Origin of the sequence: Pseudomonas sp. FeS53a (assembly GCF_000931385.1) — a bacterium.
GTDB lineage: Bacteria > Pseudomonadota > Gammaproteobacteria > Pseudomonadales > Pseudomonadaceae > Metapseudomonas > Metapseudomonas otitidis.
Window position 1 is genome coordinate 56,850 of record NZ_JYFT01000027.1, and the last position, 56,725, is coordinate 113,574.

Here is a 56,725-nt window from a genome sequence, read left to right on the forward strand (position 1 = left end):
TCCGGCGTGCGTGCCGACGACCTCGGCGCGGTGCCGATCCGCGCCCTGATGGCGCGCCACCCGGAACTGGACTGGAGCGCCATCGACGACGTGATCTACGGCTGCGCCAACCAGGCCGGCGAGGACAACCGCAACGTCGCGCGCATGGCCGCCCTGCTCGCCGGCCTGCCGCAGAGCGTGCCCGGCACCACCCTCAACCGCCTGTGCGGCTCCGGCCTCGACGCCGTGGGCAGCGCCGCCCGCGCCCTGCGCTGCGGCGAAGCCGGACTGATGATCGCCGGCGGGGTAGAGTCCATGTCCCGCGCGCCCTTCGTCATGGGCAAGGCCGACACCGCCTTCTCCCGCCAGGCGGAGATCTTCGACACCACCATCGGCTGGCGCTTCGTCAACCCGCTGATGCAGGCCGGATTCGGCATCGACTCCATGCCGGAGACCGCCGAGAACGTCGCCGAGCAGTTCGGCATCTCCCGCGCCGACCAGGACGCCTTCGCCCTGCGCAGCCAGCAGCGCGCCGCCGCGGCCCAGGCCAGCGGGCGCCTGGGCAAAGAGATCGTCCCCGTGGAAATCCCCCAGCGCAAAGGCCCGCCCAAGGTGGTGAGCCAGGACGAGCACCCGCGCGGCGATACCACCCTGGAGCAACTGGCCAAACTGGGCACGCCCTTCCGCGCGGGCGGTTCGGTCACCGCCGGCAACGCCTCGGGCGTCAACGACGGCGCCTGTGCCCTGCTGCTGGCCAGCCCCGCCGCCGCCCGGCGCCACGGCCTCAAGGCCCGCGCCCGGGTGGTCGGCATGGCCACTGCCGGGGTGGAGCCGCGCATCATGGGCATCGGCCCGGTTCCGGCGACACGCAAGGTGCTGGAGCTGACCGGGCTGTCCCTGGCCGACATGGACGTGATCGAACTCAACGAGGCCTTCGCCGCCCAGGGCCTGGCCGTGCTGCGGGAGCTGGGCGTGGCCGACGACGACCCTCGGGTCAATCCCAACGGCGGCGCCATCGCCCTCGGTCACCCGCTGGGCATGAGCGGCGCGCGCCTGGTGACCACCGCCCTCCACGAACTGGAAGAACGCCAGGGCCGCTATGCCCTCTGCACCATGTGCATCGGCGTCGGCCAGGGCATCGCCCTGGTCATTGAAAGGCGCTGAAACGCTACGCCCGAGCCCGGGCGAACAGCGCGGAGTATGCTGCTCGCCTGCACTCGCAGCCCCTCACCGGCTGTCGACTACAACAACAATTCGAGTGACCCATGATGAACACGATCGCCTCCACCGCCTTGCTCGATCCCATGGAAACCGCCAGCGTCGACGAACTGCGCCAGCACCAGCTGGATCGCCTGCGCTGGAGCCTGAAGCACGCCTACGACAACGTCCCGCTGTACCGCCGCCGCTTCGACGAGGCGGGCGTGCACCCGGACGACCTGCAGTCCCTGGAGGACCTGGCGCGCTTCCCCTTCACCGGCAAGAACGACCTGCGCGACAACTACCCCTACGGCATGTTCGCCGTGCCCCAGAGCGAGGTGGTGCGCCTGCACGCCTCCAGCGGCACCACCGGCAAGCCGACGGTGGTGGGCTACACCCGCAACGACATCGACACCTGGGCCGGCGTGGTGGCGCGCTCCATCCGCGCCGCCGGGGGGCGCAAGGGTGACAAGGTGCATGTGTCCTACGGCTACGGCCTGTTCACCGGCGGCCTGGGCGCGCACTACGGCGCCGAGCGCCTGGGCTGCACGGTGATCCCCATGTCCGGCGGCCAGACCGAAAAGCAGGTGCAGCTGATCCGCGACTTCCAGCCCGACATCATCATGGTCACCCCGTCCTACATGCTGAACCTGGCGGACGAGATCGAACGCCAGGGCATCGACCCCCACGACCTGCCCCTGCGCCTGGGCATCTTCGGTGCCGAACCCTGGACAGCCGAGCTGCGCCGCGCCATCGAGGAGCGCATGGGCATCACCGCGCTGGACATCTACGGCCTCTCGGAAATCATGGGCCCGGGCGTGGCCATGGAATGCGCCGAGACCAAGGACGGCCCGACCATCTGGGAGGACCACTTCTATCCGGAGATCATCGACCCGGTGACCGGCCAGGTGCTGCCGGACGGCGAGTACGGCGAGCTGGTGTTCACCTCCCTGTCCAAGGAGGCGCTGCCGATGATCCGCTACCGCACCCGCGACCTCACCCGCCTGCTGCCCGGCACCGCGCGGCCGATGCGGCGCATGGACAAGATCACCGGACGCAGCGACGACATGCTGATCATCCGCGGCGTGAACGTGTTCCCCACCCAGGTGGAGGAGCTGGTGCTGAAGGTGCGCGCCCTCTCGGAGAACTACGAGATCCACCTCTACCGCGACGGCAACCTCGACGGCATCGAGATCCACGTCGAGCCGCGCCCGGGCCAGGAGCCGGCCAACACGGCCCAGGAGCTGGCCCTGTGCAGCGAGCTGGGCAAGCTGATCAAGACCTACATCGGCATCAGCGCACGGGTGGTGCTGCGCCCGCCCTTCTCGCTGAAGCGCTCCGAAGGCAAGGCCTGCCACGTCTACGACCGGCGCAAGGCCGGCTGAGCCACCCCGCCGCCGGGAACGGGCCTGCGCCCGTTCTCAGCGGGGCGCGGGCTCGATCACGAAGCGATAGGGGTTGTCCGGCTCACTGAAGCGCAGGCGATAGGTCTCGGCCGAGACGGCCCCGTCGCTGCGCCGGTAATCCATCTGCACACCCGGCGGCAGGTCGCCCGGGCCTTCCAGGTAGTGGGTGTCGGGATAGAAGAAGACGCCATTGCCCCCCTCGCGCACCGCCCCGCAGGCGGCGAACAGCGGCGGCAGCACATGCAGGTTCCCACCCCTCACCACCAGCACGCCGCTGTAGCGGGCCATGCGTCCGCTGCCGTTGTAGTGCAGCTCCAGGCACAGGTCCGTGCCCTGTTGCCAGGCGGTGACCGAGGCCAGCGATTCCGGGTCCTGGGGCGAGGTGCCGCCCCAGTCCGCCGGGGCGAGGTTCACCGCGTCCGCCAGCGACAAGGTGCGCCCGGCCACCGCCAGGCTGCTGCCATCGAACACCAGCGCCGGCCAGCCGGCCGGTGCCTCGCTGCCCAGCGCCCCGGGCGCGCTCCACAGCGCATCCGGGTAGCGCTCGGCCGCCATGCCGAGGGCGTTGGTCCACAGGCAATGACGGGGCTCATCGGTGCAGGCCTGCTGCAACTCGAGCCCCTCACCCGGGAACAGGTTCCTGCCGAGCCCGGCATAGAACTCGTCATAGCCCTCGTAGGGCGCTGCCATCAGCGGGCCGGCGGCCAGCCCCAGCAGCGCCCCCAGTGCCAGGTGCCGTGTGCGCACGTCAGCCCCCCACCGGGGTGCACAGCTCCACCAGCAGGCCGTCCGGGCAGCGCAGGTAGGACACCACCTGCCCCCAGGGTCGCGCCACCGGAGGGGCCAGCTCGCGGGCACCGGCCGACAGCGCGCGCTGGTGTGCGGCGGCCACATCGTCGGTGACCAGGCCGATCTCCATACCCAGCGGCTGGGCGGAAGCATCGGCACGCACGTGGCCGCCGGGGAAGTTGAAGTCGCCCAGGGCATGGTTGGCGAAGGCCAGGGTGGTGGCGCCGGTCTCCACCTCGCCGTAGTCGCCGGACTCGTGGAGGAAGCGCGTCGACAGCCCGAAGGCCGCTTCGAAGAAGGCCAGGGAGGCGGGTACGTCGCTGACGTAGAGGATGGTGTAGCCGAGTTTCATGGTCGTACGTCCGTGTTGGCTGGGAGGACCGGCATCTTCCTCGCTCACCGCCGCGCCCACAAGCGGCCCATTGGTCGGCACGCTTCCGCAGGGTGCCGAAACCCGTGTCGAATGAATCCAGGCACGCCGTACCGCCTGTCCATGAGTCCACCCAGGAGATCGACCATGACCCTCTACGTCGACGGCTATGTACTGGCCGTGCCAACCGCCTCCCGCGAGGCCTACCGCGAACTGGCCGAGCAGGCCGCCACTGTGTTCAAGGACTGCGGCGCCCTCAGCGTCTGCGAATGCTGGGGCGATGACGTCCCGGAAGGGACTCTGACGTCCTTCCCCATGGCCGTGCAGTGCAAACCGGAGGAAACCGTGGTGTTCTCCTGGATCACCTGGCCCTCGAAGGCCGTGCGCGACAGTGGCATGCAACGGGCCATGGAAGACCCGCGCCTGAAGACCGACCCCGCCGGAATGCCCTTCGACGGCAAGCGGATGATCTTCGGCGGATTCGAGGTGCTGGTGAGCGCCTGACCGCTTCGCTACCTCAGCACCCCCAGCAACTGCCACAGGCGCCGCGACTCGGCGTCGGCGTTGAGCAGCTCGTCCAGCAGGCTGCTCAGCGGCTGATGGCCCCACTCCACTGCGCGGCGGATCACATAGGGCACGGGGCTGTGGGGCTCGGTACGGGCCAGGAAGTCGGCAATCTGCGCCAGTTGCCGGTAGGCCTCCTCGCGGCTGCTGGGCGCACCGGCGGGCAAGGCGGCGACGGCGGCGGTGGCCGGCGCGGCCTCGTGCTCGGGGGTGGAGACGGGCTCCGGCATGGGCGGCACCTCGGGGACATAGGGAAGACGTTCGTGGACGAAGGCATGCAGGGCGTCCAGGACGCCACGCAGCGGGCCGAAACCCGGCGCCAGCTCGCCCAGCCACTCGTCACAGCCTTGCTCGAGCCGTGCCAGCTCGGCCAGCGCGCGGCCCAGCTCGGCATCAAGGGTGACGAACTGCTCGGCGGGCAGGCGCCGCAGTGCCTCATCCAGCTTGCTCTGCTCCAGCCGCGCAGCCTCGGCAGCGGCCTTGGCCGCCTTGCTGTCGCCGACCTGGACCTGGCGCTGCTTGAGGCCCTGCCAGTGGGCCAGGGTGACCTCGGCCAGGTCGCCCTCCACCACGCCCAGCATTGGGCAGCGGGTCAGCAGCAGTTCGTTGTAGCGCCGCGCCACCCACTCCAGGGGCGCCACTCGCCAGGAGCGGTCGTCATCCTCGGCACGCGGGTGCAGGTCGTCCGGGTAGCGCGCCCAGAGCCCGGCCAGCAGGCCCAGGGCCGGCGCCGCGCCATGCAAGCCATGGCGCATCAACCAGGCCTCGCCGAGCCAGGCGGCGAGCATCAGGTCCTTGCTGCGGCGACACAGCAGGTCGCCGGCCAGGGCCTCCACGCCGCTCCAGTCACCGCGCTTGAGTTCGGCCTGCCAGACGCCCTCGGGCAGCGACGGGTCGTCCTCGCGGCGCATCTGCCGCAGACGGTCCATCTCGGGGGCGTGGCGCAGGTTCTCGCCGCAGGGATCGCCGTCGGAAATCGGTGCCAGCAGGTCGTCGAGGCTGGGGCCGGTGGGTTGCCAACTCATGGGGTTACCTGGGAACTGACGAAGGAATCGGGCCGCCAGCCGTCGAACGGCGAGCGCGGCGCGCGCACCGGCAAGGGCTGCAGCGACAGGGGCTGCTTGCCGCCCTGGGCCATCAGCGACAGGCGCAGGAACATCAGCGCCTGCGGCTCGCCCTGGGTCACGCCGCGCACGGGCACGCTCAGGGTCAGCGGGAAGTCGGTGTAGTCCGGGCTGGGCTGGCGCTGCGCGACCACATGGGTGCGCAGCAGCCGCATCAGCGCCCAAGGCCCGCGGTACTCCCAGCCGACCTCCAGGTCGTTGACCGCCATGCTCGGCTGCAGCGGGTCGATGCCCGGCCGCTGGCCGCTGTCCTTGGCCCAGCGCAGCAGCAGGTGCAGCGGCTCGCCGGCATTCCACAGCAGGCGCCCGGGCTCGCCCGGGTAGTCCAGCTGGCGATCGGCGGCGTGCAGGGACCAGGCGATCACCTGGTCGGCCCCTCGCTCGGACTCGCGGTCGGTGCGCCAGCGCACTTCCATGTCCAGCCCCAGGGCACCGGACTTGTCGCGCTGCAGCAGCGGCCCGAGCCAGGCCCGCGCCTGCTCCAGACGGGTGAGGAAGTCCTCGGCGGCGGGCCGGTCGGCGGCCTGCCCCCACTTGAGCCCCTCGCGGGCGGCGGCCAGGTGGGTGTCGATCAGCTCCACCAGGTGCTGCACCCGGGCCGGGTCGGCGTCTTCGGTCCGCAGGCTGTAGGCGAAGGGGAAGCGCCCCGCCAGGTACTGGTTGAAGTAGACCGCCAGGGCGTCCCAGGCCTGGGCGGCTTGCTGCCGCTGCAGGTCGCTGCAGCGCTGGGCGGCCTGGTCACGCAGCACCTGGGAGCGGCGCGCCAGGTCACCGGCGCCGGTGGACAGGGTGGCGGTGGTGAGCACCTGCTGGCAGGAGCCACGGTCCATCTCGACGAAGTCGCGGGCCACCAGTTGCTCGAACAGGGCCGGCGAGCTGGTGGGGTTCTGTGCCTTGTACTTGACCATCTCCTCGCTGAGGGCGGCGAGGCGGTGCACCCGGTCCTGCTCGGCGACGCTGAGTTCGGGCTGCTCCTGCAACCAGGCCAGGGCCGGGGCGGCGCCTTCGCAGCTGCCCTGGATGGCGCCGAACTGCTGGGCAAGGCTGGTCTTCAGGTCCTGCACGTCGCTGGCGCGGAACAGGCGCAGGCCCAGCTCGCGGGAGCCGTCCCACTGGGCGATGTCGTAGCGCTGGGTGAACAGCGGCATGCCGTCGATGCTGGCCAGCGCGCCGTTGACGTCGGCCATGGCCATCCGCGTGAGCTGCCCGCGCAGGCTCCCGGCGAGGTCGTGGCGGCCCACCTCCAGCAGCGCCTGGAGCACCTGCATGGCCTGGTCCACCGGTACGTCGAAGACCCGCCCGGTGGCACCCGGCGCACGCTCCGGCGAGGCCACCAGGCTGGCCCACACGGCGCGGGCCACCGCTTCGCCGGCCGCACTGCGCATGCCTTCGCGGTAGTCCGAGGGGATCGGCGCCATGGCGCTGGCGACGAAGGCACGGTAGCTCTCCACGTAGCTGAAGGCCTGGGTCAGGGCGCGGGCGTCGACGTTGCGCAGGCTGCGCGGGTTGGCATCGCCCAAGTCCTTGCGCAGGGCCGCCACCGTGAAGTCCCGCCGCAGCAGGTCGTCGATGGCGCGGTCCAGGGCCACCACGTGGTCCTGCAGGGCCAGGGTGTTGCCGGCCTGGCGTTGCAGCAGGCTCGCGTCGTTTCCGTTACCGGCGATCCATTGGCCATGGAAGCTGCGGCGCAGCTTGTTGGCTTCCTCGTTGAGCTCCTGCTCGACGGTGCTCCCCAGCAGGCTGCTCTGGCGCACGGTCTGCATCAGGTTGCCGTAGCCGGGCACCAGCTCTTCACCATTGGTGTGGCTCCAGGCGGAGTTGGTCAGGGCGAGGATGTCCTGCAGGCGCGCGATGCGGGCACGGATGGTTTCCAGGTCGGACAGCGAGCTGCCCTGCCCCCGGCGCAGGCTCTCCAGGTGGATGCGCAGGTAGGCCGCCGGCTCGACGAAGTTCTCCGCCAGGAAGTACTGGGTCAGCCAGAGCTTCATCAGGCTCTGGAAATTCGCCGTGATCGGCTCGCGCGCATTGCGCAGGTCCAGCGGTTCCAGCCCGGCCCCGCCGAGGTTGCGCAGCACCTGGTCGTAGTAGGTGCGGCGATGCAGGCTGGCGCTGTTCAGCTCCATGCCCAGGGTGGTGTTGGCCAGTTGCGCCAGGGGCTCCAGCACGCCCTTGTCACCGGACAGCGCATCGCCCAGCCAGCGGTTCTGCTGCTCCAGGGCCGCGGCGCCGTAGGCCAGGCTCCTTGCCTTGACGTAGTTGGGCCAGTCTTCCGGCACCTCGCCCTCGACATTGGTGTGGCGCTCCGTCGGGCGGATCGCCAGCAGGCGCTCCAGCTCCACCTGCTCCAGTTGCAGCACGGGGCTCAGGGCCTCGCTGCGGGCCAGGGTGCGCAGCATTTCGTCCATGCGTGCGTTCTGGCTGGAGAACCAGGAGGTGGGGTAGACCAGCGCGGCGAAATGCCAGCGCGGCGCATCGCGCAACAGGTTCCAGAAACCCTGGATATTGCGCCGGGCCTGCTCCTGGCTGCGGGCCGGGTCCTTGAGCTGCACATGGGCGTTCTGCGTGACCTGCACCAGGCGGGTCAGCTCGCGGGCATCCTGTCGCTCGTCATGCCAGACCCAGACCATGCCCAGCAGCCAACACACACCGACCACCCCGGCGACCACCGCCGTCACCCGCTGCCAGCGCTGGCGCAGGTAGAGGATGCGCGGAACGGCCTGGGCCAGCCCCTGCTCGGCGAGGAAGCGCTGGCGCCAGAGGCCGGCGGCGAAGGCCGGCTGCTGCGGCTGGCCCTCGCCCGTGCCGACCGCCCAGGGATCGGCCGGGCCACCGAGCGCACGCGCGCCGCTGAAGTAGATGCCCCGCAAACGCGGCGCCTCGCCTTGGGTGTTGCCCTGGAACACCGGCTCCAGCAGCGCCCGCAGGTGAGTGCGCAGGCTGTCCAGCTGGCCCGGCAGGCGATAGAGGTCTTCCCCCAGTTCGCCACGCAGGGCACCCACTTCCATCACCGTGGCCTGCAGGGCCTGCATGACCTGGTCGAGGCCGTCATCCAGCCAGTAGCCCTGCCAGCCGGCGTCCAGGCTGTAGGGCGAGGACCAGCCCAGCAGGCGCTCGCGGGCCTCGTCGGGCAGGGCATCGAGCAGTTCGAGGAAGCCGGGCATGTCCTCCATGCAGGTGACCATCACCTGCACCGGCAGGCTCAGGCCCAGGCGCTGCATCAGCTCGCTGAAGCGGCGGCGTGCAGTGATGGCATCCGACGCCAGTTGCGCCTCGTTCATCAGGCGCGACAGCGGCACCACCCAGATCACTCCGTCCAGCGGGCGCTGGCCACGCAGGCGCAGCAGCATGCCCAGCAGGCGGCGCCAGACGAAGGCCGGTGCGGTGCCGCCCTCCTCCGGCAGGAACAGGCTCTGCGGCACCACCAGCAGGCTGCCGTCCGGGTCGGCCCACCAGCGGCCGAACCAGGCCGGGCGGCCCACCGGGGCCAGTTGCCAGTCCGGGGCCAGCAGCGCGCCCTCGCGGGGGTCGCCCACCAGCATCAGCCAGGGCGTCTGGTAGCGGTCCTGGGTGCCCTGGTCGTGCTCCATCTTGCGCACGGCGTTGTAGAAGGTGCGGATCGCCGCGCCGGACTGGGTGCGCAGCCACCAGTAGAGGGCGCCGAGGGCCACCAGCGCGAGGATCACCAGGAAGACGGTCAGGGCGATGGCGAAGCCGCTCATTCGGCGCCTTCCTCTTCATCGACCAGTTGGCCCAGGTGCATCACCGGCTCCAGCTCGGACTGGATGTCGCGCCAGAACCCGTGTCCCACGGCGGTCAGCAGCAGGACGCCGGCGACCACCGCCAGGGTCAGGCGGAAACCGTCAGGCAGGGTGCGCCGCAGCGGCAGGCGCAGCGGCGCCGCCTGGGTCGGCCGCGCCAGGCTCTGCAGGGCCCCCTGGGAATCGGGCTCGCGGTGCCAGGCGAAGGTGAACAGCGCCCGCCGCCAGCGTTCGTGGAGCACCCGGCCGCGCTCCCCGCGCAGTTGCCCCTGGAAGCCCAGCACCAGGCATTGCAGGTAGACGTTGGCCAGGTCGCGGGTGGACGGCGAGCGGGTCTGCAACAGGGTGCGGATGGCCGCCGGCAGGCGCTCGCCGGCATTGCGCGAGCCGTAGAGGCGCATCTCCAGCGGGCGCTCCTGCCAGGTGGACTGGCCACGCCAGGGGGTGAACAGGAGACTTTCATCCAGCAGCGCGACGAAGGCATAGACCGAGGCCTTGACCTGGTCCGCGGCGGAATCCCCGACCCGGGCAAAGCCGCTGCGCCACAGCCGGCGGACGATGCGCGTGGCGGCTTCGGCCACCTTCTCCACCAGTTGCGGCTCGGGGTCGTCGAGGTCTTCCAGCAGGTCCCAGGCCCCTCGCCATTCCAGCCAGGCTTCACGGAAGGCGAGGCTCAGGGGGGCCTCGCCGAACTCGGGTGGGTAAAGGGCCAGACTCCTTTCGGGCATGTGCGCGTCCTTGGCTGATCAGGCGGTCTCGGTGTCCTGGTTGACGAACAGCACCACCTGCCAGGGACCGACCTGGGCCGCCTGGCCGGGGACGATCAGGCAGAAGCGCTGCTCCGGGTCGAACCACTCCCCGGCGGCCTGGACCACGAACAGCCGGGTGTCCTCGCCCACGCCGTAGGCCAGTTGCTCGGCGCGGCTCATGCTCTGATGGGGCAAGCCGCTCATGCGCTGGCGAGCCAGGGTGGCGACCTTCGATTGCGAGGCGATGATGGCCTGGCCGAGCCAGTCCAGCGCACCCTGTTCGCCGGCACCGGCGGGCATGCGCAGGCCGATCACCAGGCGCTGGCGGGGGGAACGGGCGTCGGGCAGCTGGATGGCGAAGCCCTGCTCCAGGCCCTGGAACGGCAGGCAGCGGTAGCCGACGCGAATGCGCGCCAGGACCGCATCCAGCCAGTCGAGCACTTCGTCGTAGCCACGCTTGAGGTCCAGGTAGTCCAGGGGGGCGAATGCGGGCACGCCGGCCACCGGGTCAAGCGCGCACCAGGCGCCGGCCATGCCCACCAGCAGGCCGTGGAGGCGATCCGGGGTGGCGACGCGGCTGTTCAGCGCTGCTTCCACTTCCGGCAGGCGTGCCCACAACGCGGTGAGCTGGCGGCCGATCTCGGCACGGTCGTCGTCCTGCCCGGCCTGCTCGGCCTGGCGCAGGCGCCCGCCGAGGAACAGGCACTTCTCTCGCGCCCGGGCGCAGAGTTCGGCCACCGCGCGGCCGAGGTCGGATTCGGGGAGGATGCGCGGCGTTGGCGCGGCATAGGGCTGGCGCACGAAGCCGCCGCCCTCCTTGGCGATGCGCAGCAGCGGCAGGCACACCGAGTCGGCCCGGCCGCTGTCGGTGACCAGGCGCGCGGCGGGCCGCCAGACCAGGATCGGTTCCGGGTGCTCGCCACTGGCCAGGTCCGGCACCGCCTCGCCCACCCGGGACTGCAGGCGACCGCGCAGCGGCAGCACCTGGCCACTGCGGCCGAGGGGGTTGATGGCGAGGTAGACGGTGGTGCTGGCGGTGGGCGATTCGGCGATGGCGGGGCCGACATCCAGCTCCAGGGTGGCGCCGTCGCCGGGCTGCAGGCTCACCGGCAGGCCGTCGGGGAGAATGGCCTCCAGGGCCAGCACGCGGATGAGGCCGGCACTGAGCGCGGCGGGGTCGAGTTCGAGTTGGCTGAGCCCCCAGAACCAGGGGTTGGCGGCGTGACCGAAACGGGCGGCGAGGACTTCGGCGCGCAATCCCTGCAGCTGGAAATGCTGGGGCAGCAACTGCATGCCCTCGTGCCAGCAGACTGCGTCAGGCAACACGTTCATACCACTCCCCTTCGACATCCTTGACCATCCCGCAGTGCGGTTTCCCGCTGTTTCAGGGGCTCGGGTTCACCGCCCGTCGTCACCCATCAGGCGCATCTCTCGGCTGTCGAACCTGAGCCACACACGGCTCTGCTCATCCAGCCGCAGGCGGTGAGCACCGGGAGTGTTATAGCCGGCGAAGACCAAAAGTCCAGCCGAGCGGCGGCCTGAAAACGGAAAGTCCTGGACCTGCATCAACTGCCCCGGAACCAGCTCCAGGCTCCACACGGAAAACTGCGTGCGGTAGTCGCGGCGGTACTGCTCGCGCTCGCTGAACCACTGCCGCGCGTTGACGCTGGAGAGCAGCTTGAACAGGTCCGGGTCGTCCACCGCCACGAAGTCCACCGCCAGGGGGGTGTCGTCGTTGGCGCGGGGGGCGACATCGAGGGTGATTTCGTCGAGCTGGACACGCGGCGCGAACAGCCAGGCGCAGCCAGCCAGGGGCAGTACGGCAAGGGCGAGCAGAAGGATTCGGAGGCGGGATTTGAAACGTCCGTGCTTCATGGAGGTCCGTTCTTGGTTTGCGTTTGCAAATTTATAAACCTGTTCTAGCGTGTCTGGATAGTTCGTCTGACAGACGAATCTGTAGGACCGCCAAGGACAGGCACCGGCTCCAGGCCGCGTCGTTCCGGCGGCCTCGCAAGGGAGTGCAATGGCAGGCGTCGCCGAGGCATTGCGCTCGAAGCATTGCATCGGAGCCCCCTCACCATGGCAGAAAGCACGCAGCACAAGCTGGACCGGATCCGCCCGCCCCGCGTCCAGATCACCTACGACGTCGAGATCGGCAACGCCATCGAGAAGAAGGAGCTGCCCCTCGTGGTCGGCATCCTCGCCGACCTCTCCGGCAAGCCCGACAAACCCCTGCCCAAGCTGATCGAACGTCGCTTCACCGAACTCGACCGCGACAACTTCAACGAGGTGCTCGCCTCCATCGAACCGCGCAGCACCCTGCAGGTGGAGAACACCATCAGCGGCGACGGCAGCAAGCTCAACGTCGAGCTGCGCTTCCGTCACTTCGACGACTTCGACCCGGTCAACATCGTCAAGCAGATCACCCCGCTGCGCCGTCTCTACGAGGCCCGCCAGCGCCTGCGCGACCTGCTCACCAAGCTCGACGGCAACGACGATCTCGACAAGCTGCTGCAGGAGGTGGTGAGCAACACCGAAGGCCTGCAGGAGATCAAGTCCGCACGCCCCGAAGGTGAGGCGCCGGCCGCTGAAGGCGCCGCCGCAGCCGATGGCGAAGCACCGGCCGAACCGGCCTGACCGACCCCCGAATTCCCGGAGACAACGCAATGGCAACCGAAGCCGGTGCATCCAGCGAGAGCACGACCCAGACCCTGACCCTGCTCGACCGCATCATCGCCGAGGGCCGCATGGCCCACGACGAGAGCCAGCAGGGCTATGCCCGCGACCTGCTCGCGGAGTTCGCCACCCAGGTCCTCGACGAAGGCATGGCCATCGACAAGGACACCGTGGCCATGATCAACGACCGCATCAGCCAGATCGACAAGCTGATCAGCGACCAGCTCAACGAAGTCCTGCACCACCCCGAGCTGCAGAAGCTGGAAGCCTCATGGCGCGGCCTGCACATGCTGGTGGACCAGACGGAGACCAGCAGCCGCCTGAAGCTGCGCCTGCTCAACGTCACCCAGAAGGAATTGCAGAACGACCTGGAGAAGGCCGTCGAGTTCGACCAGAGCGCGCTATTCAAGAAGATCTACGAAGAGGAATACGGCACCTTCGGCGGGCACCCGTTCAGCCTGCTGGTGGGCGACTACGCCTTCGGCCGCCACCCCCAGGACGTGGCCCTGCTGGAGAAGCTCTCCAACGTCGCCGCCGCCGCCCACGCGCCCTTCATCGCCGCCGCCAACCCCAAGCTGTTCGACATGAACAGCTTCACCGAGCTGGCCGTGCCCCGTGACCTCAGCAAGATCTTCGAGAGCCTGGAGCTGATCAAGTGGCGCAGCTTCCGCGAGAGCGAGGATTCGCGCTACGTCTCCCTGGTGCTGCCGAACTTCCTCCTGCGCCTGCCCTACGGCCCGGACACCAAGCCGGTGGAAGGCATGGACTACGTCGAGGACGTCAACGGCACCGACCACTCCAAATACCTCTGGGGCAACGCCGCCTGGCTGCTGGCCGCCCGCATCACCAGCGCCTTCGCCAAGTACGGCTGGTGCGCGGCGATCCGCGGCGCCGAGGGCGGTGGCGCGGTGGAAGGCCTGCCGGCCCACACCTTCCGCACCCTGTCCGGCGACCTGTCGCTGAAGTGCCCGACCGAAGTGGCGATCACCGACCGCCGCGAGAAGGAGCTGAACGACCTCGGCTTCATCTCGCTCTGCCACAAGAAGAACACCGACATGGCGGTGTTCTTCGGTGGCCAGACCACCAACAAGGCCAAGGTCTACAACACCAACGAGGCCAACGCCAACGCACGCATCTCGGCCATGTTGCCGTATGTGCTGGCCGCCTCGCGCTTCGCCCACTACCTGAAGGTGATCATGCGCGACAAGGTGGGCAGCTTCATGACCCGCGACAACGTGCAGACCTACCTCAACAATTGGATATCGGACTACGTGCTGATCAACGACAACGCGCCCCAGGAGATCAAGGCCCAGTACCCGCTGCGCGAAGCCCGCGTGGACGTCTCGGAAGTCGCCGGCAAGCCGGGCGTCTATCGCGCCACCGTGTTCCTGCGCCCGCACTTCCAGCTGGAGGAGCTGACCGCCTCGATCCGCCTGGTGGCCAGCCTGCCGCCGCCGGTAGCAGCCTGACCCGACGCCCCCGCCGGGCGGTCCGGCGGGGGCTCGCCTCTCTCACGATCCACCCCGTTTCCAGACCCAGGAGTTATCCGCGATGGATGCCATCATTCTCGACCTCGGCACCGAAATCAAAGGCGACAGTCTGCTCGAGGGCTACACCGACAAGATCGAATTGATGTCCTACAGCCACAACGTGGCGATGCAGGTCACCAATGACGTCAGCAACTCGGAGCGCACCTCCGGCAAGCCACACATCGGCGAGTTCACCGTCACCAAGTTCGTCGACAGTGCCACCCCCTCGCTAAACGAGTTCTGCTGCGCCGGCAAGCCCATCGCCACGGCCAAGATCACCATCGGCCGCAACGCCGCCGAAGGCGACGGCAAGCTGCTGCCGTTCATCATCTACACCCTCGACAACGTGGTGCTCTCCAACGTCAGCGTCAGCGGCGGTGCCGGCGGCAAGCCGGTGGAAACCCTCTCGCTGAACTTCACCAAGATCAAATGGGAACTCACCGCACAGAAGGACGACGGCACCAAGGAAGGCACCGCCGCTTCTACCTGGGACCTGGCCGCCAACAAGCTCATCAAGAAGTAACGGCAGCGCCGCTCCATGCCGTACAGCGGACTKCTGCCCCCCCTGTTCGAGCGCCTCTCCGCCCAGGCGGACGAGGCGCCGGACTTCGACCGCGACGCCCTGGCCGAGTCTGTCCGCCTGGAGCTGGCGCGCCTGCTCAACACCCGCCGCCCACCCCGCGCCCCCGGCCGGCCACTGACCGTACTGGACTACGGCATCGCCGACTGGAGCGCCCTCCAAGCCCTGCGGGTGGATGACCGGCGCCTGCTGCTGCGGGATCTGCGCGCCGCCGTGCAGCACTTCGAACCCCGCCTGCAGCTGAGCGAGATCGAGGTCGAGGCCCTGCCCGACCAGCCCCAGCGCCTCGGCATCCGCCTGGCCGGGCACCTGCGCAGCGGTCGCCGCAGCTGGCCGGCGCTGTTCCTCCTCGCCCCCGGCGACGACGTCCTGGAGGTGCGCCATGAGCGACTCGATTGATGCCGACCTGCTGGACTACTACCAGCGCGAACTCACCTGGCTGCGCCACGCCGGCAACAGCTTCGCCCAGCGCTACCCGAAGGTGGCGCGGCGCCTGGAACTGGCCCCCGGCGAATGCCCGGACCCCCACGTCGAACGGCTGCTGGAAGGCTTCGCCCTGCTCAGCGCGCGGCTGCACCGGCGCCTCGACGACGACTACGCCGAATTCAGCGACGCCCTGCTGGAGCAGCTCTATCCCCTGGTGCTGAGGCCCCTGCCCTCCTGCGCCATCGTGCAGTTCGAGCCCGACCCGACCCAGGGCAGCCTCGCCGAAGGCTACCGCCTGCCCCGCGACACGCCGCTGTTCGTCACCACCCGCGACGGTGCCAGCGTGCACCTGCGCACCAGCGCCGAGGCCGTGCTCTGGCCGCTGCGCATCCGCGAGGCGACCCTGCTGGACGGCGATGCCGCCGTGGCCTTCTCCGGCCACCCGCGCGCGCGCTCGGCCCTGCGCCTGACCCTGGAATGCCTGGGCGAATTCGACTGGTCGCAACTGCCGGTTCGCCACCTGCGGGTGCACCTGGCCGCCTCGCCGATGACCAACGCCACCCTCTACGACCTGCTCGGCGCCCACAGCCTCGGGGTGTGGAGCGGCGCCCCGGACAGCCCGCTGCAGCCGGTGCCCGGTGAAATCGCCCCGGTGGGTTTCGCCGACGACCAGGCGCTGCTGCCCGACGAAGACGGCCAGCACCCCGGCCTGCGCCTGCTGGCGGAGTACTTCGCCTTCCCCGATAAGTTCGCCTTCTTCGACCTGCCGCTGCTGCCACCGGCCGGCGGCGGGCGCGACTGCCAGGTGCTGATCGCCTTCGACCGCGCCCCATCGGGCCGGCCGCACCTGCAGGCCAGTGAACTGCGCCTGGGCTGCACCCCGGCCATCAACCTGTTCCCGCGCACCTCCGAGCCCCTGCGCCCGGACGGCACCCGCAGCGAATACCGCCTGGTGGCCGACGCCCACCGCGAGAGCAGCGTGGAGATCCACAGCATCCGCAGCGTCCGCGCCGCCACGCCCCAGGGCGTGCGCCGCGTGCCGGCCTACTACGGCCACAGCCACGCCGGCGCCGGCCTCTACTGGCACGCCCGGCGCGTCCAGGGCCTGAACCCGGCGCGCCCCGGCAGCGACCTGCTGCTGAGCCTGGTGGACACCGCCTTCGACCCGCTGCACGACGCCCCCGAGTACAGCCTCACCGCCGAGCTGCTGTGCACCAACCGGCACCTGGCCGAGAACCTGCCCGCCGGCACCCGCCTGGGCTTCGAGCGTCCCGGCCCGGTGGCCCTGGCCAGCCTGCTGGCGCCGCCCACGCCGCAGAGCCTGCCGCGCCTCGCCGGCCCCTCGCGCTGGCGCCTGGTGTCCCAGCTCAGCCTCAACCACCTGTCCCTGGTGGAAGGCCCCGAGGCCCTGGACGCCCTGCGCGAGCTGCTGCACCTGCACAACCTGCGGGACGAAGCCGGGCCCCGGCGCCAGGTGGACGGCCTCGTGGAGCTCACCAGCGAACGGGTGGTGGCGCGGGTCGGCGACGACGCCTGGCGCGGCTGGCGCAACGGCCTGGAGGTGCGCATCCGCCTCGACCCGCAGCACTTCGCCGGCAGCAGCGCCGTGCTGTTTTCCGCCGTGCTGGCGCAGTTCTTCTCCCTCTACGCCACGCCCAACCGCTTCGTGCGCACGGTGCTGGTGGATCACGACAAGGAGGTGCGGACATGGCAGCCCCAGGCCGGCAAGCCCCTCAGCCTCTGAGCCAGCGCCTGCGCGAGAGGCCCCAGGCCTTCGAGTTCCTCCAGGCCCTGTTGCTGCTGGAGCGCGAACGCCCCGATGCCACACCGCTGGGCCAGGGCAGCAGCCCGGATGACGAGGCCCTGCGCCTGCGCGGGCCACTCACGCCGACCTTCGCCGCCAGCCAGGTGGAACGCCTGGAGGAAAAGCCGGGGCAGCCCCCTGTGCTGAGCACCGCCGTATTCGGCCTCGGAGGCCCCGACGGCCCGCTGCCCTACGCCTACCAGGAATGGCTGCAACAGCGTGCCCGCCACAAGGACTACGCACCGGCCGAATTCCTCGACCTGTTCCAGAACCGCCTGCTCGCCCAGCTCTACCGTGTGCTCGGCCGGCATCGCCTGGCCCTCGGCTTCCAGCCGCCCGAGCAAGCCCCCGTGCACCCGCCGCTGCTGGCACTGGCCGGCCTGCTGCCGCGCAGTCTGCAACAGCGCATGGACCTGCCGGACGCCGCTATCACCGCCCGCGCCGCGCTGTTCAACGGCCCGCGCCGCTCCCTGGCCGGCTTCGCCGTGCTGGTGCGCCACCAGTTCGGCGTGGCGGTGGACTACGAGGCCTACCAGGGCGCCTGGCGGGAGATCCCCCCGGCCAGCCGCAGCCGCCTGCAACGCGGCGGCCGCAACCTCGGCCTGGGCCGCGACGCCATCGCCGGCACCCGGGTGTGGGACGAGCACGCCGGCATCCGCCTCACCCTCGGTCCGCTGGGCACCGAGCAGGCCAATGCCTACCTGCCCGGCGGCGAGCAGCACCGGCGCCTTGCCGACCTCGCCGGGCTCTACCTCGGCCCCGACCTGGACTGCCACCTGCGCCTGCTGGTGCGCCCCGGCGCGCCGTTGCGCCTGGACCGCCAGCAACCACCACGCCTGCGCTGGAGCGGCGGGCTGCACCTGTCCGCCGCCAGCACCCTGCAACGCATCGACACCCACCTGCGGCACAGCGATGCCGGCCTGCCGTCCAAGGAGACGCCCTGATGGAACTCGCCGCGCTCATCGGCCGCCTCAACGCCGACAGCCGCCGCGCCCTGGAGCGGGCCGCCCAGCGTTGCCTGCAGCGCACCCACCACTACGTGGAGATCGAGCACCTGCTGCTGGAACTGCTGGATATAGAAGGCGGCGACCTCGCCTGGCTGCTGCCGCGCTTCGGCCTGGAGCGCGACGCCGTCGCCACCGAGATCAACCGCGCCCTGGAGCTGTTCAAGGCCGGCAGCACCCGCACCCCCGCCCTCTCCGCCCAGACCATCGGCCTGCTGGAAGACGCCGTGGTGCAGGCCAGCGTGCAGGGCCAGGCGAGCATCCGCTCCGGCCTGCTGCTCGTGGCCCTGCTGGACCGCGACGAACGCCGCAGCCTGCTGCTCAACAGCGCCTCCTCGCTGCTGCGCATCCCCCGCGAAGCCCTGCGCGCCAACCTGCTGGAATGGACCCAGACCTCCCGCGAGCACACCGGCAGTCCCGGCCCGGCCGGCAAGGCCCGCCCCGCCCAGGAAGCGCCCCAGGACAGCGTGCTCGACCAGTACACCCAGGACCTCACCGCCGACGCCCGCGCCGGGCGCATCGACCCAATCGTCGGGCGCGACGGGGAGATCCGCCAAAGCATCGACATCCTCCTGCGCCGGCGGCAGAACAACCCGATCCTGGTCGGCGCCCCCGGTGTCGGCAAAACGGCCGTGGTCGAGGGCCTGGCCCTGCGCATCGCTGCCGGTGACGTGCCGCCGCCCCTGCAGAACGTCATCCTGCGGGTGCTCGACCTCGGCCTGCTGCAGGCCGGCGCCGGGGTCAAGGGCGAGTTCGAGCAGCGCCTCAAGGGCGTGATCGACGCCGTACGCAACAGCGAGCAGCCGATCATCCTGTTCATCGACGAGGCCCACACCCTCATCGGCGCGGGCGGCAGCGAGGGCGGCAGCGACGCCGCCAACCTGCTCAAGCCAGCCCTGGCCCGGGGCGAACTGCGCACCCTGGCGGCCACCACCTGGCTGGAATACAAGAAGTACTTCGAGAAGGACCCGGCCCTGGCACGCCGCTTCCAGCTGGTGCAGGTGGAAGAGCCCGACGAGGCCACCGCCGTGGAGATGCTGCGCGGCGTCGCCGCCAAGCTGGAGCAACACCACGGCGTGCAGGTGCTCGACAGCGCCATCCACGACGCGGTCAAGCTCTCCCACCGCTACATCTCCGGTCGCCAGTTGCCGGACAAGGCCATCAGCGTGCTCGACACCGCCTGCGCCCGGGTCTCCCTCGGCCAGCACGACGTGCCGCCACCGCTGGAAAGCCTGCGCCACCGCCAGCAGGCCCTGGGCGAGGAACTGCAGCGCCTGCGCCGGGAACAGGCCACCGGCCTCGACCATCGCGAACGCATCACCGCCCTGGAGCAGGAATCCACCGGCAACCAGGCGGCCATCCGCGAGCTGGAAACCCGCTGGGGCGAAGAGCGCGAAGCCGTGCGCGAACTGCTGGAGGCCCGCCGCGAACTGCTGGCCCTGAGCGAGAGCGCCGACGCCAGCCACCCCGACGAAGCCCTCGACGAGCGCATCGACCACCTCGCCGCCGAACTCACCCGGCTGGAGGCCGGCCTCGACGCCATCCGCCAGGACGACCCCCTGGTGCCCGAGCAGGTGGACTCGCGCACCGTGGCCGCCGTGATCGCCGGCTGGACCGGCATCCCCATCGGCAAGATGCTCGCCGACGAAGCCTACGCCGTGCGCACCCTCGGCCAGCGCCTGGGCCAGCGGGTCATGGGCCAGGATAGCGCCCTGGGAACCATCGCCCAGCGCATCCAGGCCTACCGCGCCGGCCTCACCGACCCGGCCAAGCCGGTGGGCGTGTTCCTGCTGGTGGGCCCCACCGGCGTCGGCAAGACCGAAACCGCCTACGCCCTGGCCGACGCCCTCTACGGCGGCGAACGCAACCTCATCAGCATCAACCTCTCCGAGTACCAGGAGGCCCACACCGTCAGCCAGCTCAAGGGCGCCCCGCCCGGCTACGTCGGCTACGGCACCGGCGGCGTGCTCACCGAAGCCGTGCGCCGCCGGCCCTACTCCGTGGTGCTGCTGGACGAAATCGAAAAGGCCCACCCCGACGTGCTGGAAGCCTTCTACAACGTCTTCGACAAAGGCGTGATGGAAGACGGCACCGGCCTGGTGGTGGACTTCAAGAACACCGTGATGCTCGCCACCAGCAACGTCGGCGCCGAACTGGTGCTGGACACCCCCACCGACCAGCTCGGCAGCGACGCCTTCAACGAACGCCTGCGCAAGGTGCTGCTACAGGCCTTCCGCCCCGCCTTCCTCGCCCGCATGACCGTGGTGCCCTACCGCCCGCTGGACGAAACGACCCTGGAAGGCATCGTCCTGGCCAAGCTGGAAAAACTGCGGGAACGCTACAAGGCCGCCACCGGCAAACAATTCGACTTCGACCCCGCCATCGTTAAAGCGGTGCTCGCCAAATGCAGCGCAGCAGGCGCGCGGGATATCGAGAATGTGTTGATGGCGCAGGTGACGGGGAAGTTGGCGGAGTGGGTGTTGGAGTGAAACAGACCTTTTCGGACCATAAATTTCCCTCTGATGCTAAGTACAGTTCGGCAGCAGTACAGAATATTGAGAAAACCTTGATGATCAAATTGACAGCCCCTTAGTTAACCAAGGCTAGTGCCCAAGCAACTCATAAGCCGAAAAGCTAATCAACGAGAAAAAAATGTGCAAAAAAATTTTTATTGATTCATCTGGAGACCAGATACTAGTAACCGCAAACCCAGACCACACTTTATCGGTCTCTATCAAAGGCGGAAAGTGGACTTACACCTCACTTGAGAAATATTTTCTCTTGCATATTTCAAGCTTTCAGTCGGTGTGGAAAAACTTGAGCACGTACGATAAAAGCGACTGGTCAGAGTATATGTTCCCAGCAATACTGGCAATGAAAGCAAGCTACCACGAAACAGCGCTTTCAGGCACGGCGATAAATTTTAAAAATACATCAGCAACTATAAATAGCGCAACCGGCCTAAGCACTCGTAACACTCAACGCGAATTCACCACCAACACCTGGCATCAGCTAGACCAACATGCCCAACACATCAATAAAACACAGGAAAAAATAAATAGCACATTACATTCCGCACAAACAATTAGCACTAACGCCCTAAAAAAAAATAGCAACGACAGAAGAAAGGCCGAAAAAATACTCAAAACAACGCTTGAAAAAATAAAAACCGAAAGCGACACCCTAGAGCGGCAAAAAGAAGAACTACGGGAAAGACACAGAATCTTAATCAGCAACAATGAAGTATGGAAAATAGCGGGAGATCAATCAGAAATTGACATAGCCGAGCACAAGTCATTTCGCGTAAAAATAAAGAAAGGAAAGCTAAGGGAGTATATTTTCTTTAGTCGTTTCAGGCACAGCATCCCGTATTTTCTGCAAGAACATGTTGGTGAAATTCCTCCTGGCAAACATCTCAACACTATTACTACTCTGACAGAGTCTCAGTTGGAGAACAGTTTTTTTCACTTCATAGAAAACTCCTACCTTCCCCATTTAAATAGAAAAAACTCCGGAAACGCATTGAAGTTCACCGAGAAAAACGTCAACCCAAACGGCTACCCGGAGTTTCATGCCGACAAATATTACCCAGATCAAGGCATGCACTGCACCCCAATCGCAACATCAAACGTATCATTCACACTAAACAGCGATGACTATAACTTCCTAATAGAGCTACTCAACCTTGTCAGAAGACCAACCGACGAAATAACAAGCAAGAAATGTAAATCCCTAATCCAGCACATAAATAGAGCAATAAAAACAAATAGCGAAATAATCAGACTGGCAGCAAACTACAATAAATTCATTGAGGCAATAGGCTACCTACCCAAAAGAGCAGCCAACAAAGATGACGCAGAGATACTTAAAGAATATTTTTCTCTCCTCAAAAATCATCTCTGAGAAACCTAAAAAAGGCCACGATCCGAAAAAAATGAACAGATTTATTTATTGGCACCCCACTTATCCAAAATAAATCTGCCCCTTTTTTTGCGAAGAATCACCTATAAATCGGAGGCAACCGAAATGGGGGCAATACATTATAACCTTGGAAACTCCTCTCACCTTGGAGGTATGGCCCCTGCGCCCGTCCCTGGAGGTGGGTTTGGCGCCGCGGCACTTCCTCCTGGCATGGCAGGCATGCCGGGCACCTACATTATTGTAAATACGACCACAAACAACAGATACATCGGCATTGCCAATGATATTGGCGTGCGTTTCAACACTAGACTAGCAACAATTACAGAAATGGGCTTCGCACCAGCCCAAATGGCAGCCATAGGCGTAACCTGGGGGCAAACCTCATGTCAAAACACTCCTACAGCCTTTATACCTGCGCCGCCCTGGGTTGTTGCCGTTCCAGCCCCGCCGGCTGCCTATACAGCGATGATTGATGGGAACCCAGTCAATTTAGAGCGCTTGCTAATTCGATTCATTATCACCCAATTGGGCGCAGGTGGAACCGTATCAAATAACGCCATGGCTGTGGCGCCCTACACCAACCCTACACCTAACGCTATTACAGTTCGGCTAACTTGGGGAGGAATGGGCGGACTATTTGTACCAAATTTTCTACAAGCTGTGTGGAATCCCGGAGCAATGAATGCTTGGTAAAAACAAGTACAACTATTCATCATTGAAACCAACAACGCACATCCTTTCATAGACTTAAAAATACCGCCCACAACGCCATTAATTTTAAGATTGAAACCACTCTAATTCTGATAGTTCAGCCTCCTGGGTAGGATGAACGAGGTTTTTAAATGCCCCGCCCCACCGACACCACCACCAGCCTCTCCCTCAGCGCCTCCGCCCTGACGGATCTCTACCCCCAGACGCTTTCCGGGGACGAGGCGTTGAACGAGTTGGGCAGCCTGACGCTCAATGGCGACAGCGCCACCGCGCTGACGTTGAGCAGCGCCGTGGCCACGCATATCACCGCCACCCTCCACAACGACGCCAACCAGCGTTCCCTCGACGCGCTGGTCGCGGAGATCCGCCAGCTCCCCGCCGATGCCACCGCCGACCGCTACCAGGTGGTGCTGCGCCCCTGGCTCTGGTGGCTGACGCTGGCCAGCAACAACCGGGTGTTCCAGAACCTCTCCACCAGCGACATCGTCACCACGATCTTCAAGGCCCATGGCTTCACCGACTTCAAGCTGTCGCTCTCCGGCAGCTACGAGCCGCGCGAGTATTGCGTGCAGTACGGGGAGACGGATTTCGCTTTCGTTTCGCGGCTGCTGGAAGAGGAAGGCATCTTCTGGTTCTTCACCCATGAGGATGGCAAGCACACGCTGGTGCTGGGCGACAGCAGCGATGCCTTCGTGCAGATTCCCAACGGGCCGAAGGTGCCCTACCTGGGCCAGGGTATCGGCGTGCGTGAGCTGCATGGCATCCGCTCGGCGCAATACAGCGTGCAGGCGGTGAGCGGGGTGTACAGCGCCACCGACTATGCCTTCACCACCCCCACCACCTCGCTCTACAGCAAGGCCGAGGCGGTGGCCGGGCCGCTGTCGATGTACGAGCACCCGGGCGGCTACATCGCCAAGGCGCGGGGCGATGCCTTGACCAAGCAGCGCGTGGACGGGCTGCGCAGCCAGGAAAAGCGCCTGATCGGCGAGAGCGACTGCCGCTGGCTGGTGCCCGGCCACTGGTTCACCCTTACCGGGCATGACGACGCCAGCCTCGACATCGACTGGGTGGTGACCGCCGTCACCCATGACGCCAGCCACGAGCACTACCGCAACCGTTTCGAAGCCATCCCCAAGGCCACTGCCTACCGCCCGCCCCGGCTCACGCCCAAGCCACGCATGCACACCCAGACCGCGCAGGTGGTGGGCAAGGCCGGCGAGGAGATCTGGACCGACCAGTACGGCCGCATCAAGATCCAGTTCCCCTGGGACCGCGACGGCAAGAACGACGAAACCTCCTCCTGCTGGGTGCGCGTGGTGCTGCCCTGGAGCGGCAAGGGCTTCGGCATGCAGTTCATCCCGCGTATCGGCCAGGAAGTGATCGTCACCTTCATCGACGGCGACCCGGATCGCCCGCTGGTCACCGGCTGCGTCTACAACGGCGACAACACCCTGCCCTACGCCCTGCCGGACAACCAGACCCAGTCCGGCATCAAGACCAACTCCTCCAAGGGCGGCGGCGGCTTCAACGAGCTGCGCTTCGAAGACAAGAAGGACGCCGAGGAAGTCTTCCTCCAGGCGCAGAAGGACATGAAGGTCAACGTGCTCAACGACAGCACCGCCACCATCGGCCACGACGAAACCCTCACGGTGCAGAACGCCCGCACCCGCACGGTGAAGGAAGGCGACGAGACCATCACCCTGGAGAAGGGCAAGCGCACGGTGACCATCCAGACCGGCAGCGACACCCTCGACGTGAAGGACAGCCGCACCGTCAGCGTCGGCGCCGACCAGACCCATAGCACCGGCGGCAACTACAGCCACAAGGTGAGCGGCAACTACGAACTGACCGTGGACGGCAACCTCACCATCAAGGTGACCGGCACCCTCACCCTGCAGAGTAGCGGCGACTTCACCGCCAAGAGCGACAAGAACCTCACCACCCAGGCCGGCATGGCGCTCACCGACAAGGCCGGCACCTCGCTCACCAACCAGGCCGGCACCTCCCTGGACAACAAGGCCGGTACCACCCTGACCAACGACGCCGGCGTCAGCCTCACCAACAAGGCCGCCGCCGAACAGACCGTGGACGGCGGCGGCATGCTGACCCTCAAGGGCGGACTGGTAAAGGTCAACTGAGAGGGTGTCTACAAAATGGCTGCACTTGGCAATACTGCGTTGAAAACGATCTCGAAATGCTCATTTACAGCACGTAAACTCCGCTTTCTCGATCATTTTCGCCTTGTCTTGCCTTCGTTCGCCTATCTTGTAAACACCCTCTGAGGCGCCCATGGCCAACGGAACCCTCGACCTCACCCGTGGCGACAGCCGCCTCCAGGGCCGCCTGGAAGATGGCGCCCTCGACGGCCCGGTGCGCATCCAGGAAGCCGGTCGTCCCCAGGCCCAGCTCCTCTATGCCAACGGCGTACTGCACGGCACCAGCACCCTTTACCACCCCAACGGCCAGGTGTCGGCGCTGCTGCCCTACGTGGACGGCCGCCTGCAGGGCGTGGCCCAGTACTTCGCCGCCGAAGGCGGGCTGCAACGCAAGGTCGGCTACCGCCAGGGGCTGATGCACGGCGAAGCCAGCAGCTACTACCCGGACGGCAGCCTGGCCGAACTGGAGCAGTACCGCGATGGCGTGCGCGACGGCCTCTACCAGCGCTTCCACGGCAACGGCCAGGTGGCCCAGCGCAGCCGCTACCTCAACGGCAAGCCGCTGGACGAAGGCCAGGGCTTCGCCGAGGACGGCCGGCCGCTGGACGCCGAGGGCAAGCCGATCTCGCGGCTGCGCTGGTGGTGGAGGCGCTGGAGCGAATCGAGCGAGGTCTGATCCGACCTTGAGCGATACCTAAGGGATCAGCATCTGCATCTGGCCCGGCATGGCGACCTTGATCACCCCCGCCCAGTTGCACATCAGCACGCAGTTGGCATCCAGCGAAGGCATGTTGCCCAGCAGCATCGTCGGCGCACCCGGTATCCAGGGTGAAGCCGTGGCGGGGATGCACGGCATCGGCGTCAGCGCGCCCAGTGCGGCAGCGGTGGCGGCGGCCACCATGGGGTTGGCCAGGCTCTGGCACATGCCGAAGGGCATGATGTTCACCAGCGGGATGTGATCCATGATGTTCGCCGCCGGCATGTTGTTGGTGAGCGTCCGGTTGACCGGCAGCACGTTCAGCACCGACGGCGCCACCCCGAAACTGCATTGCAGCGTCGCCCCGCTGCACACCTGCGGACATCCCATCGCACCCCCTCCTTTTGCTGGTCGGCAGTGACTCTAGACCAGCGCCCCGCCCTCCACCAGCGTCCCCATGCCGCTTTTTCGCCGACAAACCGGCGCAGCATTCCGTATCGCAAAATACGATACAGAATCCGGATCGAGACACCTCCCGCGCGCCCAACCCAACGGCCAAAACCCTCGCCACAGAGCGTCAACCCACGCTCAAAGCCCAGGAAATACACAGCATGCACGGTTCTCGCATTGGAGCCAGCCATCCGCAAAGCGATACACGACCATTACGCGATACATGTTTTTATGTTTGATATTTGATTTCGTATCATTTAAAAAGAGCGCCATGGCCCTCCCACGAACCCTGCATGGCTGGAGAACGGCATGTACGCACAATTGGTAGAAACCGGCGCCAAGCGCGTGAAGGCGCTGGACGAGATGTCGCCCGAGGAACGCGCCTTCCAGGAGCGGATCGACGCCGAGATCAAGATCGAACCGAAGAACTGGATGCCCGACGGCTACCGCCAGACGCTGATCCGGCAGATTTCCCAGCACGCCCACTCCGAGATCGTCGGCATGCTGCCGGAAGGCAACTGGGTCACCCGCGCGCCGACCCTCAAGCGCAAGCTGCAGCTGATGGCCAAGATCCAGGACGAGGCCGGCCACGGCCTGTACCTCTACAGCGCCATGGAGACCCTCGGCGCCTGCCGCGACGAGGAGGTCGCCAAGCTGCACGCCGGCAAGGTGAAGTACTCCAGCATCTTCAACTACCCCACGCTGAACTGGGCCGACATGGGCGCCATCGGCTGGCTGGTGGACGGCGCCGCGATCGTCAACCAGGTGGTGCTGCAGCGCACCTCCTACGGCCCCTACTCCCGAGCCATGGTGCGCATCTGCAAGGAAGAGTCCTTCCACCAGCGCCAGGGCTACGAAATCCTCCTGCACATGATGCGCCACGGTAACCAGGCCCAGCGGGACATGGTCCAGGACGCCATCAACCGCCTCTGGTGGCCGGCACTGATGATGTTCGGCCCGAGCGATGCCGACTCCCCCAACAGCGCCCAGTCCATGGCCTGGAAGATCAAACGCCAGAGCAACGACGAGCTGCGCCAGCGCTTCATCGACCAGACCGTGCCGCAGCTGGAGTTCCTCGGCTGCACCGCCCCCGACCCGGACCTGAAGTGGAACGAAGCGCGCGGCCACTACGACTTCGGCGAAATCGACTGGAGCGAGTTCTACGAAGTGCTCAAGGGCAACGGCCCCTGCAACCACGAACGCCTCGCCACCCGCCGCAAGGCCATCGAGGACGGTGCCTGGGTGCGCGAAGCCGCCGTGGCCCATGCCCGCAAGCAGCGTGAACGCAGCGCCGCCTGACCTGACGACAAGAAGGGCGCCGGCACGACCCGGCCCCATGAGGAGATAGCCCCATGACTGAGTGGACCCTTTTCGAAGTTTTCGTGCGCAGCAAGCACGGCCTCAACCACAAGCATGTCGGCAGCGTGCACGCCGCCGACGCCCGCATGGCCATCGACAACGCCCGCGAGCTGTACACCCGCCGCAACGAGGGCGTGAGCCTGTGGGTGGTGCCCTCCGCACTCATCACCGCCTCCGCCCCGGACGAGAAGGAGCCGCTGTTCGACCCGTCCCAGGACAAGGTCTACCGCCACGCCAGCTTCTACGAGCTGCCGGCCGAAGTCGGCCACATGTGAGGCACCCGCCATGACTGCCAAGCACGATCTCATCGACCTCCTGCTGCGCCTCGGCGACAGCGCCCTGATCCAGGGCCAGCGCCTGTGCGAGTGGTGCGGCCGGGCCCCGGCCCTGGAAGAAGAACTGGCGCTGATGAACGTCGGCCTCGACCTGGTAGGCCAGGCCCGCAACTGGCTGGACTACGCCGCCGAGCTGCTGGACGACGGCCGCGACGCCGACCACCTTGCCTACCGCCGGGACGAGCGCGCCTACCGCAACCTGCTGCTGGTGGAGCAGCCCAACGGCGACTTCGCCGTCACCATGACCAAGCAGTTCCTTTTTGATGCCTGGCACTTCCAGGTGCTGCATGGCCTCTCCACCTCCGCTGACGAACGGGTCGCCGGCATCGCCGCCAAGGCGCTGAAGGAAGTCACCTACCACCTGCGCCGCTCCAGCGAATGGGTGCAGCGCCTGGGCGATGGCACCGAGGAAAGCCACCGGCGCATGCTCGCCGCCGTGAGCGCGCTGTGGCGCTTCAGCGTCGAGCTGGTGAATGCCGACGAGGTGGAGCAGCGCCTGTTCGAGGCCGGCCTCGCCCCCGACCCGCAGCAGGTCGCGGCCGGCTGGCAGGCCAAGGTCGCCGACGTGTTCGCCCGCGCCACCCTGCCGCTGCCGGCGCCGGCCAGCCCCTTCTACCTCTCCGGTCGCAAGGGCCTGCACACCGAGCACCTGGGCCTGCTGCTGGCCGAGATGCAGTTCCTCCAGCGGGCCTACCCCGATGCGAGCTGGTGAGCTGATCGCCAGCGACCGCGCGCCCCTCGGCGCCGGCGACATCACCCGTGCCTGGCAGGTGCTGGATGCGGTGATGGACCCGGAAGTCCCGGTGGTCAGCGTGGTCGACCTCGGCATCGTGCGGGCGCTGGAGCGCGACGGCGGCCGGCTGCACGTGGTGGTCACGCCCACCTACTCCGGCTGCCCGGCCACCGAGGTCATTGAGCGGGACATCGAGCAGGCGCTGCTGCAGGCGGGCTTCGTCCCACGCCTGGAGCGCCGCCTGACACCCGCCTGGACCACCGACTGGATCAGCGCCGAAGGCCGCGAACGGCTGCGCGCCTACGGCATTGCCCCACCCCAGGGCAGCGCCAGCAAACGCAGCCTGCTCGGGGAGGTGCCGGAGATCCGCTGCCCGCAATGCGGCAGCGCCCACACCGAACAGCTCAGCGAATTCGGCTCCACCGCCTGCAAGGCCCTGCACCGCTGCAGGGACTGCCTGGAGCCGTTCGATTACTTCAAGTGCATCTAGGCGGGCGAGCACGAACGGCGGCGCTCGCCTTCGTCCCCCGCGCGGCCAAGCCGCAGGAGAGAACATGAGCCAATTCCATAGCCTGACCATCAAGGACGTGCGCCCGGAAACCCGCGACGCCGTGTCCATCGCCTTCGACATCCCCGAGAACCTGGCCGAGGCCTTCCACTTCACCCAGGGCCAGTACCTGGTGCTGCGCACCGAGCTGGATGGCGAGGAGGTACGCCGCTCCTACTCCATCTGCACCGGCACCAGCGACGGCGAACTGCGCGTGGCCATCAAGCGCGTGGCCGGCGGGCGCTTCTCCACCTTCGCCAACGAACGCCTGCAACCCGGCCAGCGCCTGGACGTGATGCCGCCGGACGGGCGCTTCTTCGTGCCCCTCGATCCGGCCCGCCACGGCCAGTACCTCGCCGTGGCCGCCGGCAGCGGCATCACGCCGATCCTGTCGATCATCAAGACCACCCTCGAGCGCGAGCCCCACAGCCGCTTCACCTTGCTCTACGGCAACCGCTCCAGCGCCTCCGCGCTGTTCCGCGAACAGCTGGAGGACCTGAAGAACCGCTTCCTCCAGCGCCTCAACCTGATCTTCGTGTTCAGCCGCGAACAGCAAGACGTGGACCTCTACAACGGCCGAATCGACGCCGACAAATGCGGCCAGCTGTTCGCCCGCTGGATCGACGTGAAAGCCCTGGATGCCGCCTTCATCTGCGGCCCGCAGGCCATGACCGAGACCGTCCGCGACCAGTTGCAGGGCCACGGCCTGGCCGTCGAACGCATTCATTTCGAACTCTTCGCCTCCGAGGGCGCCGCCGCCCGCCGCGAGGCCCGCGAAGCCGCACGTGCCGCCGACAGCGCCAGCAGCCAGGTCACCGTCATCAGCGACGGCCGCGCCTTGAGCTTCGACCTGCCGCGCAACACCCGCAGCGTGCTCGACGCCGGCAACGCCCAGGGCCTGGAGTTGCCCTATTCCTGCAAGGCCGGGGTGTGCTCCACCTGCAAGTGCAAGGTCATCGAAGGCGAAGTGGAGATGGACAGCAACTTCGCCCTGGAGGACTACGAAGTGGCCGCCGGCTACGTGCTCTCGTGCCAGTCCTACCCGGTGAGCGACAGGGTCGTCCTCGACTTCGACCAGCCCTGAACCGACTCGCTCCGTAGGGTGGGCTTCAGCCCACCACGTCACGTGCATCCATCGGTGGGCTGAAGCCCACCCTACGAGGAGACAGCTTCACCGGCTTCACCTGCGTTGCACCGCCTCTACAACCACAACAAGAGAGAGCCCCCATGACCCCGCACGACCTCGAACGCATCCGGCAACACCCGGATTTCATCCAGCTGGTCCGGCGCAAGCAGCGCCTGACCTGGTCCCTCACCGGCGCCATGCTGGTCATCTACTACGGCTTCGTGCTGCTGGTGGCCTTCGCCCCCGGCGTGCTCGGCCGGTCCCTCAGTGGCGGCGTCACCAGCGTCGGCATGCTGGTGGGCGTCGGCGTGATCCTGTTGTCGTTCGCCCTCACCGGCATCTACGTCTCGAAGACCAACAGCGTCATCGACCCGCTCAACGACAAGGTCAAAGAGGTGCTCGCCCCATGAAAGCGCTCGCCTCCCTGCTGCTCGGCGCCGGCCTGCTGGCCTCGCCGCTGGCCTTCGCCGCCGATGCCGGCCGCCCGCTGAACTGGACGGCCATCTACATGTTTCTGGCCTTCGTGGTGTTCACCCTCGGCATCACCCGCTGGGCCGCCCTGCGCACCCGTTCCACCGCCGATTTCTACACTGCCGGCGGCGGCCTCACCGGCTTCCAGAACGGGCTGGCGATCGCCGGCGACATGATCAGCGCGGCGTCCTTCCTCGGCATCTCCGCGATGATGTTCATGAACGGCTACGACGGCCTGCTCTACGCCCTGGGCGTGCTCGCCGGCTGGCCGATCATCCTCTTCCTGATCGCCGAACGCCTGCGCAACCTGGGCAAGTTCACCTTCGCCGACGTGGTCTCCTACCGCCTGGAACAGAGCCCGATCCGCATCACCGCCGCCTTCGGCACCCTCACCGTGGCGTTGATGTACCTGGTGGCGCAGATGGTCGGCGCCGGCAAGCTGATCGAGCTGCTGTTCGGCCTCAGCTACCTGCAGGCGGTGCTGCTGGTGGGCGTGCTGATGGTCTGCTACGTCACCTTCGGCGGCATGCTGGCCACCACCTGGGTGCAGATCATCAAGGCCGTGCTGCTGCTCTCCGGCACCAGCTTCATGGCCTTCATGGTGCTCCGGCACTTCGGCTTCAGCACCGAGGCGATGTTCGCCGCCGCCACCGAGGTGCACGCCAAGGGCACCACGATCATGGCGCCGGGCGGGCTGCTGTCGAACCCCGTCGACGCCATCTCCCTGGGGCTCGGCATGATGTTCGGCACCGCCGGCCTGCCGCACATCCTCATGCGTTTCTTCACCGTCAGCGACGCCCGTGAAGCGCGCAAGAGCGTGTTCTACGCCACCGGCTTCATCGGCTACTTCTACCTGCTGCTGATCGTGGTCGGCTTCGGCTCCATCGTCATGGTCGGCACCAACCCCGAGTTCCGCGACGCGGCCGGCGCCATCATCGGTGGCGGCAACATGGTGGCGGTGCACCTGTCCCACGCGGTGGGCGGCAGCCTGTTCCTCGGCTTCATCTCCGCCGTGGCCTTCGCCACCATCCTCGCGGTGGTGGCCGGGCTAGCGCTCTCCGGCGCCTCCGCCGTGTCCCACGACCTGTATGCCTGCGTGGTGCGCAAGGGCAAGGCCAGCGAGCGCGAGGAAATGCGCGTCTCGCGCATCGCCACCCTCGGCATCGGCGTGCTGGCGGTGATCCTCGGGCTGCTCTTCGAATCGCAGAACATCGCCTTCCTCTCCGGCCTGGTGCTGGCCATCGCCGCCTCGGTCAACTTCCCGGTGCTGTTCCTCTCCATGTTCTGGAAGGGCCTGACCACCCGTGGCGCGGTCGCCGGCAGTGTCGCCGGGCTGCTCTCGGCCATCGTCCTGCTGGTGCTCAGCCCGGCGGTGTGGGTCAACGTGCTGCACCACGAATCGCCGCTGTTCCCCTACTCCAACCCGGCGCTGTTCTCCATGGGCCTGGCCTTCTTCAGTGCCTGGGCGTTCTCGGTGACGGATGCCTCCGAGCGCGCCCGACAGGAACGCGGCCGCTACCTCGCGCAGTTCATCCGCTCCATGACCGGCATCGGCGCCGCCGCTGCCAGCCGCCACTGAACCCACGGATTGACGGACACAACAACAATGAAACGCCTCAACCGGACCACACCGCTGCTCGCCACCCTGGCCCTGCCCCTGGCCACCCCGGCCCTGGCCGGCTTCGTCGACGACAGCAAGGCCAGCCTGGAGCTGCGCAACCACTACATCAACCGCGACTTCCGCCAGCACGGTGCGGCCCAGTCCAAGGCCGAGGAATGGGCCCAGGGCTTCACCGCACGCATCGAATCCGGCTTCACCGAAGGCACCGTCGGCGTCGGCCTCGACGCCATCGGCCAACTGGGCGTCAAGCTGGATTCCAGCCGCGATCGGCGCGGCACCGGCCTGCTGCCCTTCGGCCCCACGAGCAAGGAGCCGGTGGACGACTACAGCGAACTGGGGCTTACCGCCAAGCTGCGCGTCTCCAGGAGCGTGCTGCGCCTGGGCACCCTGCAACCGCTGCTGCCGGTGGCCACCTACAACGACACCCGCCTGCTTTCCTCCACCTTCCAGGGCGGGATGCTGACCAGCCAGGAGCTGGACGGCCTGACCCTCAACGGCGGCCGCCTGACCCGCGCCAACCTGCGCGACTCCTCCGGCCGCGACGACATCGGCTACGGGGCCGCCACCAGCGACGCCTTCGACTTCGCCGGCGGCACCTACACCATCAACCCGCAGCTGGCGGCCAGCTACTACTACGGCAAGCTCGACGGCATCTACCGCCAGCAGTTCGCCGGCCTGGTGCACACCCTGCCGCTGCCGGGTGGCTTCAGCCTGAAGAGCGACCTGCGCTACTTCGACAGCCGGGGCGATGGCGCCGAACGCGCCGGGCGCATCGACAACCGCAACCTCAACGGCCTGTTCAGCCTCAGCCAGGGCGGTCACCGCCTCAGCGCGGCGTTCCAGCGCATGTCCGGCAGCAGCGCCTTCCCCTTCCTCAACGGCGGCGACCCCTACGTGGTGAATCTGGTGACCTACAACACCTTCACCCGCGCTGAGGAAGACGCCTGGCAGCTGCGCTACGACTACGACTTCGCCGCCCTCGGCGTCCCCGGCCTGACCTTCATGACCCGCTACGTCGACGGCCGCAACGTCAAGACCACCGGCGGTGATCGCGGCGAGGAATGGGAACGCGACACCGACATCGCCTACGTCATCCAGAGCGGCGCCCTCAAGGGCGTCAGTCTGCGCTGGCGCAACGTCACCTTCCGCTCCGGCAACGGCCTGACCACCAACCTGGACGAGAACCGCCTGATCCTCGGCTACACCCTGGCCCTCTGGTAGCGCCACCCACGAGCCCCAGCCGGCACCCGGGGTGCCGGCCCTTTTCACGGAGAATCCCCATGAGCAACGCCCCCACCCTGCAGAGCTTCATCGGCGGCCGCTGGATCGGCCAGCACGGTGCCCAGGTGCTGCGCAGCGCCCTCAACGGGCAACCGCTGTTCCGCACCCATGAAGAAACGCCGGACTTCGCCGAAGCCGTGGACTTCGGCCGCACCCGCGGCGTCCCGGCGCTCATGGCCCTGGACTTCCAGCAGCGCGCCGCGCGCCTCAAGGCCCTGGCGCTGTACCTCAACGAGCGCAAGGAGCAGCTCTACGCCCTCTCCCACCACAGCGGCGCCACCCGCGCCGACAGCTGGATCGACATCGAGGGCGGCACCGGCACCCTGTTCGCCTACGCCGGCGTCGGCGCCCGCGAGCTGCCCTCCGGCAACCTCGTCCACGAAGGCCCAGCCCTGCCCCTGGGCAAGCAGAACCAGTTCGCCGGCACCCACATCCTAGTGCCGCGCGGCGGCGTGGCGGTGCACATCAACGCCTTCAACTTCCCCATCTGGGGGATGCTGGAAAAGTTCGCCCCCACCTTCCTCGCCGGCATGCCCTGCATCATCAAGCCGGCCAGCGCCACCAGCTACCTGACCGAAGCCACCGTGCGCCTGATGCACGAGTCCGGCCTGCTGCCCGAAGGCAGCCTGCAACTGGTGATCGGCAGCACCGGTGACCTGCTGGACCGCCTCCAGGGCCAGGACGTGGTGACCTTCACCGGCTCCGCCGACACCGCCGCCAAGCTACGGGTCAACGCCAACCTGGTGCGCCATTCCATCCCCTTCAATGCCGAAGCGGACTCGCTGAACTGCGCCATCCTCGCCCCGGAGATCACCCCGGACGACCCGGAGTTCGACCTCTTCGTCAAGGAAGTGGCCCGCGAGATGACCGTCAAGGCCGGGCAGAAGTGCACCGCCATCCGCCGCGCCATCGTCCCGGCGAAGCACATCGACGCCGTGGCCGAGCGCCTGCGCGAACGCCTGGCCAAGGTGGTGGTGGGCGACCCGACGGTGGAGGGCGTGAAGATGGGCGCCTTGGCCTCCCACGCCCAGCAGGCGGACGTCGCCGAGCGGGTGAACGCCCTGCTGGCCGGTAGCGAGCTGCTGTTCGGCGCCCGGGACGGCTTCGCCCCCCGTGGCGAGGGCGTGGCCGAAGGCGCCTTCTTCGCCCCCACCCTGCTGCGCGCCCGCGACCCGCATGCCGAGGGCGGCGCCCACGACATCGAGGCCTTCGGCCCGGTGAGCACCCTGATGGCCTACGAGGACCTGGACGAAGCCGTCGCCCTCGCCGCCCGTGGCAAGGGCAGCCTGGTGGCCAGCCTGGTCACCAAGGACCCGGCCGTCGCCGCCCGCGTGGTGCCGGTGATGGGCGCCCTGCACGGCCGTGTGCACATCCTCGACCGCGAGGCCGCCGCCGAATCCACCGGCCACGGCTCGCCGCTGCCGATGCTCAAGCACGGCGGCCCCGGCCGCGCCGGCGGTGGTGAGGAACTGGGCGGCCTGCGGGCCGTGAAGCACTACCTGCAGCGCACCGCCGTGCAGGGCTCGCCGAGCATGCTGGCCGCCGTCACCCGCGAGCACGTGCGCGGCGCCCGGGTGATCGAGACCGAGGTGCACCCGTTCCGCCGCTGGTTCGACGAACTGCAGATCGGCGAGTCGCTGCTGACCCACCGCCGCACCGTGACCGAGGCGGACATCGTCAACTTCGGCTGCCTCTCGGGCGACCACTTCTACATGCACTTCGACGAGCTGGCGGCCAGGGACTCCCAGTTCGGCAAGCGCATCGCCCATGGCTACTTCGTGCTCTCCGCCGCCGCCGGCCTGTTCGTCTCCCCCGCCCCCGGCCCGGTGCTGGCCAACTACGGCCTGGACACCCTGCGCTTCATCAACCCGGTGGGCATCGGCGACACCCTCCAGGCGCGCCTGACCTGCAAGCGCAAGATCGACCAGGGCAAGAAGAGCCCCAAAGGCGAACCCCAGGGCGTGGTGGCCTGGGATGTGGAAGTCACCAACCAGCACGGCGAGCTGGTGGCCAGCTACGACATCCTCACCCTGGTGCTCAAGCGCCCGGAAGGCGCCTGATCAGCCTCGATTCTCCGTGAGCGATTCGACCGGCCTTGTGGCCGGTCTTTTTTTGGCTGGGCTTCAGCGCCGTTGTTACGGGGTCAAGTCGATTACCGACTCCGTCTCGCCTTCCCGGGCGAGCCTCATTTGACGAAAGACAAGCCCTGGGATCGCGGAGCAAGGATCGGGACCGGAACGATGCGGTTCGCGAGCTCACCACTGGGGGCTCATGCGAATCGCGTCATCTGCATCTCCCGCAGACGGCTGAGGGTACGGCGGAAGGGGAAGGCCAACCCGCCCTCGGTGTAGAGTGCCTCCAACGGCACGGCGGCCTCCAGGTAGAGCGGCACCCGGCGGTCGTAGCACTCGTCCACCAGGGCGATGAAGCGGCGCACACCGTCGTCCTTCGGCGACAGGCGCGGCAGCTGGCGGTCGCCGGCGGCGACCTTCTCGGCGGCGTCCTCGGTGCCTCGGGCGATGCGCCCTTCCCGTTCGGCCGCACCCAGCACCGGCACCGCACCGAGGAGGATGGCCGGAAAGCGGTCGCACAGCTCGATGAAGTCCAGCGCCGCCAGGGGCGCTTCGCACAGGTGGGCGTAGTCGCACCAGAGCACGCCCTCGCCACGCAGGCGCACCGTCACCTCGCGGTGGGCCAGCTGCAGCGGCGCATCGGTGGCCGGCGCATTGCCGTTCAAGGTGCGGAACACCCCGGCCAGGGCGTCCGGATCGGCCACCCAGTAGCGCTGGGTCACGGCGCCCGGGTGCAGGCGGTGGTCCTGGCCGCCGTCCACCTCCACCACGTCGGTGTGCCGCTCCAGGGCCCTGATGGCGGGCATGAAGCGGTCACGGTTGAAGCCGTCGGCATACAGCTGCGAAGGCGGCTGGTTGGAGGTGGCCACCAGGGTCACGCCCTCGTCGAACATCGCCTGCAGCAGCCGCCCGAGGATCAGCGCATCGCCGATGTCGCTGACGAACAGCTCGTCGAAACACAGCACCCGCACCTCGGTGGCCAGCTCACGGGCCAGGGCGAGCAGCGGGTCCGGCGTGCCGGTCAGGGCGAACAGCCGCTGGTGCACCCAGCGCATGAAGTGGTGGAAGTGCTGGCGCCGGGCGGGCACCGACAGGCTGGCGTGGAAGCGGTCCATCAGCCAGGTCTTGCCGCGCCCCACCGGCCCCCACAGGTACACGCCCCGCACCCTCGGCTCGCCGGCCTGCAGGGCCTGCTGGCAAACCTCCAGCAGCGTGGCGGCGCGGCGTTGCGCCGGGTCCTCGGCAAAGCCCTGGCGGGCCAGTGCGTCTTCGTAGGCCGCCAGCGGCGACAGCGCGTCCATGTAGAGCTCCCTCTGTGGAATCGCGGCGCAGTCTACCCGAGCGGCAAGGCCACGGTCGCCTGCGGCAGGCACTTGCCGCCCGTTGCCCTGGTGAAAACCGCCGAAGGCTCTGGCACGGGCGTTTCAGAAGCTGGCACAGCCCTTGCTCCCGGGGTGGCACAAGGAATTTTCCAAGAGGGAACTCACCATGAGCCTGTTCTCCGTCGACCCCACCCGCTCACGGGACGTCACCGCCAGCGCCCGGCTCACCAGCCGGGGCAATGCCGCCGCACCCACCGCGAGCGAAGCGCCCTCCAGGCAGGCGGCCAGTGCCCTGCGCCAGAACAGCCCCGCCCCCGACACCGGTGCCGCCCGGCGCGACGCGGCCTACGACGAAGCCTTCGCCCGTCTCAAGGTGGACCTGCAGAACAACGGCGAGCGCGTCCGCGACGACGTCTACCCCGACGCCGAGAGCGCCGCGGCCAGCGTCGAGAAGCCCGTCGCCAGCAAGGCCTCCCAGGAGTTCCATGCCTACATGGAGAAGACCGACTCGGAGAAGATCCGCGACAAGATCCTCAAGCAGATGGGGCTGACCGAGGAGGATCTGGAGAAAATGCCGCCGGAGAAGCGCGAGCAGGTGGAGAAGATGATCGCCCAGCGCATGACCGAGCTGAACGCCCTGCAGCAGCAACAGCAGAAGGAAGAGAAGGAGCCGGAGTCGATCCCCCTCAGCTTCCAGGACATCCGCCTGCGCAACCTGATCAACGGCTGACGCCCCCGGCCACCGGGGGATGACGACGGCTCCCCCGCGAACGGAATGCGAACAGGCGGCACAGACGCCTTGGAAGGCGCGCCACAGTCTGGAATGCTATGCGCCTTTCGAGCCGTATCCCCTTCCAGTCACGCCATGAATCCGCGCCTTTCCCTGCTGTTCGCCGCCCTGCTCATCGCCGGCTGCAGCTCCGGTTTCCAACCCCTGCACTCCAAACCCGCCGTTCTCAGCGGCAACCGCCCCCTGCCACCGGAAAACCCGGTCTACGGCGTGCCCAGCTATGAGGCACCGCTGGTGTGGGTGGTGGAGGCCCCCGCCACCGAGATCAAGGGCCGTACCCGCCTGGTCAAGCCCCGTGTCGAGCCGGCCGCCGAGACCCTGGCCCAGGCCGTGCTCGCCGACCAGCAGGGCGACAAGGAAACCGCCCTGCAACTGCTGCAGCAAGCCGCCGACGCCGGCAACGGCCGTGCCCATTACGAGCTGGCCCATCACTACCTGATGGGTGATGGCGTACCCGCCGACCCGGCCCAGGCCCTCAACCACCTGAGCCAGGCCGATGCCCTGGGCAACGCCGAAGCCAGCCGCGTGCTGGCCTGGAACTACCTGCGCGGCACCGGCGTGCCGCAGGACCTGGACTACGGCAAGCGCCTGCTGGAGAAATCCGCGCGCACCAACGACCGCGCCCTGCGCGAGCTGAGCCTGCTCTACCTCGGCACCTGCCAGCCCGACCTGGCCGACCGCGAGCGCGGATTGGCCCAGTTGAAGGTCGCCAGCGCCGCGGGCGACCGCATCGCCGCCTCGCTGTACCAGCTGGCCCAGCAGCAGGACGCCGGCCAGCCGCTGCCGGCCAGCGCCGAGCAACCGGGGCTGCCCTGCCTGGCCAGCGACCCCGTGGCCCCTGCCGAACGCGACGCCACCGCCATCGCCCTCGACGCGGAACCGGTCTCCAGCGAAGCCGAGGCGGAAGCCACCAAGCGCCAGGCCCTCGCCGGTGACCCGCAGGCGATGTACGACTACGGCCAGCGCCTGCTCGACGGCACCTACCCGTCCCTGCAACCCGAGCTGGAGGCCTACGCCTGGTTCGCCGTAGCCGCCGACCACGGCCACCCTGAGGCACCGGCCCGGGTGGCCAGCCTGGCTCCGGTACGCAATGCCAGCGAACAGCAGCAGCCGGGCCTGGTGGAATCGATGATCGCCGCGCTGGACAGCGCCATCGTGGCCAACCCGGGTGGCCAGCCGGAGTGACGGGCGGGGTGGAGTGCCCGCCCGGCAGTCACCCCGAACGCAACGAGATTTTTCCGATTAAGCCTGTAAATGTAGGGTTTTTCCTACGAGATAGAAGGGCATTACTTAATCCGGCCCAATGACGGGCTCCGCCCCTTTTCTGAACGCCACGAGTCACTAACATGCGCCCCGCCCCCATCCGAGCCGAGGCCATGCATGACTCTGAGAACCGTCATAGTCGATGACCACCCGATCACCCTGATCGGCCTGCGCGCCCTTCTGGCCGACGAACCCGACCTCGCCATCGTCGGCGAGGCCCATGACGTCGACGGCCTCTACCAACTCCTGGACCGGCAGGCCTGCGACCTGCTGATCACCGACCTGATGATGCCGGACAGCCGCCAGGCCGACGGCCTGCGCCTGGTGCAACACCTGCGCAACCGCTATCCGCAGATGGCCATCATCGTCGTCACCATGCTCGGCAACGCGGCCCTGGCCAGTTCCCTGCTGCGCCTGGGCATCCAGGGCCTGGTGAGCAAGCGCGGCCTGCTGGCCGACCTGCCCCGTGCGCTGCGCGCCAGCCTGCGCCGCCCGTTCCTTTCCGAGTCCATCCGCCGCCAGCTGGGCGAAAGCGAAGCCGAGCACGGCAAGCCCCTGGCCAGCGCCGAAGAGCTTTCCCCGCGTGAGGCAGAAGTGCTGCGCCTGTACGGCAGCGGCATGGCCATCGGCGAGATCGCCCTGCACCTGAACCGCAGCAAGCAGACCATCAGCGCGCAGAAGAGCAGCGCCATGCGCAAACTCGGCATCGACACCAACGCTGGACTGTTCCACTACATCCAGGAAGCCGGGCTGTGCTGAAGCGGCGCGCGCTGGCGCTGCTCGCCCTGCTGGCGTTGCTGGCAGGCCCGGGCTGGCACGCCCCCGCCGGCGCCACGCCACCGCTGGACCTGGCCCAGCTCGCCGAACTGGGCGCCGGCCTGCCAGAGCACCCGGTGCGCGTGGCGGTGGTGCGGCCCATCAGCCAGTGGCCGCAGTACCCCGGCAGCGCCATGCTGCGCGGTATCACCCACGACTACCTGGCGCGGGTTGGCGCCTTCGTCGGGCGCAGCATCGAGGAAGTCCCCTTTCCCAGCGTCGAGGCCGCCATCCGGGGCCTCAAGGCCGGCGAAGTCGACCTGCTGACCCGGGTCACCGGCTACGAACGCCGCGAACCCGGGCTGGCCTACAGCAGCCCCTACCTGGACGACACCCCGATCATCGTCGGCCGCCGCGACGACCCCTGCCTGCCGCCGGACCTGGCCGACAAGCGCGTGCTGGTGCTGGCCCAGTACCTGGACCCCGAGCAGGTGCGCAACGCCTACCCCGCCGCCCACCTGGAGACGGTGCGCAGCACCGCCGAAGGTTTCGACCAGGTGCTCAGCGGCGAAGCCGATGCCTTCATCGGCGACAAGCTGAGGGTGGACCACCACATGCGCGCCCGCCCCGGCGCAGCCCTGCAGAACAAGTTCGCTGCCAACCTCTCCAGCGGCGGCTTCAGCTTCGCCAGCCGTGCCGACGACACCCGCCTGCTGACCCTGGTGGACTACGTGCTCGGCACCCTCGACGAACACCAGCGCGAAATCATCCTCGCCCACTGGACCGCAGCGCCGCGCCTGTTCTCGCCCACCGGCGCCTTCGCCCTCGACAGCGCCCAGGAACGCTGGCTGGACCAGCAGCCCCGCCTGCGCCTGATCCTCGCCGAGGCGCCGCCCTACTTCTTCCGTGACGCCCGGGGCAAATGGTCGGGCCTGGGCCTGGAGCTGCTGAAGCAGCTCGGCGACACCTACCAGCTCAAGCTGGAACTGCTCGACAGCGAAGGTGCAGCCCGCGACCGCCAGCGCCTGGCGCGGGGCGAGGCCGACCTGGCCAGCACCCTCGACGGCAGCGCCAGCCCCGGCGTGTTCTACACCGAGCCCTTCGGCGCCCGCGGCTGGGCCTTCGTGGTCCGCCAGGACGCCAGCTCCCCCAGCTCCCTGGAGGCCATGACCGGCCGCCGCCTGGCCCTGCCCCGGCACCACCCGCTGATCGACTACCTGGAGAAGCGCTACCCCGCCATCACCCTGGTGCGCACCGAGAACGCGCCCCAGGCCATGGAGCGGGTGCGCCTGGGCGAGGTCGATGCCAGCCTGGACAACCTCGGCGGCAGCCCCAGCCACCTGCAGTGGCTGGAGCGCCAGGGCCTGCGCCTGGGCCAGCGCGTCGAGGCCGCATCGCCGGCGCAGATGCTGGCGGTCAGCGGCCAGGTCCCGGAGCTGCGCGGCATCCTCGACAAGCTGCTCGGCTCATTGGCCCAGAGCGGCGAATTCGGTGATGGCATCAAGTTGCTCGCTGCCCCCGCCAACGGCTGGCTGGAGCGCCTGCCGGAAGACTTCTGGCACCTGTCGATCCTGGCCCTGGTGGTGGTGGCCCTGTCGCTGCTGTGGAACTGGCGCCTGCGCCGGGAGATCCGCCAGCGCCGCGAGGCACAGGAGCAGCTCAGCGACCAGTTGGCCTTCCAGTTCTCCCTGCTCAACGGCCTGCCGACACCGCTCTACGTGCGGGACCTGCAGGGCCGGCTGAGCACCTGCAACCGCGCCTACGAGCAGTTCTTCAGCTGCGACCTGGAGCAGCTGCGCGGCACCACCGTGCGCCAGCAGGGCATCGCCCCGGCGAGCCTGGCCCAGGCCATGGAGGCCGAGTACCAGTTGCTGCAACAGAACCGCCAGCCGCGCTTCTTCGATGGCCGCATCGAGATCGACGGCCGCGAGCACGACCTCTACCAGTGGGTGGTGCCCTTCTACAGCGCAGGCGGCCAGCTGCAGGGCCTGCTCGGCGGCTGGATCGACATCAGCGACCGCAAGGCCCTGGAGACCGAACTGCGCGAGGCCCGCCGCGACGCGCTGCAGGCCAGCGCCGCCAAGGGGCGCTTCCTCGCCACCATGAGCCACGAACTGCGCACCCCGCTCAACGCCCTGGTGGGCCTGCTGGAGCTGGAGGCCCGCGCCCAGGCTGCCCCCTCCGAGAACCTGCGCATCGCCCAGCAATCGGCCACCTCGATGATCGCCCTGATCGGCAACATCCTCGACCTGGATCGCATCGAGAACGGCCGCATGCAGTTGGCCCTCGAACCCGTGGCGCCGCTGCCGCTGCTGCGTGGCGCGCTCGACCTGTTCGGCGCCCAGGCGCGCAGCAAGGGCCTGGAACTGGAGCTGGACTGCAAGCTGCCAGCCGACCGCCGTTACCGGCTCGACCCGCTGCGCCTGCGCCAGGTGCTGTTCAACCTGCTGGGCAATGCGGTGAAGTTCACCGCCCATGGCCGGGTGCGCCTGGTGGCCCGGGTCGAGGACACCGCGCCGGGCCAGTCGCGCCTGGTGCTGATGGTCAGCGACACCGGCATCGGCATTCCCCGCCACATGCAGGACCGCATCCTTGAGCCCTACCAGCAGGGCGGCGCACAGACCGCCCGCCACTACGGCGGCTCCGGGCTGGGGCTGAGCATCTGCCACCACCTGGTGGGCCTGATGGGCGGCCGCCTGTGGCTGGAAAGCGAGCCCGGCCAGGGCTGCGAAGTGGGCGTGGAGCTGCCCGCCGCCTGGGAAGCCGCTGCCGAGCCGCTGGAGGCCCCGGTGGTGGAGGCCACCGGCGCCACCCGCGTGCTGCGCGCCCTGGTGGTGGACGACCTGTCGATCAACGGGCTGGTGCTGGTGCAACAGCTGGAAGCCCTGGGCCACCAGGCGCGCTTCGTCGGCGACGGCGACAGCGCCCTGGCAGCCCTGGAGGAAGAAGCCTTCGACCTGCTGATCACCGACTGCAACATGCCAGACATGGACGGCTACGCCCTGACCGGCGCAGTGCGCGACCGCGAAGCCCAGGGCCAGCGCCCCCGGCTGCGCATCGTCGGCTACACCGCCAGCGCCCTCGCCGACGAGGCCCAGCGCTGCCACGAGGCCGGCATGGACGACCTGATGGTCAAGCCGGTGACCCTCGGCCGCCTGGCCGAAGCCCTGGCCTGCCAGGCCCAGGCCGAACCCGACGGCGAGGCTCCGGCAGAACAGCCGGGCGCGCTGTTCGACCTCGGCCACCTGGAAGGCATCCGCGGTGCCGACCCGACCCTGCTGGCGACCCTGATGGAGGAACTGCAACGCAACCTGGGGGACGAACTGGAACGTCTGGGCCAGGTCCCCGACGGCACCAGCACCGAGCGCTACGTGGCGCAGACCGCCCACCGCCTCGGCGGGCTGGCCTGCACCATCGATTCGCCGGCCCTGATGAAGGCCTGCGAGGGCCTGCGCCGTGCCGAGGACGAGCACCGGCCAGCGGCCCTGGACGCCCTGCGCGGGGTGCTGCAGGCCTTGCTCGAGCAGGTTCGCCAGCGCACCGCCTGACGCTCGTCGGCCGGGTTGCGGACTGCGTCGGGCTCCCGGCACGTGGCGATTGCCCGCGCCGGGGGCTTCAGGTAAGAGGAGTGGTTTGCCGCCACGCCCCTTCCCGATGAAAAACTGGATCGCCTCCTTCTTCCGCATCGTCCGCGACGACAAGGGCCAGACCCAGGGCTACCCCATCCCCTGGGACCCGGCCCGGCCCAGCCTGTACAGCGTCCTCCAGCCCTATGCCGAGGCCGCCGAAGGCCTGCCCGCCGGCGGCCTCGAACTGCCCGACGAAGACGCCGGGGACGGCGATGGGCTGAGCTGGGCACCCGGCGCGCTGGACGGCGTGCTCGGCCACCACGCCGCCGGCGATGACCTGCAGGCCGCCCAGGCCATCCACGACCTGCTGCTGGCCACCCTCGACGACCCGACCCCGAACCTGCCCCGGCTCTACCAGCAGGTGGCCGATGGCAGCGTGCTGGCCTTCATCGACCCGCTCATCGAACGCCTGCTGGCCCGCCCCGGCCTGCCCCGCGCACGGCTGCACGCGCTGGCCCTGTGGCTGGCGCGCAGCAGCCCGGATCGCGGCGCTGTGAAGTTCGCCCTGGCCCTGCTCGGCGCACTGGACAGCGGCAGCCAGCGGGCGCTGTTCCTCACCTTCGGCCTGCACGAGGAGTTCACCCTGTACGCCGCCGTGGCCCTGGGCTGCAGCCTGGCGCCACCGGAACGCGAACGTGCCTGGTGGAGCCTGGCGCGCAAGGTCCATGGCTGGGGGCGCATCCACCTGGTGGAGCGCCTGGCCGTGACCCCCTCGCCCGAGGTGCAGGACTGGCTGCTGCGCGAGGGCTACCGCAACGCGGTGATGGTGGAATACCTCGCCTACCCCTGTGCGGTGGGTGGCAACCTGCTGGCGGCGCTCAGCGGCCAGGACGTCGACGACGGCCTGCTGGATGCCGCCAACGAACTGGTGGGTGCCCTGCTGGCAGGCGGCCCGGCGCGGGACATTCATGACTACGCCGACGGCGCCGAAGTGGTCCTGCTGCTGCTCGACCACCTGGCCCGCCGCCCGCCACGGGCCCTGGCCCACCTGATCGTTGCCGCCCAGGTCGCCGACTTCATCGAGAGCCCCCATACCGACTGGGACGCGCTGCATGAGCACGGCTGGAGCGAGGCGCTGCGCGAGGAAATCCTCCGGCGGGCGCGGGAGCTGTGCCAGCCGGAACGCTGGGAGGCCCTGGTGAACCAGGGCCTGGACGCAGCCGATGACGTGCGCTTCCACGAAGCGGCCCAGGCTGCCGGCCTCCTTGGCATCGACTGCTGGGAACGCTGGCTGGCCCGCCAGCGCGAAGGCCGCTCCAGCGCCTGGTACCACCTGATGCAGAGCGACGACCCGGCCCGCATCGCCCAGGTGCTGGACCTGGCCCGCGAGCGCCTGGACCTGGCGGCCATCGCCAGCGGGCCGGGCACGGCCCTGGGGCTGGGCCTGGCGTACCAGGCCCACGGTGACCTGGACTTCATCATCCAGCGCCTGGGCGCCTTTCCCGGCCAGGGCTGGGACCTGCTGGACACGGCCCTGGCCAGCCCCGTGGTGCGCAACCGCAACATGGCGCTCAATGCACTGGAAGCCTGGAGCCGTGAAGACTGGCCGGCGGAGGCGGTGCAACGCCTGCGCCGCGCCCACGACCTGGAACCGGTGGAGGACCTGAAGCGGCGCCTGGGCGAGCTGTTGCAGCCCCAGCTGGTGGAGCGCCCCGCGCCCTGACGGCGCCCTGTCATCAGGGCGCCAGCATTGCGCGACCACGGCGTTCTGATACGGTTCCCGCCTTTGGTCAGGGCGCGGCCCGTTGTATGGAACTGCGAACGGATGGAATGGCTGGTGACCTACCGCTACCGGGATGAAACCCGGTACATGCGCATGAACACGCGAGGCCTGCCGAACATCAAGGCCATCGCCTTCTCGATACTTTCCCTGGAACAACCCGGCCTACCCGCACCTTCCCGCCCGATCGACCGCATCGAAGGGTGGCTGGAGGAACTGGGCTACGTCATCACCGACATCCGCCTGCTGCGGCAGCGCCCGGGGCAGGCGCCGGTCGGGCCCTACAGCGAACTGCTCAGCCTCCGGCGCAACGAGGAGTGAGGCTCAACCCAGCTGGGAAGGGTCGATCATGTCGCATTCGAAGGTGAGCCAGCCGCCCTCGGCGTTGGCTTCGCCGCCGGCGATGGGGCCGTAGTAGGTCAGCCCGTTGCCCAGGGTGATGCAGACGTGGGTGGGCTCGTCGGGGGCGTCCAGCTGGCCGTTGAAGTGAACGCGCATCAGCCCGGGGGAAATGGACTCCAGGCCGATGTCGACGCCGGTGTTGTCCACCGCCTCGGTTTCGCGGCCCCGGTGTTCCGCGCTGACGGTCAGGGTGACGGTTTCCTGGTACATGCTCTGGCTCCTTGAGTGCAAATGCCCGCCAGAGTACGCGAGGCCCGTAACCGCCGCCATAGGCGGCTTGCACGGGTCGCGAGGTGCGTCCCGTTTGCCCTCAGAACAGCTCCAGCTGGCCGTCCAGCAGCTTGTCGAAGTCCCCGCCGACGAAGGGCAGGATGGCGTCCGCCACCGGCTTGAGCTGGCGGCTGACGTAGTGCTCGTAGTCGATGGGCGTGCGCCGGGCCTCCAATGGCTCGGGTCCGGCGAGGGCGATCACGTAGCTGATCCAGCCACCGCTCTGGTACTGCCGGGGACGTCCCAGGGCCTGGTTGTGCTCGTCCGCCAGGCGCGCGGCGCGCACATGGGGTGGGACGTTGCGCTGGTAGTCGGAGAGCCGGCGGCGCAGGCGCTTGCGGTACACCAGCAGGTCGTCCAGCTCGCCGGCGAGGGTGCGCTGCACGTAGTCGCGCACCCAGGCCTGCCAGGGCTCGCCACGGAACACCCGCAGGTACAGCTCCTGCTGGAAGCGCTGGGCCAGGGGTGACCAGTCGGTGCGCACCGTCTCCAGGCCCTTGAACACCATGTCCTCGCGGCCATCACGGCGTACCAGGCCGGCGTAGCGCTTCTTGCTGCCCTCCTCCGCGCCCCGGATACGGGGCATGAGGAAGCGCTGGTAGTGGGTTTCGAACTGCAGCTCCAGGGCGCTGGTGAGCCCGAACTCGCGGGCCAGGTGCTCGCGCCACCACTGATTCACCCCGGCCACCAGGGCCTTGCCGATGGCCACCGCCTCGGCCTCCTCATGGGCACGGCCGAGCCAGACGAAGGTGGAGTCGGTGTCGCCGTAGATCACCTGGTGCCCCTGGGCTTCGATCAGCTCGCGGGTGCGGCGCATGATCGCGTGGCCACGCAGGGTGATGGACGAGGCCAGGCGGGTGTCGAAGAAGCGGCAGCCGCTGGAGCCGAGCACGCCGTAGAAGGCGTTCATGATGATCTTCAGCGCCTGGGACAGCGGCGCGTTGCCCTCGCGCTTGGCCGCCTCGCGCCCCTGCCAGACGCGCTCGACGATGGCCGGCAGGCAATGCTGGGTGCGGGAGAAGCGGGCGCCGCGAAAGCCCTCAACCGAGGCTTCGTCACGGGGGTCGTGCAGCCCTTCCACCAGGCCGATCGGGTCGATCAGGAAGGTGCGGATGATCGAGGGGTAGAGGCTCTTGTAGTCCAGCACCAGCACCGAGTCGTAGAGGCCCGGGCGGGAGTCCATGACGAAGCCGCCGGGGCTGGCCTCGGGCTGCTTCTCCCCCAGGTTCGGCGCGACGAAGCCCTGGCGGTGCATGGGCGGCAGGTACAGGTGGGTGAAGGCCGCCACCGAGCCGCCGCTGCGGTCGGCCGGCAGGCCGGTGACACTGGCCCGCTCCAGCAGGAAGTCCAGCAGCCGGGTGTGCTCGAAGATGCGTGTGACCAGTTCGCAGTCCTTGAGGTTGTAGCGGGCCAGGGCCGGCTTGTCCTCGGCGAACATGCGGTTGATCTCGGCCATGCGGTGGTAGGGGTCGTCGATGGCCTTGCCCTCCCCCAGCAGCTCCTGGGCGACGTTCTCCAGGCTGAAGGAGGCGAAGTTCCAGGTGGCCGAGCGCAGGGCCTCGATGCCGTCGATGATCAACCGCCCGGCGGCGTCGGCGAAGTAGTGGTTGCTGCGGCTGCCGTGCTCGCGCCAGCCCATGACGTCGCCGCCGCGCCCGAGGCGCAGCGGCACCTTGAGCCGGCGCGCGTGGTCGTTGAGTACGCGCAGGTCGAACTGCACCAGGTTCCAGCCGATGATGGCGTCCGGGTCGTGCTCGGCCAGCCAGCGGTTGAGGCACTCCAGCAGCTCGGCGCGGCTCTCGCACCAGGCGAGGTCGAAGTCCACGCCACTGGCGTCGCCGTTGGGCGGGCCGAGCATGTACACCTGGCGCTGCCCGCAGCCTTCCAGGGCGATGGAGTACAGCTCGCCGTACTCGGTGGTCTCGATGTCCAGGGATACCAGGCGCAGGCGCGGGCGGTAGTCGGGAGCGGGCTTGAGCTGGGCGTCCAGCAGCAGGCCCTGGCCGTCGTCGCGGCCGCCGAACAGCACCGGGGCGGTGATGAAGCGCTCCATCAGGTAGCGCTCCGGGGGGCGGATGTCGGCTTCGTAGACGTCGACGCCGGCCTGGCGCAGGGCCTTGTCCAGGGCGATCAGCTGGCGGTGCTGGTTGCAGTAGAGGCCCAGCACCGGGCGTCGATGGAAGTCACGCAGGGCCAGGGGGCGCAGCTCGACGCCCCGCTCCTCGCGCAGCAGGGCTTCGGCGGCCGGGCGCTGCTCGGCGGGGATGAAGGCCACCGATACCTGGGGCGCCACGCGCACGCGGCGCGGGCCGGCGTCGGTGGCCAGCCAGAACTCCACTTCGGTGCCGGTAGGCGTGTCGCGCCAGTGTCGGGTCAGCACGAACCCCTGTTGCAGCTCCACCATCCACCCTCGTTGCGTTCAGGGCGGTGATTCTACAGGGCCGGGGCCGGCTTGCCTTCAGGCGAGGCGAAAGGCCAGGTGGCTGCGGGCGGCAGCTGCGAATTCCTCGGCCAGGCCGAGGCTGAGGCGCTTGATGAGCCCGGCCGAGGCCAGCTGGCTGGCCGCCAGGCCGGGGATGGTGAGCACGTCGTGGCGGCTGCGGTGGGTGAACTGCAGGGTGAAGGCGCCGTCCTCCTGGCGGGTCACGTCGCAGGCGTGGTCGGGCAGGTAGAGCTCGAACAGCCGCGCGATGTCGTCGGGCGTGAGGGTCATGGGGAAGCGTCCGCAAGGGTCGGAGGAATGACGCCAGAATAATCGCAGCGCAGCGGCTGTCCACTGTCGCGCAGGCAGCACGGACGGGCGGTGCGACCGTGCATCGGCCTTCATCGCCCTGCAACCAAAGCCTGTCCAGGCTTGTCACAGGGGATGCCCGTTGCGCGGGCACCGCACAGGATGCGTAGAATCCCCTCCCGGCCCGTCCTCGCCCGGCAGCGAGCAGCGGCCGACTGCGCCAGCGCAGGAAAGCGCCCGGCGACTTTCACCCCCGGATGCCCTCGCATCCCAGCCATGGAATCTGAAATGCCGCAAAGACACGTGATCAATGCCTCGGTGAGCCCCAAGGGCAGCCTCGAGACCCTCTCCCAACGTGAAGTGCAACAGCTGAGCCAGGCCGGCTCCGGCAGCGTCTACACCCTCTTCCGCCAGTGCGCCCTGGCCATCCTCAATACCGGCGCCCACATCGACAACGCCAAGACCATCCTCGATGCCTACAAGGACTTCGAGGTGCGCATCCACCAGCAGGACCGGGGCGTGCGCCTGGAACTGCTGAACGCCCCGGCCGACGCCTTCGTCGACGGCGAGATGATCGCCAGCACCCGCGAGATGCTGTTCAGCGCCCTGCGCGACATCGTCTATGCCGCCAGCGAGCTGGACAGCCTGCGCATCGATGTGGAGAGCTCCCAGGGCATCACCGACTACGTCTTCCACCTGCTGCGCAACGCCCGCACCCTGCGCCCGGGCGTGGAGCCGCGCATCGTCGTGTGCTGGGGCGGCCACTCCATCAGCACCGAGGAATACAAGTACACCAAGCGCGTCGGCCACGAGCTGGGCCTGCGCAACCTGGACATCTGCACCGGCTGCGGCCCCGGCGTGATGAAGGGCCCGATGAAGGGCGCCACCATCGGCCACGCCAAGCAGCGGGTGGTCGGCGGTCGCTACCTGGGCCTGACCGAGCCGGGCATCATCGCCGCCGAGGCGCCGAACCCCATCGTCAACGAGCTGGTGATCCTGCCGGACATCGAGAAGCGCCTGGAGGCCTTCGTCCGTGTCGGCCACGGCATCATCATCTTCCCCGGTGGCGTGGGCACGGCGGAGGAGTTCCTCTACCTGCTGGGCATCCTCATGCACCCGGACAACCGCGAGCTGCCCTTCCCGGTGGTGCTCACCGGGCCGAAGAGCGCCGCCGCCTACCTGGAGCAACTGCACGCCTTCGTCGGCGCTACCCTCGGGGCCGAGGCGCAGGCGCGCTACCGCATCATCATCAACGACCCCGCCGAGGTGGCCCGCACCCTCTCGGCCGGGCTGAAGGAGGTGAAGCAGTTCCGCCGCGAGCGCAACGACGCCTTCCACTTCAACTGGCTGCTGAAGATCGACGAGCGCTACCAGCACCCGTTCGACCCCACCCACGCCAACATGGCAGCGCTGGACCTGAGCCGCGACCTGCCGCCCCACGAGCTGGCCGCCAACCTGCGGCGGGCGTTCTCCGGCATCGTCGCCGGCAACGTCAAGGCCACCGGCATCCGCCTGATCGAGGAGCACGGCCCGTACGAGATCCACGGCGACCCCGCGATCATGGACCCGCTGGACCGCCTGCTGCAGGCCTTCGTCGAGCAGCACCGCATGAAGCTGCCCGGCGGTGCCGCCTACGAGCCGTGCTACCGCGTGGTGCCGCGCCACGCCTGACCGACGACGCCCGCCCGGGGTGCAGTGCCTGGGCGGGCGGCGTAGAATCCGCCACGCGTCGTATCCCCCTCCATACCTACAACAAGCCCGCCGCTCCCCTCCCTGGCCATCCGCGCCGGGTGGCGAAGCCGTCGCCGGGTCCTGCCGCCGGGGTGCGTGAACCCACCTGAACGAGACGACCCCACCGATGGACACCCCTTCCGAGGACGCCCGCCAGGGCAGCTGGCTGGCCGTGATGGCCCTGGCGCTGGCCGCCTTCATCTTCAACACCACCGAGTTCGTGCCCGTGGGGCTGCTCAGCGACATCGGCCGCAGCTTCGACATGAGCCCCGACCAGGTGGGCCTGATGCTCACCGTCTACGCCTGGGTGGTGTCCCTGGCCTCGCTGCCGATGATGCTGGTGACCCGCAACATCGAGCGGCGGCGCCTGCTGGTGGGGGTGCTCCTGCTGTTCGCCGCCAGCCACGTGGCCTCGGGCCTGGCCACCAGCTTCGCCACGCTGATGGCCAGCCGCATCGGCATCGCCCTGGCCCATGCGGTGTTCTGGTCCATCACGGCGTCTTTGGCGGTGCGCGTGGCCCCGCCGGGGCGCCAGGCCAAGGCGCTGGGGCTGCTGGCCACCGGCACCATCCTGGCAATGGTGCTGGGCATCCCCCTGGGGCGGGTGCTGGGCGAGGCCATGGGCTGGCGCACCACCTTCCTGGCCATCGCCGGGCTGTCGCTGCTGACCCTGGCCTTCCTGGCACGCACGCTGCCGCGCCTGCCGAGCCAGAACTCCGGTTCCCTGCGCAGCCTGCCGGTGCTGCTCAAGCGCCCGGCGCTGCTGGCGCTCTATGCGCTGACGGTGATCGTGATCACCGCGCAGTTCACCGCCTACACCTACATCGAGCCCTTCAGCCGCCAGGTGGCCGGGCTGGAGGGGCGCATGACCACCCTGCTCCTGCTGCTGTTCGGCGGCGCGGGGCTGTTCGGTTCGGTGCTGTTCAGCCGCTACAGCGAGGGCCGCCCACGGGCCTTCCTGCTGGCCTCCACCCTGCTGCTGGCGGTGTGCCTGTTCCTGCTGCTGCCACTGGCGTCGAGCGGGCTCGCCCTGGCCGGCCTGAGCCTGTTCTGGGGGGTGGCGATCCTGGCCTTCAGCCTGTCCCAGCAGTCGGCGGTGCTGCGCCAGGCCCACGACGCCACGGACGTGGCCATGGCGCTGTTCTCCGGCCTCTACAACGTCGGCATCGGCGGCGGTGCGCTGCTGGGCAGCCTGGTCAGCCGTCACGTCGGGCTGGCCCAGGTGGGGGTGGTGGGCGGCAGCCTGGCGCTTGCCGGCCTGGCCCTGGCGGCGTTCGCCTGCTGGCGCTACGCCGCGCAACTGGGGCCGAGGGCGGGCGTCTAGAAGAGTTCGTCGAGCTGCTGGAAGTAACGCCGCCGCTCCGGCTGGTCCGGGTAGGGCAGCTCTGCCAGCAGGCGGTCGGCGAAGGCCGGGGAGATCTCCTCGCTCAGGTTGCGGTGGGCGAAGGCGATGTCCATCCAGGGGTCGGCCACGCCGCCGCGTCCCAGGTCGATGAAGTACAGGCGGTCGCGCTTGTCGATGAACAGGTTGCTGTCCCCCAGGTCGCCGTGGGCGAACACCCGGCCCTCGTCGGGCAGGCCCTTGTGCAGCAGCGCCAGCAGGTCACCGGTGGTTTCCAGGCCGGGCCACTGGGTGAGGTCGACGTCGTCGGCCAGCAGCCGGTTGGCCAACAGGTGGTCCAGCTCCCGCAGGCGCTCGGCGATGCCAGCGCGCAGCGGGCAGCCGTCCACGGGTACGCCCTGCAGTTGCCGCAACGCTTCCTGGAAGGCCGCCAGCACACGCTCGTGCTGGCCGTCGTCCACCAGGTCGTACAGGGGCACGCCGGGCACGGCGCGGGTGATCATGCAGGCGTGCTCCTCGCCCTCCTCCACCAGCACCAGTTCCGGCACCGGCAGGCGCCCGGTCAGCCAGTCGAGCACGGCGGCCTCGCGCACCACGCTGTAGGTAGTGGGGGCGTAGATGGCCGGTGAAAGCTTGAGGAAGAAGCACTCGCCGCGCTGCTCGAAGGCGTAGACGGGACAGGGCGATTCCCCCACTTCGTCACGTTCGAGGGGGGCGTCGCCAATGAAGCGGAGGGCCTGGGGCGGGAGGGGCAGGTTCATGTCGGAGTCCTTTGCCGAGCCAATGGGAGCAAGCCGGGCTTGCGAAACGGCAGCGAGCCTACTGCCGGGCCCGCTGTCGGAAAAGCTACAGATGGCCGCAGCCTGGGCGGATCAGATCCCCGCCCACTGCAGCAACAGCCCGAGCCCGCCGGCGCAGGCGAGCACTTCGATCACCCCGCGCCGCCAGCGCAGCAGCGCCAGGGCGGCGAGCCCGGCCAGCACGGCCGAGGCCCAGTCGAAGTGCCCGTCGAAGCCCGAGGGCCAGAACACGTGATAGCCGAAGAACAGCGCGAGGTCGAGGATCACCCCCACCAGGGCCGCGCTGATGGCCGTCAGCGGCGCGGTGAAGCGCAGCTCGCCATGGGTGGACTCCACCAGCGGCCCGCCGGCGAGGATGAACAGGAACGACGGCAGGAAGGTGAACCAGGTGACCAGCACGGCGGCGGCGGCGCCGGCGAGGAAGGCCTGCTCGGGGCCGAACACCTGCTGCGCATAGCCGCCGATGAAGGCGACGAAGGCCACCACCATGATCAGCGGGCCCGGCGTGCTCTCGCCGAGGGCCAGGCCGTCGATCATCTGGGTGGCGCTGACCCAGCCGTAGTGTTCGACCGCGCCCTGGAACACATAGGGCAGCACCGCGTAGGCGCCGCCGAACGTCAGCAGCGCGGCCTTGGTGAAGAACCAGCCCATCTGGGTGAAGGTGCCTTCGGAGCCGAAGGCCGCCAGCAGCAGCCCCATGGGCAGCGCCCACAACACTCCGCCCACCAGCAGCAGGACCGCCAGCCGACGCGGGTTGAAACGCGCGTGGGGCGGTGGAGGCGTGTCGTCATCGATCAGGGCCGGCCCGTGGTGGGCCACGCTGCCGGCGTGACCGCCCGGCTGGAAGCGCGAAGGCGCCAGGCGCCCGCCGATCCAGCCGGCCAGGCCGGCGCCCAGCACCACCAGGGGGAACGGCGCATCCAGGGCGAACACGGCGAGGAAGGCAACCACGGCCAGCAGCTTGAGGCCCGGGTCATGCAGGGTGCGTGAGCCGATGCGCCAGGCGGCGTGGAGCACCAGCGCGGTGACGGCCGGTTTGATGCCCCGGAACACCCCGGCCACCAGGGGCTGCTCGCCATACACCAGGTAGGCCCAGGCCAGGCCGATCAGCAGCACCAGGGAAGGCAGCACGAACAGTACGCCTGCCAGCACGCCGCCGAGGGTGCGGTGCATCAGCCAGCCCAGGTAGGTGGCCAGTTGCTGGGCCTCCGGCCCGGGCAGGACCATGCAGTAGTTGAGGGCATGCAGGAAGCGCCGCTCGGAGAGCCAGCGCCGCCGCTCCACCAGCTCCTGGTGCATGATCGCGATCTGCCCGGCCGGCCCGCCGAAGCTGATGAAGCCGAGCCGCAGCCAGAACGGCAACGCCTCGCGCAGGCTGACGGCGGCGGGTGCGGCGGGAGTGAGGGGCTCGGCAGAGGGGTCGGGCATGGTGCGGCTCGGCGGGTCGGTGGGGGCAGTCTGCACGTCGGACATGACGCTCAGGCGTCACGCAGCAGGTCGTGGGCGTCCAGCAGGCGCCAGGCGATCTCGGGGCGCTGCTCCAGGGCCCGGCGAATGGCCGCCGGCACGGACTGGCGCACCTTGCGGCACAGGCCCGGCATGGGCTCCAGGCGGATGTCGAGGCCACGCATGCTGCGCACCTCGTTGTGGCCCGGGCCCAGGTGCAGGCGTACGCCCAGCAGGTCGAACAGGCGCTGCTGCATGTGGTGGAGGTCGTCCAGGTCCCGCAATTGCTCCAGACGCTCCAGCAGGCGCTTCTCTTCCATGCGGGTGAGGCGCAGGGCACGCAGGTCGGCCCCCGGCGTTTCCAGCAGGCGGTCACGGTCGCAGTCGCAGGTGCCCGGTGGGCAGGGGGCGCGCAGGGGGAAGGCGTCGTTCATGGGGCAGCAGCATAGCCAGCAGCCGGGCTTCCGCGCCACGCCGTCATGCAGGTTGCCCGGCCTTCGCAGGCGGCATCGTGCAGGCTGCACGAAACCTGGGGCGGCGCGCCTGCGACAAGGCCGGCCGCACGGGCGTTGCCGCCTGTCGGGACGCTGGCACGGGCCCTGCATTGGGGGTCAGGTCCAAACACACCACGAGGAAGGACCATGTTCACCGCCATCAAGGACATCTACGACGCCTTTCCCGACCACAGCGTGGCCGTCACTCCGCGCCCTGACGGCAAGTGGCTGCTGTCGATGTGCCGCAACGACCGGCTGGAGCTGACCCGCGCCTTCGACGGCGAGGCGGTGTTCTGCAAGCGCCGCATGCACGCGCTGATCCGCGACGTGGCGCTGGAGATGGCCAGCCTCGCCCGCCGCTCCGCCTGACCCCGGCGGGCCCGCTGGGGCCCGCCGGACCGGCTCAGGCATGCCCCTTGATGATGGCGTCGGCGATGTTGGCCGGCGCCTCGGCATAGCGGGAGAACTCCATGGAGTAACTGGCGCGCCCCTGGGACATGGAGCGCACCACGGTGGCGTAGCCGAACATCTCGCCCAGCGGCACCTCGGCGCGGATCACCCGCCCCGCCGGCACTTCGTCCATGCCCTGGATAAGGCCGCGCCGGCGGTTGAGGTCGCCCATGATGTCGCCCATGTAGTCCTCGGGGGTGACCACCTCGACCTTCATGATCGGCTCCAGGAGCACCGCGCCGCCGTGCTGCGCCAGCTGCTTGGTGGCCATGGAGGCGGCGATCTTGAACGCCATCTCGTTGGAGTCGACGTCGTGGTAGGAGCCATCGAACACGGTGGCCTTGAGGCCGAGCAACGGGTAGCCGGCCAGCACGCCGTTCTTCATCTGCTCCTCGATGCCCTTCTGGATGGCGGGGATGTACTCGCGGGGGATCACGCCGCCCACCACTTCGTTGTGGAATTCGAGGGTGTCCTTGCCCTCCTCGCCCGGCTCGAAGCGCACCCAGCAATGACCGAACTGGCCGCGCCCGCCGGACTGGCGGACGAACTTGCCTTCGATCTCGCAGCGGTTGCGGATCTTCTCGCGGTAGGCGACCTGGGGCTTGCCGATGTTGGCCTCGACGTTGAACTCGCGCTTCATGCGGTCGATGAGGATGTCCAGGTGCAGCTCGCCCATGCCGGAGATGATGGTCTGCCCCGACTCCTCGTCCGAGCGCACGCGGAAGGACGGGTCCTCCTGGGCCAGCTTGCCGAGGGCGATGCCCATCTTCTCCTGGTCGGCCTTGGTCTTGGGCTCGACGGCGACCGAGATCACCGGCTCGGGGAAGTCCATACGCTCGAGGATGATCGGCTTGTCGATGTCGCACAGGGTGTCGCCGGTGGTGACGTCCTTCATGCCGATCAGCGCGGCGATATCGCCGGCCCGGCACTCCTTGATCTCTTCGCGGGTGTTGGCGTGCATCTGCACCATGCGGCCGACCCGCTCCTTCTTGCCCTTGACCGAGTTGAGCACCGAGTCGCCGGAGCTGAGCACGCCGGAGTAGACGCGGGTGAAGGTCAGGGTGCCGACGAAGGGGTCGGTGGCGATCTTGAAGGCCAGGGCGGAGAAGGGTTCGTCGTCGGTGGCGTGGCGCTCGTCGTGGCGGTTCTCGTCGTCCGGGTGGGTGCCCTTGATGGCCGGGATCTCGGTGGGTGCCGGCAGGTAGTCGATGACCGCATCGAGCACCAGCGGCACGCCCTTGTTCTTGAAGGAGGAGCCCAGCACGGCGGGGACGATCTCGCAGGCGATGGTGCGCTGGCGCAGGCCGGCCTTGATCTCCTCCAGGCTCAGGGCTTCGCCTTCGAGGTACTTGTTCATCAACGTCTCGTTGGCTTCGGCGGCGGCTTCCACCAGTTTCTCCCGCCAGGACTCGGCCTCGGCGAGCAGGGCCTCGGGGATCGCCTCCTCGCGGAAGCTGGTGCCCTGGTCGGCGTCGTTCCAGTAGATGGCCTTCATCTTCAGCAGGTCGATCTGGCCCTCGAAGTTCTCCTCGGCGCCGATGGGCAGCTGGATGGGCACCGGGGTGTGGCCGAGGCGCTGGCGGATCTGCCCGACCACCCAGAGGAAGTTGGCGCCGGCGCGGTCCATCTTGTTGACGTAGGCGATGCGCGGCACGCCGTACTTGTTGGCCTGGCGCCAGACCGTCTCGGACTGCGGCTCGACGCCGTCGGCGCCGCTGAACACCACCACGGCGCCGTCCAGCACCCGCAGGGAGCGTTCCACTTCGATGGTGAAGTCGACGTGGCCGGGGGTGTCGATGATGTTGAAGCGGTGCTTGTCGTACTGCTTGGCCGAGCCGGACCAGAAGGCGGTGGTGGCGGCGGAGGTGATGGTGATGCCGCGCTCCTGCTCCTGCACCATCCAGTCCATGGTGGCGGCGCCGTCGTGCACCTCGCCCATCTTGTGGTTGACCCCGGTGTAGAACAGGATCCGCTCGGTGGTGGTGGTCTTGCCGGCATCCACATGGGCCACGATGCCGATGTTGCGGTAACGGTCGATGGATGTGGCGCGGGCCATGGCTCACCTCGTGATGGTCGGGATGGGTTCGGGACGGGAACGGCACGGCCGCTCGGGGACGCGAGCGGCGAAGCAGCCGGGATGGATT

General features: G+C 68.5%; 48 protein-coding genes (1 of these 48 running past the window's edge). 32 read left to right on the forward strand and 16 right to left on the reverse strand.

Features of this window, described 5'->3' with window-relative positions; all coding sequences use genetic code 11:
• Together pcaF and paaK are read left to right on the forward strand one after the other, a co-directional pair.
• Positions 1-1,143, forward strand: partial view of a 3-oxoadipyl-CoA thiolase gene (gene pcaF / locus SZ55_RS08200; protein ID WP_201774863.1) — the 3' portion only. 63 nt of this gene lie to the left of the window's left edge; only the last 1,143 of its 1,206 coding nucleotides appear in the window; its start codon lies off the left edge, out of view; the stop codon is at positions 1,141-1,143.
• Positions 1,144-1,247: 104 nt separating this feature from the next.
• Positions 1,248-2,561, forward strand: coding sequence for a phenylacetate--CoA ligase PaaK (paaK, locus tag SZ55_RS08205; RefSeq protein WP_044404129.1), 1,314 nt, complete (start codon positions 1,248-1,250; stop codon positions 2,559-2,561).
• Between the two features lie 36 nt (positions 2,562-2,597).
• Here the strand turns inward: paaK and SZ55_RS08210 are convergent, their stop codons facing one another.
• Positions 2,598-3,329 (reverse strand): hypothetical protein, encoded by a 732-nt coding sequence (locus tag SZ55_RS08210; RefSeq protein WP_044403991.1) that lies wholly within the window; start codon positions 3,327-3,329, stop codon positions 2,598-2,600.
• Between the two features lies 1 nt (position 3,330).
• Positions 3,331-3,723: a VOC family protein gene (locus tag SZ55_RS08215; RefSeq protein ID WP_044403994.1), complete on the reverse strand. Its 393-nt coding sequence runs from the start codon at positions 3,721-3,723 to the stop codon at positions 3,331-3,333.
• Positions 3,724-3,888: 165 nt separating this feature from the next.
• Here SZ55_RS08215 and SZ55_RS08220 point away from each other — a divergent pair, with 165 nt between their 5' ends.
• Positions 3,889-4,245: a DUF1428 domain-containing protein gene (locus SZ55_RS08220; protein WP_044403997.1), complete on the forward strand. Its 357-nt coding sequence runs from the start codon at positions 3,889-3,891 to the stop codon at positions 4,243-4,245.
• Positions 4,246-4,253: 8 nt separating this feature from the next.
• On the opposite strand, the gene tssA is transcribed toward SZ55_RS08220, so the two are convergent.
• The 5 genes from tssA to SZ55_RS08245 form a co-directional block, all read right to left on the reverse strand.
• A complete protein-coding gene (gene tssA / locus SZ55_RS08225) occupies positions 4,254-5,330 on the reverse strand; it encodes a type VI secretion system protein TssA (RefSeq protein ID WP_044404000.1) in 1,077 nt (358 codons plus the stop codon).
• On the reverse strand, positions 5,327-9,148 hold the full coding sequence (locus tag SZ55_RS08230) for a type VI secretion protein IcmF/TssM N-terminal domain-containing protein (protein ID WP_044404002.1): 3,822 nt from the start codon (positions 9,146-9,148) through the stop codon (positions 5,327-5,329). The genes tssA and SZ55_RS08230 overlap by 4 nt, the downstream gene beginning before the upstream one ends.
• Positions 9,145-9,915: a DotU family type IV/VI secretion system protein gene (locus SZ55_RS08235; RefSeq protein ID WP_044404003.1), complete on the reverse strand. Its 771-nt coding sequence runs from the start codon at positions 9,913-9,915 to the stop codon at positions 9,145-9,147. The genes SZ55_RS08230 and SZ55_RS08235 overlap by 4 nt, the downstream gene beginning before the upstream one ends.
• A gap of 18 nt (positions 9,916-9,933) precedes the next feature.
• Positions 9,934-11,268, reverse strand: a complete 1,335-nt coding sequence (tssK, locus tag SZ55_RS08240; RefSeq protein ID WP_044404006.1) for a type VI secretion system baseplate subunit TssK — start codon at positions 11,266-11,268, stop codon at positions 9,934-9,936.
• A gap of 66 nt (positions 11,269-11,334) precedes the next feature.
• Positions 11,335-11,811 carry a hypothetical protein gene (locus SZ55_RS08245; RefSeq protein ID WP_044404009.1) on the reverse strand — a complete coding sequence of 159 codons (477 nt, stop codon included), beginning with the start codon at positions 11,809-11,811 and terminating at the stop codon, positions 11,335-11,337.
• Between the two features lie 204 nt (positions 11,812-12,015).
• Between SZ55_RS08245 and tssB the strand changes: the two genes are divergently transcribed.
• The 11 genes from tssB (at position 12,016) to SZ55_RS08290 (ending at position 25,419) form a co-directional block, all read left to right on the forward strand.
• Complete coding sequence (gene tssB, locus SZ55_RS08250) at positions 12,016-12,573, forward strand: type VI secretion system contractile sheath small subunit (protein WP_044404012.1); 558 nt, start codon at positions 12,016-12,018, stop codon at positions 12,571-12,573.
• Positions 12,574-12,602: 29 nt separating this feature from the next.
• The gene (tssC, locus tag SZ55_RS08255; protein ID WP_044404015.1) at positions 12,603-14,081 is read left to right on the forward strand and encodes a type VI secretion system contractile sheath large subunit; all 1,479 of its coding nucleotides are present in this window, start codon (positions 12,603-12,605) and stop codon (positions 14,079-14,081) included.
• Between the two features lie 82 nt (positions 14,082-14,163).
• Positions 14,164-14,664: an Hcp family type VI secretion system effector gene (locus SZ55_RS08260; protein ID WP_044404018.1), complete on the forward strand. Its 501-nt coding sequence runs from the start codon at positions 14,164-14,166 to the stop codon at positions 14,662-14,664.
• A 15-nt stretch (positions 14,665-14,679) separates the two neighbouring features.
• Complete coding sequence (gene tssE, locus SZ55_RS08265; protein WP_044404021.1) at positions 14,680-15,120, forward strand: type VI secretion system baseplate subunit TssE; 441 nt, start codon at positions 14,680-14,682, stop codon at positions 15,118-15,120.
• Positions 15,104-16,891, forward strand: a complete 1,788-nt coding sequence (gene tssF, locus SZ55_RS08270) for a type VI secretion system baseplate subunit TssF (protein WP_044404024.1) — start codon at positions 15,104-15,106, stop codon at positions 16,889-16,891. The genes tssE and tssF overlap by 17 nt, the downstream gene beginning before the upstream one ends.
• Complete coding sequence (gene tssG, locus SZ55_RS08275; RefSeq protein ID WP_044404027.1) at positions 16,855-17,895, forward strand: type VI secretion system baseplate subunit TssG; 1,041 nt, start codon at positions 16,855-16,857, stop codon at positions 17,893-17,895. Before tssF ends, tssG begins: the two co-directional genes overlap by 37 nt.
• Entirely contained in the window at positions 17,895-20,444 is a 2,550-nt protein-coding gene (gene tssH, locus SZ55_RS08280) for a type VI secretion system ATPase TssH (protein WP_044404030.1), read from the forward strand. The genes tssG and tssH overlap by 1 nt, the downstream gene beginning before the upstream one ends.
• A 163-nt stretch (positions 20,445-20,607) precedes the next feature.
• Positions 20,608-21,858 (forward strand): hypothetical protein, encoded by a 1,251-nt coding sequence (locus SZ55_RS27945; protein ID WP_152644454.1) that lies wholly within the window; start codon positions 20,608-20,610, stop codon positions 21,856-21,858.
• Between the two features lie 237 nt (positions 21,859-22,095).
• Positions 22,096-22,569 carry a GIY-YIG nuclease family protein gene (locus tag SZ55_RS27335; protein WP_201774862.1) on the forward strand — a complete coding sequence of 158 codons (474 nt, stop codon included), beginning with the start codon at positions 22,096-22,098 and terminating at the stop codon, positions 22,567-22,569.
• Positions 22,570-22,718: 149 nt separating this feature from the next.
• Positions 22,719-24,725 carry a type VI secretion system Vgr family protein gene (tssI, locus tag SZ55_RS08285; protein WP_044404033.1) on the forward strand — a complete coding sequence of 669 codons (2,007 nt, stop codon included), beginning with the start codon at positions 22,719-22,721 and terminating at the stop codon, positions 24,723-24,725.
• 151 nt (positions 24,726-24,876) lie between these two features.
• Positions 24,877-25,419 carry a toxin-antitoxin system YwqK family antitoxin gene (locus SZ55_RS08290; protein ID WP_044404036.1) on the forward strand — a complete coding sequence of 181 codons (543 nt, stop codon included), beginning with the start codon at positions 24,877-24,879 and terminating at the stop codon, positions 25,417-25,419.
• Positions 25,420-25,437: 18 nt separating this feature from the next.
• Here SZ55_RS08290 and SZ55_RS08295 read toward each other — a convergent pair whose 3' ends face one another.
• Positions 25,438-25,830, reverse strand: a complete 393-nt coding sequence (locus SZ55_RS08295; RefSeq protein ID WP_044404039.1) for a DUF4280 domain-containing protein — start codon at positions 25,828-25,830, stop codon at positions 25,438-25,440.
• Between the two features lie 369 nt (positions 25,831-26,199).
• On the opposite strand from SZ55_RS08295, the gene paaA reads away from it, so the two are divergent.
• The 9 genes from paaA (at position 26,200) to paaZ (ending at position 35,423) form a co-directional block, all read left to right on the forward strand.
• Positions 26,200-27,189 carry a 1,2-phenylacetyl-CoA epoxidase subunit PaaA gene (paaA, locus tag SZ55_RS08300; RefSeq protein WP_044404043.1) on the forward strand — a complete coding sequence of 330 codons (990 nt, stop codon included), beginning with the start codon at positions 26,200-26,202 and terminating at the stop codon, positions 27,187-27,189.
• Positions 27,190-27,242: 53 nt separating this feature from the next.
• Entirely contained in the window at positions 27,243-27,524 is a 282-nt protein-coding gene (gene paaB, locus SZ55_RS08305; protein ID WP_044404046.1) for a 1,2-phenylacetyl-CoA epoxidase subunit PaaB, read from the forward strand.
• Between the two features lie 10 nt (positions 27,525-27,534).
• Complete coding sequence (gene paaC, locus SZ55_RS08310; protein ID WP_044404049.1) at positions 27,535-28,296, forward strand: 1,2-phenylacetyl-CoA epoxidase subunit PaaC; 762 nt, start codon at positions 27,535-27,537, stop codon at positions 28,294-28,296.
• Positions 28,283-28,807 (forward strand): 1,2-phenylacetyl-CoA epoxidase subunit PaaD, encoded by a 525-nt coding sequence (paaD, locus tag SZ55_RS08315; protein WP_044404051.1) that lies wholly within the window; start codon positions 28,283-28,285, stop codon positions 28,805-28,807. The genes paaC and paaD overlap by 14 nt, the downstream gene beginning before the upstream one ends.
• Before the next feature lie 64 nt (positions 28,808-28,871).
• Positions 28,872-29,948 carry a 1,2-phenylacetyl-CoA epoxidase subunit PaaE gene (gene paaE, locus SZ55_RS08320; protein WP_044404054.1) on the forward strand — a complete coding sequence of 359 codons (1,077 nt, stop codon included), beginning with the start codon at positions 28,872-28,874 and terminating at the stop codon, positions 29,946-29,948.
• A 143-nt stretch (positions 29,949-30,091) separates the two neighbouring features.
• The gene (locus SZ55_RS08325; RefSeq protein WP_044404056.1) at positions 30,092-30,400 is read left to right on the forward strand and encodes a DUF485 domain-containing protein; all 309 of its coding nucleotides are present in this window, start codon (positions 30,092-30,094) and stop codon (positions 30,398-30,400) included.
• The gene (locus SZ55_RS08330; RefSeq protein WP_044404058.1) at positions 30,397-32,040 is read left to right on the forward strand and encodes a cation acetate symporter; all 1,644 of its coding nucleotides are present in this window, start codon (positions 30,397-30,399) and stop codon (positions 32,038-32,040) included. The genes SZ55_RS08325 and SZ55_RS08330 overlap by 4 nt, the downstream gene beginning before the upstream one ends.
• Before the next feature lie 27 nt (positions 32,041-32,067).
• The gene (locus tag SZ55_RS08335; RefSeq protein WP_044404061.1) at positions 32,068-33,303 is read left to right on the forward strand and encodes an OprD family porin; all 1,236 of its coding nucleotides are present in this window, start codon (positions 32,068-32,070) and stop codon (positions 33,301-33,303) included.
• Between the two features lie 59 nt (positions 33,304-33,362).
• Positions 33,363-35,423, forward strand: a complete 2,061-nt coding sequence (gene paaZ / locus SZ55_RS08340; RefSeq protein ID WP_044404064.1) for a phenylacetic acid degradation bifunctional protein PaaZ — start codon at positions 33,363-33,365, stop codon at positions 35,421-35,423.
• Positions 35,424-35,632: 209 nt separating this feature from the next.
• On the opposite strand, the gene zapE is transcribed toward paaZ, so the two are convergent.
• The gene (gene zapE / locus SZ55_RS08345) at positions 35,633-36,736 is read right to left on the reverse strand and encodes a cell division protein ZapE (protein WP_044404067.1); all 1,104 of its coding nucleotides are present in this window, start codon (positions 36,734-36,736) and stop codon (positions 35,633-35,635) included.
• 187 nt (positions 36,737-36,923) lie between these two features.
• Between zapE and SZ55_RS27075 the strand changes: the two genes are divergently transcribed.
• The 6 genes from SZ55_RS27075 to SZ55_RS08375 all read left to right on the forward strand — a co-directional run bounded on the left by SZ55_RS27075 (position 36,924) and on the right by SZ55_RS08375 (position 45,236).
• Positions 36,924-37,487: a hypothetical protein gene (locus tag SZ55_RS27075; RefSeq protein WP_052807558.1), complete on the forward strand. Its 564-nt coding sequence runs from the start codon at positions 36,924-36,926 to the stop codon at positions 37,485-37,487.
• A gap of 135 nt (positions 37,488-37,622) precedes the next feature.
• Entirely contained in the window at positions 37,623-38,732 is a 1,110-nt protein-coding gene (locus tag SZ55_RS08355) for a tetratricopeptide repeat protein (RefSeq protein WP_052807559.1), read from the forward strand.
• A gap of 195 nt (positions 38,733-38,927) precedes the next feature.
• Positions 38,928-39,569, forward strand: coding sequence for a response regulator (locus tag SZ55_RS08360; RefSeq protein ID WP_044404070.1), 642 nt, complete (start codon positions 38,928-38,930; stop codon positions 39,567-39,569).
• Complete coding sequence (locus tag SZ55_RS08365; RefSeq protein ID WP_082078177.1) at positions 39,563-43,114, forward strand: ATP-binding protein; 3,552 nt, start codon at positions 39,563-39,565, stop codon at positions 43,112-43,114. Before SZ55_RS08360 ends, SZ55_RS08365 begins: the two co-directional genes overlap by 7 nt.
• A gap of 106 nt (positions 43,115-43,220) precedes the next feature.
• Complete coding sequence (locus tag SZ55_RS08370; protein ID WP_044404072.1) at positions 43,221-44,858, forward strand: hypothetical protein; 1,638 nt, start codon at positions 43,221-43,223, stop codon at positions 44,856-44,858.
• 102 nt (positions 44,859-44,960) lie between these two features.
• Entirely contained in the window at positions 44,961-45,236 is a 276-nt protein-coding gene (locus tag SZ55_RS08375; protein WP_044404075.1) for a hypothetical protein, read from the forward strand.
• A 3-nt stretch (positions 45,237-45,239) separates the two neighbouring features.
• Here SZ55_RS08375 and SZ55_RS08380 read toward each other — a convergent pair whose 3' ends face one another.
• From SZ55_RS08380 to SZ55_RS08390, 3 genes are all read right to left on the reverse strand, one after another.
• The gene (locus tag SZ55_RS08380; RefSeq protein ID WP_044404077.1) at positions 45,240-45,527 is read right to left on the reverse strand and encodes a hypothetical protein; all 288 of its coding nucleotides are present in this window, start codon (positions 45,525-45,527) and stop codon (positions 45,240-45,242) included.
• Positions 45,528-45,627: 100 nt separating this feature from the next.
• Positions 45,628-47,988 carry a DNA polymerase II gene (locus tag SZ55_RS08385; protein WP_152644455.1) on the reverse strand — a complete coding sequence of 787 codons (2,361 nt, stop codon included), beginning with the start codon at positions 47,986-47,988 and terminating at the stop codon, positions 45,628-45,630.
• 57 nt (positions 47,989-48,045) lie between these two features.
• Positions 48,046-48,300, reverse strand: coding sequence for a hypothetical protein (locus SZ55_RS08390; RefSeq protein WP_044404082.1), 255 nt, complete (start codon positions 48,298-48,300; stop codon positions 48,046-48,048).
• A 306-nt stretch (positions 48,301-48,606) separates the two neighbouring features.
• On the opposite strand from SZ55_RS08390, the gene ppnN reads away from it, so the two are divergent.
• Together ppnN and SZ55_RS08400 are read left to right on the forward strand one after the other, a co-directional pair.
• The gene (ppnN, locus tag SZ55_RS08395) at positions 48,607-49,989 is read left to right on the forward strand and encodes a nucleotide 5'-monophosphate nucleosidase PpnN (protein WP_044404085.1); all 1,383 of its coding nucleotides are present in this window, start codon (positions 48,607-48,609) and stop codon (positions 49,987-49,989) included.
• A gap of 187 nt (positions 49,990-50,176) precedes the next feature.
• Complete coding sequence (locus SZ55_RS08400; protein WP_044404088.1) at positions 50,177-51,373, forward strand: sugar transporter; 1,197 nt, start codon at positions 50,177-50,179, stop codon at positions 51,371-51,373.
• Here SZ55_RS08400 and SZ55_RS08405 read toward each other — a convergent pair.
• The 3 genes from SZ55_RS08405 to SZ55_RS08415 form a co-directional block, all read right to left on the reverse strand.
• Complete coding sequence (locus tag SZ55_RS08405) at positions 51,370-52,152, reverse strand: APH(3') family aminoglycoside O-phosphotransferase (protein ID WP_044404092.1); 783 nt, start codon at positions 52,150-52,152, stop codon at positions 51,370-51,372. The two genes, SZ55_RS08400 and SZ55_RS08405, sit on opposite strands and share 4 nt — an antisense overlap.
• Positions 52,153-52,263: 111 nt before the next feature.
• Positions 52,264-53,619: a chromate efflux transporter gene (gene chrA / locus SZ55_RS08410; protein ID WP_044404142.1), complete on the reverse strand. Its 1,356-nt coding sequence runs from the start codon at positions 53,617-53,619 to the stop codon at positions 52,264-52,266.
• A gap of 50 nt (positions 53,620-53,669) precedes the next feature.
• Positions 53,670-54,071 carry a hypothetical protein gene (locus SZ55_RS08415; RefSeq protein ID WP_044404095.1) on the reverse strand — a complete coding sequence of 134 codons (402 nt, stop codon included), beginning with the start codon at positions 54,069-54,071 and terminating at the stop codon, positions 53,670-53,672.
• A gap of 207 nt (positions 54,072-54,278) precedes the next feature.
• Here SZ55_RS08415 and SZ55_RS08420 point away from each other — a divergent pair, with 207 nt between their 5' ends.
• Positions 54,279-54,500, forward strand: a complete 222-nt coding sequence (locus SZ55_RS08420) for a hypothetical protein (protein WP_044404098.1) — start codon at positions 54,279-54,281, stop codon at positions 54,498-54,500.
• A gap of 34 nt (positions 54,501-54,534) precedes the next feature.
• On the opposite strand, the gene fusA is transcribed toward SZ55_RS08420, so the two are convergent.
• Complete coding sequence (gene fusA, locus SZ55_RS08425; protein ID WP_044404101.1) at positions 54,535-56,637, reverse strand: elongation factor G; 2,103 nt, start codon at positions 56,635-56,637, stop codon at positions 54,535-54,537.
• Positions 56,638-56,725 lie beyond the last annotated feature (88 nt).

What these genes read in the sequence shown, in the direction of transcription:
- tssF (WP_044404024.1), top strand. Translation starts at nt 15,104, where the DNA reads ATGAGCGACTCGATTGATGCCGACCTGCTGGACTACTACCAGCGCGAA.
- paaA (WP_044404043.1), top strand. Translation starts at nt 26,200, where the DNA reads ATGTACGCACAATTGGTAGAAACCGGCGCCAAGCGCGTGAAGGCGCTG.
- SZ55_RS27335 (WP_201774862.1), top strand. Translation starts at nt 22,096, where the DNA reads ATGCCGGGCACCTACATTATTGTAAATACGACCACAAACAACAGATAC.
- zapE (WP_044404067.1), bottom strand. Translation starts at nt 36,736, where the DNA reads ATGGACGCGCTGTCGCCGCTGGCGGCCTACGAAGACGCACTGGCCCGC.
- SZ55_RS08295 (WP_044404039.1), bottom strand. Translation starts at nt 25,830, where the DNA reads ATGGGATGTCCGCAGGTGTGCAGCGGGGCGACGCTGCAATGCAGTTTC.
- paaB (WP_044404046.1), top strand. Translation starts at nt 27,243, where the DNA reads ATGACTGAGTGGACCCTTTTCGAAGTTTTCGTGCGCAGCAAGCACGGC.
- SZ55_RS08245 (WP_044404009.1), bottom strand. Translation starts at nt 11,811, where the DNA reads ATGAAGCACGGACGTTTCAAATCCCGCCTCCGAATCCTTCTGCTCGCC.
- SZ55_RS08415 (WP_044404095.1), bottom strand. Translation starts at nt 54,071, where the DNA reads ATGAACGACGCCTTCCCCCTGCGCGCCCCCTGCCCACCGGGCACCTGC.
- SZ55_RS27945 (WP_152644454.1), top strand. Translation starts at nt 20,608, where the DNA reads ATGTGCAAAAAAATTTTTATTGATTCATCTGGAGACCAGATACTAGTA.
- SZ55_RS08230 (WP_044404002.1), bottom strand. Translation starts at nt 9,148, where the DNA reads ATGAGCGGCTTCGCCATCGCCCTGACCGTCTTCCTGGTGATCCTCGCG.
- tssG (WP_044404027.1), top strand. Translation starts at nt 16,855, where the DNA reads ATGGCAGCCCCAGGCCGGCAAGCCCCTCAGCCTCTGAGCCAGCGCCTG.
- tssK (WP_044404006.1), bottom strand. Translation starts at nt 11,268, where the DNA reads ATGAACGTGTTGCCTGACGCAGTCTGCTGGCACGAGGGCATGCAGTTG.
- ppnN (WP_044404085.1), top strand. Translation starts at nt 48,607, where the DNA reads ATGCCGCAAAGACACGTGATCAATGCCTCGGTGAGCCCCAAGGGCAGC.
- SZ55_RS27075 (WP_052807558.1), top strand. Translation starts at nt 36,924, where the DNA reads ATGAGCCTGTTCTCCGTCGACCCCACCCGCTCACGGGACGTCACCGCC.
- tssI (WP_044404033.1), top strand. Translation starts at nt 22,719, where the DNA reads ATGCCCCGCCCCACCGACACCACCACCAGCCTCTCCCTCAGCGCCTCC.
- SZ55_RS08220 (WP_044403997.1), top strand. Translation starts at nt 3,889, where the DNA reads ATGACCCTCTACGTCGACGGCTATGTACTGGCCGTGCCAACCGCCTCC.
- SZ55_RS08400 (WP_044404088.1), top strand. Translation starts at nt 50,177, where the DNA reads ATGGACACCCCTTCCGAGGACGCCCGCCAGGGCAGCTGGCTGGCCGTG.
- SZ55_RS08335 (WP_044404061.1), top strand. Translation starts at nt 32,068, where the DNA reads ATGAAACGCCTCAACCGGACCACACCGCTGCTCGCCACCCTGGCCCTG.
- SZ55_RS08235 (WP_044404003.1), bottom strand. Translation starts at nt 9,915, where the DNA reads ATGCCCGAAAGGAGTCTGGCCCTTTACCCACCCGAGTTCGGCGAGGCC.
- SZ55_RS08420 (WP_044404098.1), top strand. Translation starts at nt 54,279, where the DNA reads ATGTTCACCGCCATCAAGGACATCTACGACGCCTTTCCCGACCACAGC.
- fusA (WP_044404101.1), bottom strand. Translation starts at nt 56,637, where the DNA reads ATGGCCCGCGCCACATCCATCGACCGTTACCGCAACATCGGCATCGTG.
- paaD (WP_044404051.1), top strand. Translation starts at nt 28,283, where the DNA reads ATGCGAGCTGGTGAGCTGATCGCCAGCGACCGCGCGCCCCTCGGCGCC.
- SZ55_RS08260 (WP_044404018.1), top strand. Translation starts at nt 14,164, where the DNA reads ATGGATGCCATCATTCTCGACCTCGGCACCGAAATCAAAGGCGACAGT.
- SZ55_RS08375 (WP_044404075.1), top strand. Translation starts at nt 44,961, where the DNA reads ATGGAATGGCTGGTGACCTACCGCTACCGGGATGAAACCCGGTACATG.
- SZ55_RS08325 (WP_044404056.1), top strand. Translation starts at nt 30,092, where the DNA reads ATGACCCCGCACGACCTCGAACGCATCCGGCAACACCCGGATTTCATC.
- paaE (WP_044404054.1), top strand. Translation starts at nt 28,872, where the DNA reads ATGAGCCAATTCCATAGCCTGACCATCAAGGACGTGCGCCCGGAAACC.
- SZ55_RS08330 (WP_044404058.1), top strand. Translation starts at nt 30,397, where the DNA reads ATGAAAGCGCTCGCCTCCCTGCTGCTCGGCGCCGGCCTGCTGGCCTCG.
- SZ55_RS08380 (WP_044404077.1), bottom strand. Translation starts at nt 45,527, where the DNA reads ATGTACCAGGAAACCGTCACCCTGACCGTCAGCGCGGAACACCGGGGC.
- tssB (WP_044404012.1), top strand. Translation starts at nt 12,016, where the DNA reads ATGGCAGAAAGCACGCAGCACAAGCTGGACCGGATCCGCCCGCCCCGC.
- tssH (WP_044404030.1), top strand. Translation starts at nt 17,895, where the DNA reads ATGGAACTCGCCGCGCTCATCGGCCGCCTCAACGCCGACAGCCGCCGC.
- SZ55_RS08360 (WP_044404070.1), top strand. Translation starts at nt 38,928, where the DNA reads ATGACTCTGAGAACCGTCATAGTCGATGACCACCCGATCACCCTGATC.
- paaZ (WP_044404064.1), top strand. Translation starts at nt 33,363, where the DNA reads ATGAGCAACGCCCCCACCCTGCAGAGCTTCATCGGCGGCCGCTGGATC.
- tssA (WP_044404000.1), bottom strand. Translation starts at nt 5,330, where the DNA reads ATGAGTTGGCAACCCACCGGCCCCAGCCTCGACGACCTGCTGGCACCG.
- SZ55_RS08355 (WP_052807559.1), top strand. Translation starts at nt 37,623, where the DNA reads ATGAATCCGCGCCTTTCCCTGCTGTTCGCCGCCCTGCTCATCGCCGGC.
- SZ55_RS08370 (WP_044404072.1), top strand. Translation starts at nt 43,221, where the DNA reads ATGAAAAACTGGATCGCCTCCTTCTTCCGCATCGTCCGCGACGACAAG.
- chrA (WP_044404142.1), bottom strand. Translation starts at nt 53,619, where the DNA reads ATGCCCGACCCCTCTGCCGAGCCCCTCACTCCCGCCGCACCCGCCGCC.
- paaK (WP_044404129.1), top strand. Translation starts at nt 1,248, where the DNA reads ATGAACACGATCGCCTCCACCGCCTTGCTCGATCCCATGGAAACCGCC.
- SZ55_RS08405 (WP_044404092.1), bottom strand. Translation starts at nt 52,152, where the DNA reads ATGAACCTGCCCCTCCCGCCCCAGGCCCTCCGCTTCATTGGCGACGCC.
- SZ55_RS08215 (WP_044403994.1), bottom strand. Translation starts at nt 3,723, where the DNA reads ATGAAACTCGGCTACACCATCCTCTACGTCAGCGACGTACCCGCCTCC.
- SZ55_RS08290 (WP_044404036.1), top strand. Translation starts at nt 24,877, where the DNA reads ATGGCCAACGGAACCCTCGACCTCACCCGTGGCGACAGCCGCCTCCAG.
- paaC (WP_044404049.1), top strand. Translation starts at nt 27,535, where the DNA reads ATGACTGCCAAGCACGATCTCATCGACCTCCTGCTGCGCCTCGGCGAC.
- tssC (WP_044404015.1), top strand. Translation starts at nt 12,603, where the DNA reads ATGGCAACCGAAGCCGGTGCATCCAGCGAGAGCACGACCCAGACCCTG.
- SZ55_RS08390 (WP_044404082.1), bottom strand. Translation starts at nt 48,300, where the DNA reads ATGACCCTCACGCCCGACGACATCGCGCGGCTGTTCGAGCTCTACCTG.